General features: G+C 30.1%; 54 protein-coding genes, 2 tRNA genes and 1 other RNA gene (1 of these 57 running past the window's edge). 38 read left to right on the top strand and 19 right to left on the bottom strand.

All coding sequences use genetic code 11. The features are described from left to right. Window positions 1-352: transposase (locus tag CC87_RS05670; protein ID WP_038057101.1), on the top strand; the 352-nt coding region annotated here is incomplete at its 5' end. A 584-nt stretch (window positions 353-936) separates the two neighbouring features. Here the strand turns inward: CC87_RS05670 and ssrA are convergent. The 9 genes from ssrA to mnmA all read right to left on the bottom strand — a co-directional run bounded on the left by ssrA (window position 937) and on the right by mnmA (window position 9,687). Further along, window positions 937-1,294: a transfer-messenger RNA gene (gene ssrA / locus CC87_RS08900) on the bottom strand. Window positions 1,295-1,384: 90 nt separating this feature from the next. After that, window positions 1,385-3,901, bottom strand: coding sequence for an EAL domain-containing protein (locus CC87_RS08905; RefSeq protein ID WP_084222217.1), 2,517 nt, complete (start codon window positions 3,899-3,901; stop codon window positions 1,385-1,387). A gap of 16 nt (window positions 3,902-3,917) precedes the next feature. Continuing rightward, window positions 3,918-3,990, bottom strand: a tRNA-Arg gene (locus CC87_RS05680). Window positions 3,991-4,014: 24 nt separating this feature from the next. After that, window positions 4,015-4,965: an FAD-dependent thymidylate synthase gene (locus tag CC87_RS05685; protein WP_038057104.1), complete on the bottom strand. Its 951-nt coding sequence runs from the start codon at window positions 4,963-4,965 to the stop codon at window positions 4,015-4,017. Further along, window positions 4,962-5,402, bottom strand: coding sequence for a dUTP diphosphatase (gene dut / locus CC87_RS05690; RefSeq protein WP_038057106.1), 441 nt, complete (start codon window positions 5,400-5,402; stop codon window positions 4,962-4,964). The genes CC87_RS05685 and dut overlap by 4 nt, the downstream gene beginning before the upstream one ends. A 23-nt stretch (window positions 5,403-5,425) precedes the next feature. Then, entirely contained in the window at window positions 5,426-6,049 is a 624-nt protein-coding gene (locus CC87_RS05695) for a redox-sensing transcriptional repressor Rex (RefSeq protein ID WP_038057109.1), read from the bottom strand. Beyond that, a complete protein-coding gene (mtnA, locus tag CC87_RS05700) occupies window positions 6,039-7,175 on the bottom strand; it encodes an S-methyl-5-thioribose-1-phosphate isomerase (RefSeq protein WP_051920638.1) in 1,137 nt (378 codons plus the stop codon). The genes CC87_RS05695 and mtnA overlap by 11 nt, the downstream gene beginning before the upstream one ends. Further along, on the bottom strand, window positions 7,172-8,617 hold the full coding sequence (gatB, locus tag CC87_RS05705) for an Asp-tRNA(Asn)/Glu-tRNA(Gln) amidotransferase subunit GatB (RefSeq protein ID WP_281170016.1): 1,446 nt from the start codon (window positions 8,615-8,617) through the stop codon (window positions 7,172-7,174). The genes mtnA and gatB overlap by 4 nt, the downstream gene beginning before the upstream one ends. Window positions 8,618-8,667: 50 nt before the next feature. After that, the gene (mnmA, locus tag CC87_RS05710) at window positions 8,668-9,687 is read right to left on the bottom strand and encodes a tRNA 2-thiouridine(34) synthase MnmA (protein WP_038057114.1); all 1,020 of its coding nucleotides are present in this window, start codon (window positions 9,685-9,687) and stop codon (window positions 8,668-8,670) included. A gap of 83 nt (window positions 9,688-9,770) precedes the next feature. On the opposite strand from mnmA, the gene CC87_RS05715 reads away from it, so the two are divergent. Genes CC87_RS05715 through CC87_RS05790 form a run of 16 tightly spaced genes read left to right on the top strand, consistent with a single transcriptional unit; the run spans window position 9,771 to window position 25,800 of the window. Continuing rightward, window positions 9,771-11,513 carry a YcaO-like family protein gene (locus CC87_RS05715; RefSeq protein ID WP_038057115.1) on the top strand — a complete coding sequence of 581 codons (1,743 nt, stop codon included), beginning with the start codon at window positions 9,771-9,773 and terminating at the stop codon, window positions 11,511-11,513. A 13-nt stretch (window positions 11,514-11,526) separates the two neighbouring features. After that, window positions 11,527-11,958 (top strand): NIL domain-containing protein, encoded by a 432-nt coding sequence (locus tag CC87_RS05720; protein ID WP_084222218.1) that lies wholly within the window; start codon window positions 11,527-11,529, stop codon window positions 11,956-11,958. A 48-nt stretch (window positions 11,959-12,006) separates the two neighbouring features. Beyond that, entirely contained in the window at window positions 12,007-13,098 is a 1,092-nt protein-coding gene (locus CC87_RS05725; protein WP_038057118.1) for a type IV pilus twitching motility protein PilT, read from the top strand. Window positions 13,099-13,100: 2 nt separating this feature from the next. Next, complete coding sequence (locus CC87_RS05730; RefSeq protein ID WP_051920640.1) at window positions 13,101-14,252, top strand: type IV pilus twitching motility protein PilT; 1,152 nt, start codon at window positions 13,101-13,103, stop codon at window positions 14,250-14,252. Between the two features lie 12 nt (window positions 14,253-14,264). Next, window positions 14,265-14,729 carry a hypothetical protein gene (locus CC87_RS05735; RefSeq protein WP_038057119.1) on the top strand — a complete coding sequence of 155 codons (465 nt, stop codon included), beginning with the start codon at window positions 14,265-14,267 and terminating at the stop codon, window positions 14,727-14,729. A 17-nt stretch (window positions 14,730-14,746) separates the two neighbouring features. After that, window positions 14,747-15,628 carry a UTP--glucose-1-phosphate uridylyltransferase gene (locus CC87_RS05740; RefSeq protein ID WP_038057121.1) on the top strand — a complete coding sequence of 294 codons (882 nt, stop codon included), beginning with the start codon at window positions 14,747-14,749 and terminating at the stop codon, window positions 15,626-15,628. Beyond that, window positions 15,628-17,988: a replication restart helicase PriA gene (gene priA / locus CC87_RS05745; protein ID WP_038057122.1), complete on the top strand. Its 2,361-nt coding sequence runs from the start codon at window positions 15,628-15,630 to the stop codon at window positions 17,986-17,988. Before CC87_RS05740 ends, priA begins: the two co-directional genes overlap by 1 nt. Window positions 17,989-18,030: 42 nt before the next feature. After that, a complete protein-coding gene (locus tag CC87_RS05750; RefSeq protein ID WP_038057123.1) occupies window positions 18,031-19,668 on the top strand; it encodes an AAA family ATPase in 1,638 nt (545 codons plus the stop codon). After that, window positions 19,665-20,024: a response regulator gene (locus tag CC87_RS05755; RefSeq protein ID WP_051920642.1), complete on the top strand. Its 360-nt coding sequence runs from the start codon at window positions 19,665-19,667 to the stop codon at window positions 20,022-20,024. The genes CC87_RS05750 and CC87_RS05755 overlap by 4 nt, the downstream gene beginning before the upstream one ends. An 18-nt stretch (window positions 20,025-20,042) precedes the next feature. Next, on the top strand, window positions 20,043-21,227 hold the full coding sequence (ahbC, locus tag CC87_RS05760) for a 12,18-didecarboxysiroheme deacetylase (protein WP_038057125.1): 1,185 nt from the start codon (window positions 20,043-20,045) through the stop codon (window positions 21,225-21,227). 15 nt (window positions 21,228-21,242) lie between these two features. Continuing rightward, the gene (locus CC87_RS05765) at window positions 21,243-21,833 is read left to right on the top strand and encodes an IMP cyclohydrolase (protein ID WP_038057127.1); all 591 of its coding nucleotides are present in this window, start codon (window positions 21,243-21,245) and stop codon (window positions 21,831-21,833) included. 14 nt (window positions 21,834-21,847) lie between these two features. Continuing rightward, the gene (locus tag CC87_RS05770) at window positions 21,848-22,522 is read left to right on the top strand and encodes a type I 3-dehydroquinate dehydratase (RefSeq protein WP_169740270.1); all 675 of its coding nucleotides are present in this window, start codon (window positions 21,848-21,850) and stop codon (window positions 22,520-22,522) included. A gap of 13 nt (window positions 22,523-22,535) precedes the next feature. Then, window positions 22,536-23,369: a shikimate dehydrogenase gene (locus tag CC87_RS05775; RefSeq protein WP_038057130.1), complete on the top strand. Its 834-nt coding sequence runs from the start codon at window positions 22,536-22,538 to the stop codon at window positions 23,367-23,369. Next, window positions 23,366-24,646 (top strand): 3-phosphoshikimate 1-carboxyvinyltransferase, encoded by a 1,281-nt coding sequence (gene aroA, locus CC87_RS05780; protein WP_038057132.1) that lies wholly within the window; start codon window positions 23,366-23,368, stop codon window positions 24,644-24,646. Before CC87_RS05775 ends, aroA begins: the two co-directional genes overlap by 4 nt. After that, the gene (gene aroL / locus CC87_RS05785; protein ID WP_038057135.1) at window positions 24,639-25,166 is read left to right on the top strand and encodes a shikimate kinase AroL; all 528 of its coding nucleotides are present in this window, start codon (window positions 24,639-24,641) and stop codon (window positions 25,164-25,166) included. The genes aroA and aroL overlap by 8 nt, the downstream gene beginning before the upstream one ends. Next, entirely contained in the window at window positions 25,156-25,800 is a 645-nt protein-coding gene (locus tag CC87_RS05790) for an MBL fold metallo-hydrolase (RefSeq protein WP_038057137.1), read from the top strand. The genes aroL and CC87_RS05790 overlap by 11 nt, the downstream gene beginning before the upstream one ends. Here the strand turns inward: CC87_RS05790 and CC87_RS05795 are convergent. Beyond that, window positions 25,797-27,104: a nucleotide sugar dehydrogenase gene (locus CC87_RS05795; protein WP_038057293.1), complete on the bottom strand. Its 1,308-nt coding sequence runs from the start codon at window positions 27,102-27,104 to the stop codon at window positions 25,797-25,799. The genes CC87_RS05790 and CC87_RS05795 overlap by 4 nt on opposite strands. A 29-nt stretch (window positions 27,105-27,133) precedes the next feature. Beyond that, window positions 27,134-28,411, bottom strand: coding sequence for a D-alanyl-D-alanine carboxypeptidase family protein (locus CC87_RS05800; protein ID WP_038057139.1), 1,278 nt, complete (start codon window positions 28,409-28,411; stop codon window positions 27,134-27,136). 209 nt (window positions 28,412-28,620) lie between these two features. On the opposite strand from CC87_RS05800, the gene polX reads away from it, so the two are divergent. From polX to CC87_RS05815, 3 genes are read left to right on the top strand one after another with little or no spacing between them, the layout of a single operon-like run. After that, window positions 28,621-30,357 (top strand): DNA polymerase/3'-5' exonuclease PolX, encoded by a 1,737-nt coding sequence (polX, locus tag CC87_RS05805; RefSeq protein ID WP_038057141.1) that lies wholly within the window; start codon window positions 28,621-28,623, stop codon window positions 30,355-30,357. A 2-nt stretch (window positions 30,358-30,359) separates the two neighbouring features. Further along, entirely contained in the window at window positions 30,360-32,666 is a 2,307-nt protein-coding gene (locus CC87_RS05810; protein WP_038057143.1) for an AAA family ATPase, read from the top strand. Between the two features lies 1 nt (window position 32,667). Next, the gene (locus tag CC87_RS05815) at window positions 32,668-33,723 is read left to right on the top strand and encodes a YeeE/YedE thiosulfate transporter family protein (RefSeq protein WP_038057146.1); all 1,056 of its coding nucleotides are present in this window, start codon (window positions 32,668-32,670) and stop codon (window positions 33,721-33,723) included. Between the two features lie 10 nt (window positions 33,724-33,733). Here the strand turns inward: CC87_RS05815 and CC87_RS09325 are convergent, their stop codons facing one another. The 5 genes from CC87_RS09325 to CC87_RS05835 all read right to left on the bottom strand — a co-directional run bounded on the left by CC87_RS09325 (window position 33,734) and on the right by CC87_RS05835 (window position 39,417). Further along, the gene (locus CC87_RS09325; protein ID WP_281170017.1) at window positions 33,734-33,856 is read right to left on the bottom strand and encodes a hypothetical protein; all 123 of its coding nucleotides are present in this window, start codon (window positions 33,854-33,856) and stop codon (window positions 33,734-33,736) included. Further along, complete coding sequence (gene hpt / locus CC87_RS05820; protein WP_038057148.1) at window positions 33,849-34,376, bottom strand: hypoxanthine phosphoribosyltransferase; 528 nt, start codon at window positions 34,374-34,376, stop codon at window positions 33,849-33,851. The genes CC87_RS09325 and hpt overlap by 8 nt, the downstream gene beginning before the upstream one ends. A gap of 13 nt (window positions 34,377-34,389) precedes the next feature. Continuing rightward, window positions 34,390-36,798: a DNA topoisomerase (ATP-hydrolyzing) subunit B gene (gyrB, locus tag CC87_RS05825; RefSeq protein WP_038057150.1), complete on the bottom strand. Its 2,409-nt coding sequence runs from the start codon at window positions 36,796-36,798 to the stop codon at window positions 34,390-34,392. 35 nt (window positions 36,799-36,833) lie between these two features. Next, a complete protein-coding gene (dnaN, locus tag CC87_RS05830; protein ID WP_038057152.1) occupies window positions 36,834-37,955 on the bottom strand; it encodes a DNA polymerase III subunit beta in 1,122 nt (373 codons plus the stop codon). Window positions 37,956-38,031: 76 nt separating this feature from the next. Continuing rightward, the gene (locus CC87_RS05835; protein ID WP_038057154.1) at window positions 38,032-39,417 is read right to left on the bottom strand and encodes an NAD(P)/FAD-dependent oxidoreductase; all 1,386 of its coding nucleotides are present in this window, start codon (window positions 39,415-39,417) and stop codon (window positions 38,032-38,034) included. Between the two features lie 221 nt (window positions 39,418-39,638). On the opposite strand from CC87_RS05835, the gene CC87_RS05845 reads away from it, so the two are divergent. From CC87_RS05845 to CC87_RS05930, 18 genes are all read left to right on the top strand, one after another. Beyond that, window positions 39,639-39,710 (top strand) — tRNA-Gly (locus CC87_RS05845). A gap of 31 nt (window positions 39,711-39,741) precedes the next feature. Beyond that, window positions 39,742-40,209: a ribosome maturation factor RimP gene (locus CC87_RS05850; protein WP_038057158.1), complete on the top strand. Its 468-nt coding sequence runs from the start codon at window positions 39,742-39,744 to the stop codon at window positions 40,207-40,209. Between the two features lie 15 nt (window positions 40,210-40,224). Further along, a complete protein-coding gene (nusA, locus tag CC87_RS05855; RefSeq protein ID WP_038057160.1) occupies window positions 40,225-41,490 on the top strand; it encodes a transcription termination factor NusA in 1,266 nt (421 codons plus the stop codon). Continuing rightward, window positions 41,483-41,731: a YlxR family protein gene (locus tag CC87_RS05860; RefSeq protein ID WP_038057162.1), complete on the top strand. Its 249-nt coding sequence runs from the start codon at window positions 41,483-41,485 to the stop codon at window positions 41,729-41,731. The genes nusA and CC87_RS05860 overlap by 8 nt, the downstream gene beginning before the upstream one ends. Next, a complete protein-coding gene (gene pheA, locus CC87_RS05865; RefSeq protein WP_038057164.1) occupies window positions 41,732-42,808 on the top strand; it encodes a prephenate dehydratase in 1,077 nt (358 codons plus the stop codon). Next, window positions 42,775-43,287 carry a hypothetical protein gene (locus CC87_RS05870; protein WP_038057167.1) on the top strand — a complete coding sequence of 171 codons (513 nt, stop codon included), beginning with the start codon at window positions 42,775-42,777 and terminating at the stop codon, window positions 43,285-43,287. Before pheA ends, CC87_RS05870 begins: the two co-directional genes overlap by 34 nt. A gap of 12 nt (window positions 43,288-43,299) precedes the next feature. Further along, on the top strand, window positions 43,300-43,533 hold the full coding sequence (locus tag CC87_RS05875) for an FmdB family zinc ribbon protein (RefSeq protein ID WP_038057169.1): 234 nt from the start codon (window positions 43,300-43,302) through the stop codon (window positions 43,531-43,533). Window positions 43,534-43,677: 144 nt separating this feature from the next. Continuing rightward, the gene (locus CC87_RS05880) at window positions 43,678-44,841 is read left to right on the top strand and encodes a M48 family metallopeptidase (protein ID WP_156955590.1); all 1,164 of its coding nucleotides are present in this window, start codon (window positions 43,678-43,680) and stop codon (window positions 44,839-44,841) included. A gap of 47 nt (window positions 44,842-44,888) precedes the next feature. Beyond that, window positions 44,889-45,713, top strand: a complete 825-nt coding sequence (locus tag CC87_RS05885) for a 50S ribosomal protein L11 methyltransferase (protein WP_038057173.1) — start codon at window positions 44,889-44,891, stop codon at window positions 45,711-45,713. After that, a complete protein-coding gene (locus CC87_RS05890) occupies window positions 45,714-46,484 on the top strand; it encodes a type III pantothenate kinase (protein ID WP_038057175.1) in 771 nt (256 codons plus the stop codon). Continuing rightward, window positions 46,463-47,323, top strand: a complete 861-nt coding sequence (locus CC87_RS05895; RefSeq protein WP_038057177.1) for a S66 peptidase family protein — start codon at window positions 46,463-46,465, stop codon at window positions 47,321-47,323. Before CC87_RS05890 ends, CC87_RS05895 begins: the two co-directional genes overlap by 22 nt. A gap of 63 nt (window positions 47,324-47,386) precedes the next feature. Further along, window positions 47,387-50,032 carry a hybrid sensor histidine kinase/response regulator gene (locus tag CC87_RS05900; RefSeq protein WP_038057179.1) on the top strand — a complete coding sequence of 882 codons (2,646 nt, stop codon included), beginning with the start codon at window positions 47,387-47,389 and terminating at the stop codon, window positions 50,030-50,032. A gap of 21 nt (window positions 50,033-50,053) precedes the next feature. Next, window positions 50,054-50,536 carry a chemotaxis protein CheW gene (locus tag CC87_RS05905; RefSeq protein WP_084222220.1) on the top strand — a complete coding sequence of 161 codons (483 nt, stop codon included), beginning with the start codon at window positions 50,054-50,056 and terminating at the stop codon, window positions 50,534-50,536. A gap of 23 nt (window positions 50,537-50,559) precedes the next feature. After that, a complete protein-coding gene (locus CC87_RS08690; RefSeq protein WP_051920644.1) occupies window positions 50,560-51,030 on the top strand; it encodes a chemotaxis protein CheX in 471 nt (156 codons plus the stop codon). A 41-nt stretch (window positions 51,031-51,071) separates the two neighbouring features. Further along, window positions 51,072-52,946, top strand: coding sequence for a methyl-accepting chemotaxis protein (locus CC87_RS05915; RefSeq protein WP_038057181.1), 1,875 nt, complete (start codon window positions 51,072-51,074; stop codon window positions 52,944-52,946). A 9-nt stretch (window positions 52,947-52,955) separates the two neighbouring features. Then, on the top strand, window positions 52,956-54,053 hold the full coding sequence (locus CC87_RS05920; protein WP_038057183.1) for a class I SAM-dependent methyltransferase: 1,098 nt from the start codon (window positions 52,956-52,958) through the stop codon (window positions 54,051-54,053). After that, window positions 54,054-54,506: a ribonuclease HI gene (gene rnhA / locus CC87_RS05925; RefSeq protein WP_038057184.1), complete on the top strand. Its 453-nt coding sequence runs from the start codon at window positions 54,054-54,056 to the stop codon at window positions 54,504-54,506. Next, window positions 54,488-55,060 (top strand): UbiX family flavin prenyltransferase, encoded by a 573-nt coding sequence (locus CC87_RS05930; protein WP_038057185.1) that lies wholly within the window; start codon window positions 54,488-54,490, stop codon window positions 55,058-55,060. The genes rnhA and CC87_RS05930 overlap by 19 nt, the downstream gene beginning before the upstream one ends. On the opposite strand, the gene lnt is transcribed toward CC87_RS05930, so the two are convergent. The 3 genes in view from lnt to rfaD are tightly spaced (at most 8 nt apart) and all read right to left on the bottom strand, a layout consistent with a single transcriptional unit that may run on beyond the window. After that, on the bottom strand, window positions 55,046-56,629 hold the full coding sequence (lnt, locus tag CC87_RS05935) for an apolipoprotein N-acyltransferase (RefSeq protein WP_038057187.1): 1,584 nt from the start codon (window positions 56,627-56,629) through the stop codon (window positions 55,046-55,048). The two genes, CC87_RS05930 and lnt, sit on opposite strands and share 15 nt — an antisense overlap. Before the next feature lie 8 nt (window positions 56,630-56,637). After that, on the bottom strand, window positions 56,638-57,444 hold the full coding sequence (locus CC87_RS05940) for a transporter associated domain-containing protein (RefSeq protein WP_038057188.1): 807 nt from the start codon (window positions 57,442-57,444) through the stop codon (window positions 56,638-56,640). A gap of 5 nt (window positions 57,445-57,449) precedes the next feature. Continuing rightward, window positions 57,450-57,671, bottom strand: the final stretch of a protein-coding gene (rfaD, locus tag CC87_RS05945) for an ADP-glyceromanno-heptose 6-epimerase (RefSeq protein WP_038057190.1). Its footprint extends 753 nt past the window's final position; only the last 222 of its 975 coding nucleotides appear in the window; its start codon lies beyond the right edge, outside the window; it ends in the stop codon at window positions 57,450-57,452.

Raw genomic sequence — 57,671 nt, forward strand, 5'->3', positions numbered from 1 at the left:
TTTAGAAAAGTTTAAGGAAAAGTGTGAAAAATTTATAAAAAAGTATCCAGAATATATGAAATATCTTTTAGAGAAAGGAGAAAAGTATTTAGTATTTTTGAGGTATCCAGAGGGTGTAAGGAAGCATATATATACTACGAACATAGTAGAGAATTTTCATAGTAAATTGGAGGTAGCAAGAATGAGGAGTGGTGGATATTTTCAGAGTGTGAAGACAGCAGAAGTGAGTATTTATGTGGTATATGAAAATATGAGGGATAGAAATTGGAGAAAACCTTTACCAGGGGTAAGACATTGTTCTTATGAATTGAAACAAATGTTTCATTTAAAATTCCAGACACAATTCTCTTGACAACTGCCGAAATAGCCTTTTTATGATTTTCTCTCGTTGTATCAATAGCAGATACAAGCACATTAGTATCCAAAAATATTTTATTCATAAAGATCTTCTCTTCTAAATTCTTTTATACCTAAAGGTCTTGGGTTAGGCCAATAAGCATGTTTTTTGGAAGCTCCGAGCATTTCTTGAAGTGCTTTTCTAATTAATTCTGTAACAGTAATGTTTCTCCGCTTTGCTTCTTCTACTAAAGCTATTTTTTTCTTAAAGGAATTCTAATAGTAAGAGTCACCTTAGGATCTGGTGATTAACTAATTTTTGCCCTTGTTCCCATAATTTTTACCTACCTATTGCATTTAGAGAACCGTTATCAGAAAAAGGTAAAGAATTATTTAAAAAAACATCTGCATTGTAAAGAAGAAATATATTTTAAGAGGAGATACCATAATCTATAATGTTAATTTTCTTATTCCAAGGGTGGCAGCAATCGAATCCGAATTGATATGTATGATTTTGCAAGAGATTCAAAGAAAATAAAAGCTCTTAACTGTTCCCAGAGGGACTTTGGCTTTCTGGAACCTGCATGAATTTTACATTTTTGGTGGAGGCGGCGGGAATCGAACCCGCGTCCGAGGATAGTTCAGGTTAAACCTCCTACAGGCTTAGCCTGTGTTTGATTCTCGTAGAAAGCCGGGCACAGGCACCCAGGCTTTCTACAAGGTAGGTTCACTTCTCGGCTAAAGGAACCCTACCAATTCCTTTAGCCAAAGCCCGCGTACTTGACGCAGTTTTAGACCCGCGGGCAAAGTCTAAAACTGCGTGGCAGCTCTATCTTAGGCTGCCAAAGCGTAGGAATATTCGTCGGCAGTTGTGTTTTTGCACCCTTTTTTACGTGGAGGGTGCGACCACGGCCTGCTGTTTAACCCTACCTATCCCCGTCGAGCCCTTATCGCCCCCATCTTTTTCAAAGAACTAAATTAAAATTAAAACTTTTTTTATAATTTTCAAGTATTTTAAAACAAATTACCACTTACGAAGTGGTAATTTTTAGGTGAGATATTTTTTTTCTATTTCTTCTGGTGGGAGAGGTTTGGAAAAATAGAAACCCTGTACTTTATCACATCCTAATTCTTTAAGAATTTTATAATGCTCTTCTGTTTCTACTCCTTCTGCCACGGTCTCAAATCCAAGATTATGACAAAGATCTATAATTCCTTTAACCAGTTTTTTTTCCTTTTCCCCTTTTGTAATTCTCCTTATAAAAGAAATATCAATTTTTACATAATCCACAGGTAAATCTTTAAGATAAGAAAAATTGGCATGCCCTGTTCCAAAGTCATCAATAGCTAATTTAATATTTGTGTTTTTAGATTTTAAATATTTTAAATTTTGTATAGCTATGTTTATTATTTTAATTAACTCTCTTTCTGTAATTTCAATGATAAGATTTTTGGCTATATTTGGAAAAATATTTATAATTTTTCGAATAAATGGGGTATTTTGTAAGGATTTAGCTGAAAGATTGAAAGATATGGGTTTTTTCCATCTTTCTATCTGCTTAATTATTTTTTCAAGCCCTATTTGTTCAAATTTAAATAAATACTCTTCATGTTCCTCTAAATAATCTATAAAGCTATCAGGATAATAAATTTTTCCATCATCTTTTTTTATTCTTACTAAAGCCTCAAAACCTGCTAATTCTAAATTGCTTATATCAAAATATGGTTGATAATAGAAAATAAAAAGATCTTTTTCCAGAGCCCTGGTAACAAGATCTTCAGCTTTTAATAAATATTCTAATTTTTCACTTAATTCTTTATTATAAAAAACAAAGACTCCTGGGCCTTCATTTTTGGCTTCTTTTAAAGATATAGTTGCCTTTTCATACAAATCTTTAAAACTTTTACCATCTAATGGAAAAAAGGAACAACCTAAATTTATTTTTACTTTTATTTTATAATCATCTATTTTTATAGGATTTTCAAAAATTTTTGCTAATTTTGCGATTTCAAATGTTCCAGTTCCATGAATATTATATAAAAATATTCCAAATTCATCCCCACCTAATCTTCCTATTATAGCGTTGTCTTTAAAGGTTTCCTGTAAAATAGAAGCAATTTTTTTAATTAAATTATTTCCTATTTCTAATCCATGGCTTTTATTAATGTAACTCATTCCCCAGATATCCATTAAGATTAATATCCCTTGGCTAGTTAAAATTTTTAAAATTTCATCAACCTTAATAGCAAAAGCATCAAGGTTTAAAAGACCTGTAAGAAGATCAGAATTTTTAAACTTCTCAAGTTTATCCATAATTTTTAGTTCTTCTGTAACATCTTTTCCTATTATAACGAAATAAGCAATATCACCAGGAAGTTTTACAGGGATAATTTCCTGAACTAAAAATATTTCCTTACCATCCTTGCTTCGCTTAACAAAAATATTATTGTACTCTTTTTTCTTTTTTAAAATCATTATGTTAAGTTCTTCGTAAAATTCTAATAAAGCATTAAAGTTATCTAAAAAGGAGGCATGTTTACCTATAAGCTCCTCTTTAGAATAACCTGTGGCTTGGCAAACTATATCATTTACATTTAAAATATAACCATTTTCATCTGTAATAATTATCCAATCTTTTGCTTTAGAAAGAGCTGTAACTATTAAAAGATTATTTTTTATCCTTTCTATTTTTTCTAAACCAAAACTTAGATCTCTTTGAATTTCTTCTAAAAGTGGTTTTACTGCTTTATCAAAAAAGTAAGGCTCAGGAGAATAAAGATTTAAAACAGCTACTACTTTACCATGTTTTTTTAATGGGATTGCACAAGAAGACAAATAACCTTTTTTAATAGCATCCTCTTTTCGTAGAAGAAAATTAGGATTAACCCGACTATCAGGATTAATAATAATTTTTCCCTTTTTAAAAGCTTGAACTGTAGGGCATTGTCCTTCTGGTAGATTTTCATCTAAGGAAATTTTAATTTTTTCTAAATATTCTACATTTTCTCCGTATTTATAAACAAGTTTAATAGTTTTATTTTCTTCGTCAAGAGAACCTATCCAGGCTAATTTTAAATTTAAATTTTTCACTAAAATAGGACAGATTCTTTCAAAAAGCTCTTTTTCAAAGGTAGTTTGGAGTATCAATTGATTTATTTCTTTTAGGGTATAAAACAAAGATTCAAATTTTTGTTCATAAGTAATATCTGCTCCAAAAAGCAAACCTAAAGTTTTATTATTGTTATATAAAACATCTAAATAACTAATAAGCCAAAAAGAGCTTTTATCTTTTTTTATAAACTTTATTTTTTCTATAGAGGTAATTTTTTCGTTTTTTAATAATTTTTCTTCCAAAAGTTTAACTTTTTCTTTAGATTCTGAGGCAACTATATCTGAAAGTTTTAAATTTTTTAATTCTTCTTTGGTATATTTTGAAAAATTGCAAAAGGTAGAATTCACTTTTAAAATTTTTTCAGAAGAAAAAATAATCTTTCCAAGCAAAGGAGAAGAATAAGCAATTTTAAAAGTTTTACAAGGCTCAAAAGTAAACTTTTGCAACATCATTCCTCCTTTCTTAGTTTGAGCCTGGGGGGATTTGAACCCCCGACCACTGGCTCCGGAGGCCAGTGCTCTGTCCACTGAGCTACAGGCCCAACTATAAAAATTACTATTTTATATTATAAACTTAAATTATTTTTTAGTAAATAAGCTAATCTTCTGATTTCTTCTTGAGCTTGAGGAATAGCTCTCTTAGTGATGAAATCTTCCCAGACTAAAGAGGGACCTGTAGCAATAAGAGAAGTAGCTACCCCTTGAGGAACTACAAAACGAGCACTTTCTTTTTTCATATCCTTGCAAAACTCTTTATAAACCTTCATACCTTCTTCAATCAATTTTCTATAAATTTCTATATGCTTTTCTGTAAAAACTTCTGGAACTACAAATTTATCAACAGAAGTATATCTATGTGATCTCTGATTAAAATTAAGCCATGTGTGTCTTACAAATTGATGAGAAAAAATACGAGAAAAATTGTGAACAATTACTCCTATCCATCTAAAAGGATGAGAAATTTCAATTTCAATGATAATCACTTCAGGAATAGCCCAGATATTATTATCTTCTTTTTCAATTAATTCAGAAGGAAATTTTAAAAAAGAGCCTTCATAAATTTTCTCAAAATTTTTAAAAAATTTAATTTCCACAGAGGATAAATCTGGAGGAGTTTCTATTAATTTTATAAAACTTTTTTCTTCTAAATTTTCAGCAAAGTGCCTTAGATTAAAAAGAGCTAAATTATTTTTTTCATCCCAGAAAACTTTAAAATAGGTTTGAGCAAGCTCAACCTTTTCTTTTTCTGTAAAATCTTCAGTATTTATAAAAATAGGGGTATGAGCAAAAACACTAAAATGCCCCATTTTCTTTAAATGTAGTAAAAAACCTTTAAATTTTTCATAGTCTTTAAATTTTTCTTCATAAAAAAGTGCCAAGGGATGGGATTCAGCATAGCAAATCCTTGCACCTAAGTAGCTAAAAAATAAAAAATGAGGTAACAAAGATAGATCTGCTTTTTCTAAGACTTTATTTATTAGTTCTTTTTGTTTATCTTTTAAATTACTGAGTTTCATAAATAACCTCCTGTAGAACCAAATCCACCTCTGGAGGAGGATTGAGGAGGATTAGGCAATTCCTCTATTTCAGGGAAAGCAACTTTTATAAAAACAGCCTGAGCTATCTTTTCCTGAGCTTTTATAACAACTTTTTCTTTTCCAAGATTTACTACAGGAATTTTAACTTCATCTTCTTTTCCGCAATAATCAAAGTCTATAATACCAGCAGAATTAGGCATAATTAAAGACTTTTTTTTAAAAAGAGAAGATCTGGGGAAAATAAAAAGGGCATAGGGGGGTTCTGATTGAATAACTAAGCCTGTTCTTACAAGCTTAAATTCTCCTGGAGCAATTTCAATTTCTTCCAAAGAAAAAATATCATATCCTACAGACCCTTCTGTGCTTCTTTCAGGTAATTTTGCTCTGGGATCTTTTTTCCAGACTTTTAATTTCATTTTAACCCCTTTTTAATTAAAACTTATTTACTGAGAAAATAGGAAAGTTTGGTTAAAGCTGTGGTAAAAGAAAGATTTTCTATTTTAATAGAAGAATCATTTACAAAAAGAGGAACTTTACTTAAATTTAAAATTGCTTTTAATCCCTGATTTACAAAGGCTTCTAAATATACTTCTGGATTTTCTTCATCTACAATTATACCTATATCTACTTTGATAGCCTTAAAGACATAAGAGATCTGATCTAAATTGTATACAGAAATTCCATGATAAATTTTTCCTATGTTTTCTTCCTGTGTATCAAATGCAGCCATAAAATAAAAACCTTCTTTTTGCAAGTCTTTGTTTCCCAAAAGAAAAATACCTAAGGGTGTTATTCCTCCTAAGATTAAGTTCCATTCCTGGGAACGACCCAAGAATTTTTTGAGACTGAATTTCAGACTTTTTACATTATAACCTACACCTTTCGTTCCCAAATTTCCCACAAAACTTAAATCTTTTCTTAATTGAGCTGAATTAACACCACATCTTTTAGCCAGATCTTCCGAAGAAATAGCATCAATACCCTTACTTTCCAAATTCTCTAAAATTTTTAGATAAATTATTAATCTTTCTAAAGTGTTTTCTGGTATATTTTTAATCTTCATTTTTTATGGTTTTTAAAATGTTTTCCTTATAAGGAGGTAGAATAATACCTTTTTCTGTAATAAAAGCTGTGATTAAATCGCCTGGAGTAATATCAAAGGCAAGGTTATAGGCTTGAGATTTGGGAGGAGCGATTTTACTTTTAAAACAGGTTAAAACTTCTGTAGGAGACCTTTCTTCTATGGGAATTTCTTCTCCGCTTTCAATTTGTAAATCAAAAGTGGAAGAAGGAGCAGCTATAAAGAAAGGGATTTTATGATAATGAGCTAAAACAGCTAAAGAATAAGTGCCTATTTTATTAGCGGTATCTCCATTTTTAGCAATTCTATCAGCTCCTACAACAACAGCAGAAATCTCTCCTCTTTTCATTAAAAAACCTGCGGAATTGTCTGTTATTATTTTATAAGGAATTTTAAGTTTGCTCAACTCCCAGGCTGTTAACCTTGCACCTTGAAGAAAAGGACGGGTTTCATCAACAAAGACCAAAATTTTTTTCTTGTTTTCAGAAGTTTTCCTTATTACTCCTAAAGCTGTTCCATAACCTCCTGTAGCTAAAGCTCCTGTATTGCAATGAGTAAGTATTCCTCCCTCAGGAAGCAGACCTTTACCAAATTCAGCCATTTTAAGATTGGCTTTTATGTCTTCTTCCCAGATAATAAGAGCTTCTCTTTCAAGAATTTCTGCTAATTCTAAAAGAGATTTCTTAGGGACTTTTCTTTTAAAATTTTCTAAAAAATCCAAACAGAGTTTCCTCATTTTGGAAATTGCCCAAAATAGATTAACTGCTGTAGGCCTTGCAGTAGCAAGAAGATTACTAATTTTACCAATTTCTTCTTCAATTTTATTTTTTAAAATTTCTTCTTTTTTAATATTGGAAACATAATTTTTAAATTCTATAGCAAAACCAATAGCTGCACAAATTCCAATAGCAGGAGCTCCTCTAACTACTAAGTCTCTAATAGCATTTCTAATTTTATAAATATTATCACATAAGATATATTTTTCTTCTAAAGGTAATTTTCTTTGATCTAAAAGATAAAGACCTTTTTCAGTCCAGATCCAGGTTTTAATAATATCTACTTGTGCTGGAGCTTTGATTTTTTCTTCTTTTGGTAGATTTAAAATCATTTTTCTAATAATTCAGTTAATATTTTATTTACTATCTTAGGGTTAGCTTTTCCTTGAGTTTTCTTTAAAACCTGCCCCACAAAAAATCCTATAATTCCCTTTTTACCAGCTTTATATTTTTCTACTTCTTTTGGATTTTCTTTTAGAACTTCCTCACAAACAGATTTTAATTTATCTTCAGAACTCTCCTGAATAAGTCCTCTTTCTTCTATAATCTTTTTAGGTTCAATCCCTTTTTCATATACTTCAGGAAAAACCTGTTTGGCGATAGTCATTGAAATAAGACCCTTTTCAACCAACTGTAAAAGCTGAGCCAGATTTTGAGAGGTTAAATTGGTTTCATAGATATCTTTTCCATCTCTATTAAGATAGCGTAAAACCTCTGTAAGCATAAAATTAGATATAGCTTTGGGATTATTATATAGTTTAACAGTTTCTTCAAAGAAATCAGCTAAGGATTTCTCTTCTATAAGAATATCTACTTCATAAGGAGTTAGACCATAAGTCTGAAGGAATCTCTGTTTCTTGACATGAGGAAGTTCAGGAAGCTCAGTTTTAACATTTTCTATAAGCTCTTCTTCAAGCTGTATTTCTATTAAATCAGGATCAGGAAAATAGCAATAATCATGTGCTTCTTCTTTCCCTCTCATAGGATGGGTAGTTTGAGTAGCTTCATCATAAAGCCTTGTTTCCTGAATAATTTCTTTACCTTCTAAAAGAAGGCCTATTTGTCTTTTGATTTCATAACTTAAAGCCCTTTCTACATGCTTGAAAGAGTTCATATTTTTAAGTTCAACCTTGGTTCCAAATTTAGTGCTTCCTTTTGGTCTTACTGAAACATTTGCATCACATCTTAAACTTCCTTCTTCCATGTTTCCATCACATATACCCAAATAACGAACAATTCTTCTTAAGGTTTTTAAATAAGCTACTGCTTCTTCTGGAGAAGAAATTTCTGGTTTGCTTACAATTTCAAGAAGAGGAACACCAGCTCTGTTAAAATCTACATAAGAATAGGGTTGTTTTTCATCATGGATAAGCTTTCCAGCATCCTCTTCCATATGAATACGAACCAGATTTATTTTCTTTTTTTGTCCGTTTATTTCTATTTCAACTGCTCCTCCTTCTGCAATAGGAAGTTCATATTGAGAAATCTGATAACCCTTAGGAAGATCTGGATAAAAATAATTTTTACGAGCCATTACAGAAACAAAATTAATTTTACAACCTAAAGCAAGAGCTAATCTAAGAGCATATTCCACAGCTTTCTTGTTTATTACAGGAAGTACTCCTGGCAAGCCCATACACACAGGACAGACCTGAGTATTTGGAGGATTTCCAAATTTAGTAGAACAGGAACAGAACATTTTAGTTTGAGTAGTTAACTGAGCGTGAACTTCTAAACCAATGACTGCCTCAAATTCCATCTGATTCCCTCTCAAAAAACTTTAAAAATAAATCTTACAATTTTTTTACCTTTCTGTCAATATGATTAATATTTATTTTTTATAATTCCTCCTCCTAATAAATAATTTTTTTCATAAAAAGCACACACTTGACCTGGGGTTACACTTTTAACAGGCTCTTCAAATAAAACTACATAATTACTGTTTTCTTTAAAAATATTTTTAACTTTCACTGGTTTAGTTCTGTATCTTATTTGAGCCCAAGGATCCTCCCATTTTTCTAAAGGGAGATGTAAATTGAGATTTTCTAAAATTAGTCCTTTTGAATATAGCTTCTCTTTTTCTCCAAGAAAAATAGTATTGGTTTCAGGGTCTAAAGAGATAACATAAAGAGGTTTTCCCAAAGGGATTCCTAAACCTTTCCTTTGACCTACAGTAAACCAGTAAATTCCTGGATGAAATCCTACAATTTTATTGTCATATACAATAGGTCCATTTTTTTTAGATAAATAGTTAGCCAAAAATTCTTTTAAAGTTTTACCTTTTAAAAAACAAATATCCTGGGATTCATTAGTTTTTAAAAAACTAAAAAATGTTTTAGCTAATTTTTTTACTTCTTCTTTTTCCCAGTCTCCCAGAGGAAAAATAAGATAAGGAATAACTTCCTTTTTTACCAGAGCTAAAAAATAGGACTGATCTTTGTTTTTATCTTTTCCTCTTTTAAATAAAATTTCATCTTTATATTTTTCAGTTTCTATATAATGTCCTGTAGCAAATTTATTCGCTCTTAACTGATATATAGCATAATTAAAAGCCTCTCCAAATTTGATTAATCTATTACACAAAGCGCATGGATTAGGAGTTTTTCCATGTTCATAAGATGTTATAAAATAATCTACAATTTCTTTCTTAAACTTCTTTCTTAAGTCTATAATATAATGAGAAATTTTTAATTTATTAGCAATTTGAGAAGCTCTTTCTATGTTTTCTTCATGAGAGTCAAATAGCTTAAAGGTTATGGCAACCAAATCATAACCTTCTTTTTTAAGGAGATACGCTGAAACTGCACTATCAATGCCACCGCTTAAGGCTATAGCTATTTTCATTTTCTAAGGTATAATAATATTTTAGAAATTTAGTTCAAAATTATACTATAATTTTGAAAATTTTACACTTAATAGGAGGAAAAATGGAAGATTTATTGAAAAAATTTTTAGAGCCTTCTCAAAAGGTTGTTGCTGATAAAGCTAAATTTCCTGAAGAAACAGTAAAAGAGGTAGAAAAAAAGCTTTTATCTGTGGGATTAAAAATTTACAAAGGTGTAAAAAGGGTGGATAAAGGGAGACTGGGTATTCCTGTATATTTGAGCTTATATGATATAGAAGGGCAAAGAATAACAGGGAAATTTAAACAAATGGGGAAGGGTGCTACAGAAACATTGGCAAAGGCAAGCGCTCTTATGGAGTTGGTTGAGCGTTTTTCCTTGTTTTTTTATTATAAAAAAATTCATGAAATAGGTAAATTTGCCACTTTTGAAGAGTTGGGAGATAAAGCTATTCCTTTTGAAAATATTTTAAAATCTGTAGAGGATGAAGAAGATAAAAAAACAAAAGAAATAGCTAAAAGATTTCTTAAAAAGGTTCCTTTTCATTTTGTTCCAGCTTTTGAGTTTAGAACTAAAGAAATAAAATATTTGCCTTTTCATTGGTTCTGGTTACTTTATGAATATAATGGATCAGCTGCTGGAAATACTTATCCTGAAGCTTCAGTTCAGGGAGTCTGTGAATTAATAGAAAGGCATGTTAGTGCTTATTCAATCAGAGAAAATAGTCCTATGTCTGCAATAAAAAGAGACTCTATAAAAGGAGAGGCAAAAGAATTATTAAATTGTTATGAAAGACTAAGGATAAATTTATGGATTAGAGATATGACTTTTGGAATGCCTGTGCCAACTATAGCTGTGATGGCTATGGATCCTTCTACCTATCCTCATAGAAGTGAAATAGTTTATACAGCAGGAACAGCAACTTCTCCAGAAAGGGCGCTTATCAGGGCTTTAACAGAAATAGCCCAGCTTGCTGGAGATTTTGATACAGAAGGAAGATATGAAGAAAGTGGACTTCCCAAATTTTCAACCTTAGAAGAGGCTAAAAATGTAATAAATTACACTAAAGAAATTAGTTTAAATGATCTACCTAATCTTTATGCTGAAGATCATGTAAAAGAACTTGAACTTCTTTCTGAAAAAATGAAAAACTTAGGTTATGAGATATATTTGGTAGATATTACACATTCTGCTTTGAATTTACCTGCAGTTTATACTATTATACCTGGTATGCTATTTAGAGAAAGAACCAAAATTTCACTGCTTTATCAACTTATAAGAACTATTAGCTTATTTATACCTGTGGAAGAAAATAAAAAAATATTAGAAGAAATATTGAAAGAAGTAGAAGATAAATACTATTTATGGGCATATTTAGGAACTGTTCATAAAAACTCAGGTAAAAATCTTGAAGCTATATTTTGCTATGAAAAAGCTTTGCAGTTATCACCTCCAGAGGCTGATAAGATAGCTATTTATACTCATATTGCTGATACTTATTTTAGAATGGAAGAGTATAAAAAGGTAATAGAAACAGTTTTAAAAGGGCTGGAAATAGAGGAAATTCCTGAATTGTATAATCTTTTAGGCAGGGCTTATTATAGATTGGGAGATTACTTTCAGGCTATGGAAGCTTTTTTAAGGGCTACAGAATTGGCTCCAGCTTCAGCTATAGATTATGCTAATGTAGGGTATTGTTTAAAAGCTATAAATCAGCTTTCTACAGCTCAGATTTTTTTTAGGAAAGCTTTAGAACTTGATCCAGATTTGACTATGGCAAAAAGGGGATTAGAATATTGTGAGGCTTTTTTAAATACTAAAAACTAAAGGAGGAAAAAAGGTGATATATAAAAAAGGACTATATTTAAAATTTCCTCCAGAGGTGGTAGATAGGCCCATTGTTTATAAATTAGTTAAGGACTATGATCTTGTTTTTAATATTTTAAAAGCTACTATTACTCCTGGAAAAGAAGGAATAATGATTATGGAATTGGAAGGGACTCCAGAAAAACTTAAAGAAGGTTTGGATTATTTAAAAGAAATAGGAGTTGAAGTAAAACCTTTAGAACAGCAAATTATCAAAAATGAAGAAAAATGTATCCATTGCGGAAATTGCATTGCAGTATGCCCTACAGGAGCTTTATATATAGATAGAGAAACATTTTATGTGAATTTTAATCCTGAAAAATGTAGTGCCTGCGAATTTTGTGTAGCAGTTTGTATAACAAAAGCTATGGAAGTTCATGTAGAAAGCAAACTTGAGATGCTTTAATAAAAATGTCTTGACTTTTAGATCAAAAATAGTATAAATAAACAAAGTATGGCAAGATTAGATCCCTTTTTCAAATTAATGATAGATACTCAGGCTTCAGATCTTCATCTTTCCGCAGGGAATCCCCCTCTTTTAAGAGTTCATGGAGATTTACAGAAGGTAAAATATAAAATTTTAGAAGATGAAGAACTTAGAGAGATGCTTTATGAAATTGCTCCAGAGGAAATAATTAAAAAATTTGAAGAAGATGGGGAGGTTGATTGGGGATATGAGATTCCTGGTTTAGCAAGATTTAGAGTTAATTATTTTAGACAAAGAAAAGGTGTAGCAGCAGTTTTCAGGCTTATTCCAAATAAAATTAAAACAGTTGAAGAATTGGGTTTACCATCTTTGCTAAATAAATTAGCTTTACTTCCAAGAGGACTTATTTTGGTCACAGGTCCTACAGGTTCTGGTAAATCCACTACCTTAGCTGCAATTATAGATTATGCTAATAGAATGCGCTATGATCATATTATTACTATAGAAGATCCTATAGAATTTGTTCATGAACCTAAGAATTGCTTAGTTAATCAAAGAGAATTAGGGACTCATACTAAAAGCTTTTCCAATGCTTTAAGAGCAGCTTTAAGAGAAGATCCTGATATTATATTAGTTGGAGAAATGAGAGATCTGGAAACTATAGCCTTAGCTTTGGAAGCATCTCTTACAGGCCATTTGGTATTCTCTACTTTACATACTATCTCTGCTGCTCAAACTGTAAGCAGAATTATAGAAGTCTTTCCTCCAGAAGCAAGAGATCAAATAAGAATGTCCTTATCTGAATCTTTAAGAGCAGTAATTTCTCAAACCATGTTTAAAAGAATAGATAAACCTGGAAGAATAGTTGCTTTAGAAATAATGATAGCAACTCCCGCTATCAGAAATCTGATAAGAGAAAATAAAATTCATCAGATACCTTCTATGATTCAGACAGGTAAAAAATATGGTATGATGTCCTTAGATGATTGTATAATGGATTATCTTAAAAAGGGCTGGATCAGCCCAGAAGAAGCTTTTATTAAATCCATAGATAAAACCAGATTCTTACCTTATGTGCAAAATAAAGAAGCTATTGATTTTACAGAAATGCCTGGTTAAAAATGCTTACTGAATTAGAAATTAAAGAATTATTACATAGGTTGGCTTTTTTAGAACCCGGGATTTCAGATATTTTCATTTTATCAGGTTATCCTTTTCAAGTAATGGTTTATGGCAAGATGAAATCTGTATTTTTTGAAGATTTTCCAGTAGAGGCTCTTACACCTTTTCAAACAGAAGTTATAGCTTTTAATATGATTAAAGATAGACCTTATCTTTATACCAAACTTATTAAAGATGGATATGCTGATTTTTCTTATGCCTTAGATGACGAAACAAGATTCAGAGTAAATATCTTTTCCCGTCAGAAGACTTATAACATTATAATGCGTAAACTTGATAGTAAAGTTAAATCTATAGAAGAATTGGGATTACCTAAAATTTTTTATAAGATTGCTAAAGAAAAATATGGAATTATTTTAGTAACAGGAGCTACAGGTCAGGGTAAAACTACTACTTTAGCAGCTATTTTGCATGAGATTAATAAGAACAATTCTGTACATATTCTTACCTTGGAAGATCCTGTAGAATATATTCATAAACCTATAAAAGCAACTGTTAATCAGAGAGAGCTGGGAACAGATTTTAGTTCTTATGCAGAGGGTCTAAGAGCAGCTTTAAGGCAGGCTCCTCATGTTATTCTGGTTGGGGAAATCCGTGATAGAGAAACCATGGATATAGCTTTAACAGCTGCAGAAACAGGACATTTAGTATTTTCTACTTTACATACTATAGGAGCTTCTCAAACTATCAACAGAATTGTAGGTTTTTATCCCTTAGATGAGGAGCATCAAATAAGACAAAGAATAGCTGCAACTTTAAAATGGATTGTTGGGCAAAAGTTATTGCCCAAGGTTGGTGGAGGAAGAATCCCTGTTTTTGATATTTTGTATAATAATTTAAGAGTAAGAGAAATAATTTTAACAGGGGAATCCGAGGGAAAAACTTTGTATGATGCTATGACCCAGGGTGGTCCTTTTGGAATGCAGACATTTGATCAGCACCTTATAGAGCTATATAAAAAAGGTTTGATAGATGAAGAACAGGCTCTATATCATTGTTTAAGAAGAGATATAGTAGGAAGACAGATAGATCTTATTAAAAAAACAAAAAGGAACTCTTTCTATGGAAGAAATAACTTTAGAGCTTGGTGATAAAGGAGTCAAATGGTAAACAATACTTATAAAGATTATCTTATAGAAAAACCTTTATGTTTGATATTGTGGAATTTGGACTCTTCTCCTGATAGTATTATTGATTTTTTTAAAAATAAAAAAGACCTTGAAATCAAAGAAATTAAAAATACAGAGAACTTAGAATATTGGCTTAAGATTTCCAGAGTAGAAAATATAATTTTAGGAATTAAAAATTTAGAAGAAGGTAAAGATATACAAGAATATATAAACAAAAAATTACCTATGGAAAAGAGAAGAGAAATAAAGTTGATTTATATTTTACCAGAAGCAAAGACCTTAGATCCTAAGGAGACCTTTTTATTAAGTGCCAATTTGGTTGTTTCAGAAAAACATCTGTCAGATATAGAGAAAATATACGAGAGAGCTGAACAATATTGGATTTTTCTTTATAAAGATTATAAGAGAGCTTTTTCAAAATATTTGGAAACTCTTTAATTGTAGGGGGGGTATAAATGATTAAAAAAGCTGTCCTTCCTGTAGCAGGTCTTGGTACCAGAATGCTCCCTATAACAAAAGTAGTTCCTAAGGAACTTCTTAATATTATAGATAGACCAACTATTGAATATGTAGTAGATGAGACTATAAATTCAGGTATAGATACTCTAATTTTTATCATTTCTCAAGGAAAGGGCAAAATTATAGACTATTTTGATATGGATATGAATTTAAGAAGTTTTTTAAAAGAAAGAGGAAAATTAGATTTATTAAAAAAAGTTGAAGGAGTAGAAGATAAAATTAAACACTTAATAGAGGTTCGTCAAAAAATTCCAGAAGGGTTAGGACATGCTGTTCTCATGGCTGAAAAAGCTGTGGGAAATGAGCCTTTTGCAGTCCTGTTAGGAGATGATCTGGTAGATGCAGATCCTCCTTGCATGAAACAGATGATAGAAGTCTATACTCAGCTTTCTGCTAAAACTAAAAATCATAGTATTATTGCTGTAGAAGAGGTTCCATTAGAGGATATTTCTAAATACGGAATTGTTGATGGAGAAAGGATAGAGGAAGATCTGATAAAAATAAAAAAAGTTATAGAAAAACCCTCTCCAGAAGAGGCACCTTCAAATTTAGCTATTATTGGAAGATATATTTTTGATCCTGTTATTTTTACTTATTTAAAACAGATACCTAAGGTTAAAGGAGAATATCAGCTTACTGATGCTATACAACTTATGATAGATAATGGCTATGAAGTTTACGCTTATCTTTTTAAAGGAGAACGTTTTGATACAGGAAATAAAGAAGGATTTTTTAAAACGATTCTTCATTATGCAAGTAAAAATTCAAAATTAAAAGAAGTTTTGATAAAGTTTGTTAAAGAAAATAAACTAACTTAATGTATTTAAATGAAGTAGTTCTTCCTCTTCCTCTTTTCCAAACTTTTTCTTATTTAAGTGATGTTTTTTTGATTCCTGGTATCAGAGTAATTGTCCCTTTCAGAAATTTAAAGTTGGTTGGAATAATCAAAGATTGCCATGAAATAACAGAAGAGGATATAAAAACATCAAAGATAGAATATAAAAAAATAGAAGAAGTTTTAGATTCAGAGCCAATAATTAATTATAATTTATTTCCTTTTTTAGAATGGGTTTCCCAGTATTATTTAGCTCCTTTAGGTCTGGTTTATAAAATAGCTTTACCTTCTGGTGTGTTTAATTTACCTCAAAAAAGAATTTATCTAACTCAAGAAGGCAAAGAAGCAATTAAAAAAGGATATTTACCAGAAATTTTCTCTATTATTAAAAGAAAAGGCTACCATCTGAAAAGGTTTTTAAAAAAAGCCAATTTGTCTCAAAAAGAGATTCTCAATTATAAAGATAAAGGTTGGATTGAAATCAGATACGAATTTTCCCAAGTAAAAATACCTACTGAAATTTTTGTAAAAATAAATCCAGATTTAAAAGATAATAAAGAAATCTATAAAAACGAAATTCTGGTTTATCTTAAAGAAAAAGGAGATATTCCTGAAAAAATTTTGAAAAAATTATTTCCAAAAAAAGAAGTAAACAAATTATTAAAAAAAGGATGGTTAATAAAAGTAGAATTTCCGAAAATGAGGAGGATTATACTTTCTTTTCCTATTCCAGAAAAATATGAACTCACCCCTTATCAAAAGGAAGTTTTTAAAAATATAAAAGTTCTATTAGAAAGAGGAAAATTTCAGCCTATTTTACTTTTTGGGATCACAGGAAGTGGTAAATCTTTTATTTATTTAGAAGCTATAAAAGAGATTTTAAAAAAAGGAAAAAGAGTTTTAGTTCTGGTTCCTGAAATAGCTTTGACTAATTATATGGAAATGTTGCTTTTAAATTACTTTAAAAGGGATATTGCACTTTTACACAGTGGCCTTTCTCCAGGAGAAAGATTTAATGAATGGAAAAGAATTTTGAAAGGTGAGGCTCAGATTGTAGTTGGCACAAGATCAGCTATTTTTGCTCCTATAGATAACCTTGGATTAATTGTGGTAGATGAAGAACATGATCCATCTTATAAAGAAGAAAAATTAGCATGTAAATATCATGCCAGGGATTTAGCCCTTATAAGAGGTAAAATGGAAAATATTCCTGTAATACTTGGTTCTGCAACTCCCAGTATAAAAAGCTTTTATTGGGCTAAAAAAGGGAAATATCATCTGTTTACCTTAAAAGAAAGACCTTATACCACTTTGCCTGATATAAAATTAATAGAAAATAAAAAATTTAGCTTGATTTCTGATAAATTAAAAGAAGAAATAGAGAAAATTTTATCTGAAAAAAAATCTGTTTTTCTTTATTTAAATCGTAGAGGTTATGCCCCTTTGGTTAGATGTGAGGAATGTCATTATATCTGGAGCTGTCCAAATTGTGGCATTCCTTTAACTTATCATAAGGAAGATAATAAGCTTTTATGTCATTATTGCAATTTTGAGTTAAATGTTTTTACAGTATGTCCTCATTGTGGAGGAACAAAAGTTAAATTTCAAAGAGCTGGAACTGAAAAAGTTGAGGAAGAGATAAGAAAACTTTTTCCAGAAGTTGAAATAGTTCGTTTAGATAGAGATAGTGTAAGCACAGAAAAAAAACTATTACAAGTTTTAGAAAAGATTTACAAGGAGGGGGCTAAAATTATTGTAGGGACACAAATGGGGGTTCATGGCCATAATTTTCCTGAAGTAAATTTAGTAGGAATTTTAAGAGCTGAGGAAGGATTGCTTATTCCATTTTATAAAGCAGGAGAAAGAAGCTTTCAACTTTTGATACAGGCTGCAGGTAGAGCAGGAAGAAAAAAAGAAAAGGGGAAAGTAATTTTTCAAACCTTTTTGGTGGAGCATTATGTAATAAAATATGCTTTAGAACAGGATTATGAAGGGTTTTATGAAGAAGAAATAAAATTAAGAAAAAAATTTTCCTTTCCTCCTTTTTGTAGACTGGCAACTATTAGAATTGAAGGAATAAAAGAAGAAAAGGTAAAAGAAAAAAGCTTAGAAGCTAAGCAAATTTTAGAAGAAATTATTTTAGAAGAAAATATTAAGAAGGTAAAAATTTTAGGACCTGCTCCATGTCCTTTTAGAAAATTAAGGGGATTATATAGATGGCATTTTATTTTAAAGGCTTATAATTATAAAGATTTAAATAGAATTTTGAAAAAATTTTTAGTGAGTTTTAAAGTTGCAGGTTTAAAAATATTTTTTGATATAGATCCTGAAGAATTGTTATAAAATGTTTACTTTTTTTAAAAAAAGCATATATTATGAAATAATATGATTAAAAGTTCCAGAATAAAATTTGAAAAGATATCAATTTCCAAAGCTTCTTTTTCTTTTGAAAGTTTTAAATTAAAACCTGTAGAACTGGAAGATTATTTAGATGAATATATAGTAGGTCAAAAAGAAGCTAAGGCAATTATTTCAACAAAAATTTGTACGCATTTTCATAAGATAAAATTTATTATAAATGAAAGGATAGATGATCATAGTGAATTTATCAAAAACAATATTCTTATCATTGGTCCCACAGGTGTAGGCAAAACTTATATGATGAAACTTATTGCCAAAAAATTAGGTGTTCCTTTTGTCAAAGGAGATGCAACTAAATTTAGCGAAACAGGTTATGTAGGAGGGGATATAGAAGATTTAATTAGAGAACTATATTGGGAAGCTAATGGAGATCTGGAAAAAGCCCATTTTGGTATAATATTTTTAGATGAAATAGATAAAATAGCTTCTGCTGGAGAAACAATAGGGCCTGATGTTTCAAGAACAGGAGTTCAAAGAGCTTTATTAAAACCTTTAGAAGAAACCAATATTGAAATTAAAATTCCTCAAGAAGGATACGGAGTTTTTGAATTTCATGAAACTTCTGAAAAAAGAAGAAAGAAAAAATTAATTTTGAATACTAAATATGTTCTTTTTATTGCAAGTGGTGCTTTTCAAGGATTAGAAGAGATCATAAAAAAAAGATTAAAAAAACAAAACATGGGATTTATTTCAGATATTGTAGTAAAAGAAGATATAAAATTAAATTATTTAAAATTAACTACCCCTGAAGATCTGGTAACCTATGGGTTTGAAAGAGAATTTGTAGGAAGATTTCCTGTAATTGCTATCTTTGATCCACTTACAGAAGAAGAACTTTTTAGCATACTGTCTAATCCAAATAATCCTATTATACTTAATAAAAAGAGAGATTTTAAAGTTTATGGAATAGATATAGCTTTTACAGATGGAGCTTTGCAAGAAATAGCAAAACTTGCTTATAAGGAAAATACAGGTGCCAGAGCTTTATCAAGAGTTATGGAAAAAATTTTGGTTCTTTTTGAAAGGGTTTTGCCATCCAAAAGTATAAAATATTTGGGTATTACTAAAGAGATAATAAAAGATCCAGAGGGAAGTTTGGCTTCTATTTTAAACTCTCCCAGAAATTTCAAATGGAAAGAAGATTATTTAAAAGCCTTAGAAGATGAGAAAAAAAGAGTAGAATCATATATTAATAAAAAAACACATCTATTTGGTGATGAAAAATTTGAGCTTACTTCTAAAAGATTAAATTTGATTTTTGAGATCTATAAAGGAAAAGATATAGAATTGAATAAAGCCTTAGAAGAAGTTTTATTTTTGTGGAAGCAGATTAAAAATTATGAAAAGACTTTTGAAAGAAAAAAAGGTATTAAATTAGTTTTTACAGAAGAAAGCATAGATTTTATTTTAGAAGAGGTTATAAAAAAAGATTGGGGGATTTTTGCCTATTGCGAAAAGGTAATGTCAAGGTTAGAATATATTTTTAATTATATGAAAGATGTTTTGGAAGAAAATGTATTTCATATAACACCTTTAGCTTTAAAAAAACCTAATAAGTATTTGGAAAATTATTTAAAAGAGATTAAATCGCAAGAGAGATGATTTTTTTAGCACTTTCAGAAAAATTATTTAATAAAATTAAAGATATTTTAGAAACTCATAAAATAAAATATAAACTTATAGAAGATGGAGAAAGTTTGCTTAAATTGGCTAAAAAGGAAAAGCCAGAATTAATAATTTTAGAAAAAGACATACCTCTTTTAGATGGTTTTGCTACTACGCTTTTATTAAAATCAGATAAAGATACCCAAGATATACCTATTGTTGCCATCTGTAAATCCAATTTTAAAGAAGAGGAAATAAAGGCTAAGGATAGTGGTTGTGATGAGATAATCAATTGTCCTATTGATGAGGAAAAATTTTGGGAAAAAATAGAAAAATATTTAAAAAAGAAATAAAAGGGAGGTTATTCTTAAATGATAGGAATTTCTAAGTTATATTGTGGAACTATAGAAGCTTCGGATCCCTTGAGATATGGGAGAAAATCTAAAAATCTTCCATCTCATCTTTTGCAGTTTTCTGCAGATAAAAAGCCTGTAGTGGTATGGAATGTTACCAAAGCTTGCAATTTAAGATGTATTCACTGTTATGCAAAAGCAGATCCCAATCCAGCTCCTGATGAACTCACTACAGAAGAGGGTTTTAGACTTTTGGAAGATTTAGCTCAATTTGGTTGTCCTGTGGTTCTTTTTTCTGGTGGAGAACCTTTGGTTAGACCCGATATTTTAGATCTTATTAAAAAAGCTACCTCTCTTGGTATGAGAGCAGTTCTTTCTACTAATGGTGTCCTTATAGACGAAAATTTAGCTAAGGAATTAAAAAAATTGGGGCTTTCTTATGTGGGAATAAGTCTTGATGGGGGAAGAGAGGTTCATGATAGGTTTAGAGGGGTAAAAGGTGCTTTTGATAAAGTTATCTCTGCTATAGAGGCTTGTAAAAAAGAAAGTTTAAAAGTAGGACTTAGGTTTACTATAAACAAGCTTAATGCTCAGGAAATTCCCAAAATTTTTGATCTTGTTGAGGAGATGGAAATCCCTCGTATATGTTTTTATCATTTAGTTTATGCAGGAAGAGGAACTAAATTGGTAGAAATGGATCTGTCCCATGAAGAAACTCGTTATTGGGTAGATTATATTATAGATAGAACAAAAGAAATACATGATAAAGGTTTAAAAGTGGAAGTTCTTACTGTGGACAATCACGCTGATGGACCGTATCTTTATTTAAGAATGAAAAGAGAAGGCAATCCCAGAGCAGAAGAGGTCTATGAGCTTCTTAAGATGAATGGAGGAAATAATAGTGGAGTTGGAATAGGCTGTGTTTCTTGGAATGGAGATGTTCATGCTGATCAATTCTGGCGTCATTATTCCTTTGGAAATGTAAGAGAAAGGCCTTTTAGTGAAATTTGGATGGACACTTCTGATCCATTAATGGCTAAACTTAAAGAAAAGAAAAAGCATGTGAAAGGTAGATGTGCTAAGTGCAGATTTTTAGAAGTTTGTGCAGGTAATTTCAGAGTTAGAGCCGAAGCTGTAACAGGAGACGTTTGGGCTCCTGATCCTGCCTGTTATTTAACAGATGAAGAAATAGGAATAGCTTAAAAAAAGGAGGGAAACATGAGCAAAATTGGAAGGGCTTTGATAAGTGTTACTGATAAAACTGGAATCGTTGAATTTGCTAAAGAACTTCAGAATTTAGGAATTGAAATTGTTTCTACAGGTGGAACAGCAAGAGTTTTAAGAGAAGGGGGAGTAAAAGTAATTGATGTTTCAGAATTGACAGGATTTCCAGAAATTTTAGAAGGAAGAGTAAAAACTCTTCATCCTAAAATTCATGGTGGTATCCTTTTTAAGAGAGATAAAGAAGATCATGTAGAAACTATCAAAAAGCATGAGATAAAGCCTATAGATTTAATAGTTGTTAATCTTTATGCCTTTGCCAAAGTGGTAGAAAAAGGAGCTGATCTTGATACTGCTATAGAAAATATTGATATAGGAGGTCCTACTTTAATCAGGGCTTCTGCTAAAAATTTTAAATATGTTACAGTAGTAGTAGATCCATCAGATTATTCTAAGGTTCTTGAAGAAATCAAACAATATGGGAATACTACTTTACAAACCAGATTTGAATTAGCTAAAAAGGTTTTTAAGCTTACCAGTGAATATGATAAAATGATTTATGATTATCTTTCTAAAATCCAGCTTTGATGTTTTGCCTAACTGTGGCAGAAAAAAATTATGATAAAATCTTTGAGAAGATAAAAAAAGGCTCTCAGTATACAGATTTTTTTGAATTAAGAATAGATTATTTAGAAAAGCCAGAATTTTCAAAAGTTAGAGAAATTTTAAAACTACCTTATAAATTTCTTTTTACTTTTCGTAGTAAAAAAGAAGGAGGAGCTAAAAGAGTTTCAGAAAAGACACAATTAGAATGGATTTTATGGGCTTTAGAAGAAAAATTCCATTTAGTAGATATAGAATGGCAATTATTGAAGAAATATTATAAAAAATTGAATATAACTCCTTATTATTACAACAAAATTTTGGTTTCTTATCACAATTTTCACAAAACTCCTTCTGATAAATATTTAAATAATCTTCTTAAAGAGATGTATAAAAAAGGTGTTAAAAGAGCTAAAATTGTATGTATATGCCAAGTTTTTCAGGATTCTTTAAGATTGTTAAACCTTGTTTCCAGAGCTAAGGAATTTGGTATAGAATTAATAAGCTTTGGAATGGAGACACAGGGAAAACTTAGCAGAATTTTATGTTTATTAGCGGGTTCTCCTTTTACTTATGTGGTTTTAACAAAGGAAGAAGCAGTAGCTCCTGGACAGCTTGATATTGTTACTGCTAAAAATACTTATTTCTTTTTAAAAAATTTCTTAAACTCTTAGGAGAAGTTTAAAAATGTATGATGTTTATGGGATTATAGGAAATCCTGTGAGTCATTCTTTATCTCCTATTATGCATAATGTTGCTTTTAAAGAGCTTGGAATAAAAGCAGTTTATGGAGCTTTTTTGGTGAAAGAAGAAAATTTGAAAAAAGCTGTAGAAGGTATAAGGGCATTAAATATAAAAGGACTTTCCATTACCATACCTCATAAAGAAAGTATTATGAAGTTCTTAGATGAGATAGATAGAGTAGCTTTAGAAATAGGAGCTGTAAATACTATTGTAAATGAAAATGGATACTTAAAAGGATATAATACAGATTGGATAGGGGTTTTAAAAGCTTTTACAAAAAATGAAGTAGAAATAAAAGATAAAAAGGTTGTTATTATTGGAGCTGGAGGTGCTTCCAAAGCAGTGGTTTATGCAATAAAAGCAGGAGGGGCTAAGGAAATAGAGGTTTATAATAGGACTTTTGAAAAAGCAAAAACCTTAGAGAAAAATTTTGGAATTATGGCTAAACCTTGGAACGAATTAAAAAATGCCTCTGGAGATATTATAATTCAGACAACCTCTGTAGGTTTAAAAAGCTGGAAAAGTCCTGTAGAAGAGGAGGTTCTTTCAAGATTTAAAATAGCTATGGATATAGTATATATACCTTTAAAAACCAAATTTTTAAGTTTAGCAGAAAAGTATGCCAAAGTTATAGATGGATTACAGATGCTTCTTTATCAAGGAGTTGAACAATTTAGACTATGGACAGGTATTGAACCACCTGTAAAACTTATGGAGGAAGCTATATATAAAGAAGTCAAAAAGATGGAAAAGGAGATTAAAAAGGAGATGAAATGAATTATAAAGAAATTAAGGCTCTAAAATTTTTCAAAAAAGCAATTTTTAAACTACCAAGTTCTAAAAGTTTGACCCAAAGGGCCTTAATTTGTGCTTCTCTTGCAGATGGAACTTCAGAAGTTATAAATCCTTTAATAAGTGAAGATACTCTTCTTTTAAAGCAGGCTCTTCAAGAAACAGGTGTAGAAATTAAAGAAAAAAATGAAAAATGGATTATAAAAGGGATTTTTCCACCTTTATTGCAAGAAAAAAAGATTTATTTAGGAAATAATGGCACAGGTTCTCGTTTTTTTTTAGCCTTTTCTACCCTGGGAAAGGGTTCTTATATAGAAATTTATGGAAAATCAAGACTACATGAAAGACCAGTAGCTCCTTTAATTCAGGCTTTAAGAGAATTATCAGCACAAATAGAGTGTTTAGAAAAAGAAGGATATTTTCCTGTAAAAGTAAAAGAATCAGGACTTATTTCAAAGAAATTAAATATTTTAGGAAATATAAGCAGTCAATTTGTTTCAGCTTTAATTCTTATAGCACCTTATTTACCTGAGGGTTTAGAGTTGAAAATAGAAAAAGAGCTCATTTCCAAAAGTTATGTGAATATGACATTAAATGTAATGAAAGCCTTTGGTATAGAAGTTGTTACAGATAAAGATCTAAAACATTTTAAAGTCCCGGCAGGATCGTATAATGCTACTAATTATGAAATAGAAGCTGATGCCTCCAGTGCATCTTATTTTTTAGCTCTTCCCTTAATACTTGGAAAAGGAGAAATAATTGTAGAAAATTATAATGCTAATTCCAAACAAGGAGATGTAAAATTTTTAGAGTATATAAAAAAAATGGAGGCAGAAATAGAAGTGTTAAGCCCCGTAGGAGTAAAAGTAAAATTTGAAGGGATACCCAAAGGAGCAGAGATAGATCTTGGAGATACTCCAGACCTTTTTCCGACCATGTGTGTTTTGGGAGCAGTTGCAGAAGGAAAAACGATTCTCAAAGGTGCTCCTCATCTGCGTTATAAAGAGACAGATCGTATTAAAGCTATGGTCACAGAACTAAGAAAACTTGGTGTAAAGGCAGAAGAATTGCCAGATGGAGCTATAATTGAAGGGACTCAAAATTTCAACTCAGCTTTTATTAATACCTATGATGATCATCGCATTGCAATGTCTTTTGCTATTTTAGGTTTAAAAATAGGAAATTTAAAGATAGAAAATCCTGAATGTGTAGTTAAATCATTTCCAGACTTTTGGAATTACATAGAGAGACTTTATGAATAAAATAATACTTATTGGTTTTAGATGCTCTGGTAAGACTACTATCGGAAAAAAACTTGCAGAAGCTTTAAATTGGGAGTTTCTGGATTTAGATATAGAAATTCAAAAAAAAATTGGAAAAACTATAAAAAAGATGGTAGAAGAATTTGGTTGGCAATTTTTTAGGGATTTAGAAAAAAAAGAAATGCAAAGTCTCGTAAATATTAAAAACACAGTTGTAGCTTTGGGAGGAGGAGCAGTTTTACATGAAGAGGAGATGAAGCGATTAAAAGAAAAAGGAATAATAATCTGGTTGTATGCACCTTTTGAAACCATTTTAAAAAGGATTAAAGAAGATAAAAAAACAGAGTTCCAAAGACCAGCTTTAACTGAAAAATCCTTAGAAGAAGAGATCAAAACAATTCTAAAAGAAAGAGAGCCTCTTTACAAAAATTTTTCTCATATAAAAATAGATACAAGCAAAGAACCTGCAGAAAAAATAATAGAAAAAATTATAAAAGAGGTAAGTAGTTATGAAAATTGAAAGACTGGTGGTAGGGCCTTTAGAGGTTTGTTGTTATATAGTTTATTGTCCTGAAACTAAGGAAGGGGTGATTATTGATCCAGGTGAGGCTGATCTAAGAATTGTCAAAAAGGTAAAAGAATTGGATCTTAAAATAACAGCTATTTTAGGAACTCATGCTCATGCTGATCATGTGTTAGGAGTAGATTATTTAAGAAAAGAACTAAAAGCTCCTTATTTAGTGCATAGAATTGATGAGGAATTTTTCCAGGATCCACAAAACTTTGCACCTTTTAGAAACTGGGGTTTTCCACCCAATCCAAAAGCTGATGAAGTTTTTGAAGATGGAGACATTATTAAATTTGGCAAGGAATATTTAAAGGTTATTCACACTCCTGGACATTCTCCGGGATCTTCTTGTTTTTATAATGAAGAACATAAAACTCTTTTCACAGGAGATACTCTATTTGTAGAAGCAGTTGGAAGAGCAGATTTACCAGGGGGAAATTATTTTCAAATGATAGAGTCTATCCAGAATAAACTTTTAGTTTTACCAGATAATACCAAAATTTTTCCCGGACATGATTATGGCTCAAAACCTGTTTCTACTATAGGTGAAGAAAAAATTAATAATCCCTTTTTACAAGAGTTTTAAATTCTGCCAATTCCCGAATAGCTAAATCCAAGTTTTTTAACAATAGACGGTTCATAAATATTTCTCATATCTATTAAAACAGGATTTTTCATAACTTTTTTAATCTGAGAAAGATCAAGGAAACGGAATTCATTCCATTCTGTTAGAATAACCAAGGCATCAGCTTCTTTAGCACAGTCCATAGCAGTAGAAGCATATTCAATTTTTAGATTACCAGCAGCTTTTTTAAATTCTTCCATAGCAACAGGATCATAAACTTTAATTTTGGCTTTTTTCTTGATAAGAACAGGTATAATTACCAAGGCAGGGCTTTCTCTAACATCACTGGTATTTGGTTTAAAGGATAGCCCCAATATACCAATAGTTTTTCCTGATAAATCTCCAAGAAAGTTCTCTAATTTTTTCACAACCTTTAATTTTTGCTTTTCATTAACCTCTATAACAGCTTCTAAGATTTTAAAAGGAGAGCTTACCATTCTTCCCTGATGAATAAGAGCTTTTACATCTTTTGGAAAGCAGGAACCACCAAAACCAGGACCAGGATTTAAAAATTTAGATCCTATTCTTGGATCCAAGCCCATTCCTTTTGCTACTACAGTAGCATCAGCACCTACCTTTTCACAGAAATTGGCTATCTCATTAATAAAAGTTATTTTGGTAGCTAAGAAGGCATTAGAAGCATATTTAATTAATTCTGCAGTTTCTAAGTTAGTTATAATAAATGGAGTTTCTGCTAAATAAAGAGGGCGATAAATATCCTTAATAATAGCTATAGCATAGGCACTTTCTCCTCCTATAATAACTCTATCAGGATGCATGAAGTCCTCTACAGCAGATCCTTCTCTTAAAAATTCTGGATTTGAGATGATATCTATAGATACATCAGATTTTTTATTAGCGTCTATAAGGCTTTTAATCCAACGATTAGTTCCTACAGGAACAGTGCTTTTGGTAACAATTACTTTATAATCATCTATCACTTCTGCTAAAGACAAAGCTACCTCTTTAATCTGAGAAAGATCTGCAGAACCATCAGGATTAGGTGGGGTTCCTACACAAATAAATATTACTAAGGAATTTTTTACAGCTTCTTCTAATTTATTGGTAAAAAAAAGTCTTCCTGCTTTAATATTTTTTTTGACAAGTTCTTCTAAACCAGGTTCATAAAAAGGAACAATTCCTTTTTTAAGTTTCTCAATTTTATTTTTATCTATATCTACACATACAACCTTCATTCCAAAATCTGCTAATCCTGCACCAGATACCAAACCTACATAACCTGTACCTATTACTGCAATATGCATAGCTATTTCTCCTTCTGTATTCATTTAGATTAAGAAGATTCTTTTTTAATATACTTTTTGGCTAAAGGAAGAGTTTTAGATTTTTTTTTGTAAGTTTTATGTCTATGTTTTGAATAACGCTTTTTATAATAATGTCTTCTATATCTTTTGTAATAATGTCTTCTATGTTTTGAATAATGCCTTTTATGTTTATAATAACGTCTTTTATAATGACGCTTTTTGTGTTTATATTTTTTATACTTTGAATAATAGCGTCTTTTTTTGTAATAATGACGATGCCTTTTATAATAATATCTTCTATGTTTTGAATAATGCCTTCTATGTCTATAATAACGATGCCTATAATGACGGTGTCTTCTATATTTATGTCTATAGTAACGTCTTTTTGGAAAAGCAAATTCTTTTATATTTTTACTTGCTAAGATTTCAGTATTTACTACTGTATTAATAAAAACAGGAGTTGTTTTCCCTGCTAATACAAGTTCAGAAAAATTAATCAATTTTTTTGTATTTTTCCATAAAAAATCTCTTTTTGGTGCTCCTAAAATAGAAGTGATAATTAATCTATTTTTTATTCTTGCTGCATTCACTAAGCAATGCTTAGAAGCTCTGGTAAAACCAGTTTTTCCTCCTATTATTTCATTTTTCAATTTAGGATCTTCTAAAAGATGATTGGTATTTTTGATTACTAAAGTACGTCCCCGTTTAGAAGTGATAACTTTTACAGGGGTGTTGATAATTTCCTTAATAAGAGGATATTTGAGAGCTTCATACAAAATAAGTGCTAATTCATAAGAGGTAGTATACTGATCAGGAGCAGGAAGACCAGAAGCAGAGGAAAAATGGGATTCTTTAAATCCTAAACTTCTAATTTTTTGATTCATCAAAACTGTAAAATTATCTTCAGATCCTGCTACTGCTTCTGCTAAAGCAACAGCAGCCTGATTAGAAGATTTCATAAGCATAAGATAAAGAAGATCTTTTACAGTATAAACTTCTCCTTTATAAAGTCTGGGAGATCCACTGGGAGTATTGGCAGCATTTTTAGAAATTTTGACCTTTTTATCAAGTGGTAGATGATCCAAAACTACCATAGCAGTAACAAGCTTCGTTGTACTTGCTGGAGGAATTTTTAAATGAGGATTTTTAGCAAAAAGAATTTTTCCTGTGTTCCCATCTATAGCTACTGCAGAAAGCGCATTTATTTCTTCTAAATCTGAAATGTTTTGCAAAGCTTGAACTGAAGGAATATGAGAAAAAAGAAAGAAAAAAAAGAAAAGAAATATATATATATATTTAACTTTCACTTTCACCTCCTTTAAATTTTCAAAAATTAAAACTTTATGAAAAACTTTCAAAGAAATTAACATAAAAATTTCAAAAAGTCAAATAATTAAAATTAATAGAACTTTAAAAAATAAAAATAAGGCTTAAAATTTTAAATTAAAAGAAAGATAATCAAAAATAACAAAAAGTAATTCTTTATTTTTTAGTAAATTTTGAAAAATAAAATATTATGAAAAATAAAGAAGTAGCTGAAATTTTTAATAAAGTAGCAGCGCTTTTAGAAATAAAAGGAGATAATCCTTATAGAATAAGGGCTTATCAAAGAGCAGCTCAAGTAATAGAAGCTCTCACTACTGATGTAGAAGAACTGGCTAAACAGGGAAAGTTGGAAAGGCTTCCTGGTATAGGTCCTGATTTAGCAAGTAAGATAAAAGAAATTTTAAGAACAGGAACTTTATCTCTTTATGAAGAATTAAAAAAAGAAATTCCTCCTGTTTTGCTTACTTTTTTAGAAATTCCTGGTTTAGGTCCTAAAAAAGTAAAAGCTATTTATGAAAAATTTGGCATTACCTCTATAGAAGAGTTAGAAAAAGCATGTAAAGAGCATAAAATTGCAAAACTCCCGGGGTTTGGATGGAAAACAGAAGAAAATATTCTTAAAGGGATAAAACTTTTTAGGGAAAAAATAGGAAGAAGGCCCTTAGGAGAAATTCTACCTTTGGCAGAAAAAATTACAGAGATTTTAAAAAAGGAAAGCCCTGTAGAAAATATATCCATTGCAGGAAGTATTAGAAGACGTAGAGAAACAGTAAAAGATATAGATGTGCTTATTACTTCTACTGAGCCTGAAAAAGTAATGAAAAAAGTTGTTGAATTGCCTTTAGTAGAAGAAATTATTGCCTTTGGAGAAACCAAAACTAGTGTAAGAGTAAAAGCAGGACAGTCTACTATCCAAATGGATATAAGAGTAGTAGAGCCTGACTCTTGGGGAGCAGCTTTAGCTTATTTCACAGGATCAAAGGCTCATAATATTAGAGTTAGAGAACTCGCTTTAGAAAAAGGTTTAAAAATTAATGAATATGGAGTTTTTAAAGGAGAAACTAAAATAGCTGGAAAAACAGAAAAAGAGGTTTATGCCTCTATAGGTCTTCCTTTTATTCCACCAGAATTGAGAGAAGATAGAGGAGAAATAGAAGCAGCTTTACAAGGAAAATTGCCTAAATTGGTAGAATATAATGAGATTATAGGAGATGGACATGTTCATTCTAAATATAGTGATGGAACTGCAAGTTTAGAGGAGATTATGGAAAAAGCAGAAAAATTAGGTCTTTCTTGGGTAGCGGTTTGTGATCATTCCCAGAGTTTAAAAGTAGCAGGTGGAGTTCCTGTAGAAGACCTTTTTAAAAAGAAAAGACGGATAGAAGAACTTAATAAACGCTCTTCCAAAGTAAAGCTCATTTTCGGAGCAGAAGTAGATATTCTTTCTGATGGAACCTTAGATTATCCAGATGAGGTTTTAAAGGAAATAGATTTTGTCATAGCAGCTATTCATACAGGCTTTCAGCAAAGTGAAGAGCAAATTACTAATAGAATTATATCAGCTTTAAAACATCCCTTAGTGCATGCCGTAGCTCATCCAACAGGTAGAGTAATAGGAGAAAGGGACCCTTATGCTGTTAATCTCTCTAAAATTTTGGAAGTAGCAGCACAATACGGGAAGGCTTTAGAAATAAATGCCTATTATAAAAGGCTTGATCTTAATGATGTAAATGCCAGAGCAGCTAAAGAAAAGGGTATTCCTTTAATAATAGGAACAGATGCCCATTTCATAGATCAAATGGAATATATACACTTAGGAACAGCAGTAGCACGTAGAGCCTGGTGCGAAAAGAAAGATATTTTAAACACTTTGAGTTATGAGGAATTCATGAACTGGCTAAAAAAACTTAGAGCTAACTCCAGATAGCCTTGCAGTATTTAGAAATAAATGATATTTTAACTCATAACTTAAAAGGTTTTAATTTAAAAATTCCTTTAAACACTCTTGTCATTATTACAGGCCCTTCGGGTTCTGGAAAAAGTTCCTTAGCTATAAATACTATTGCAGAAGAAGGGAAAAATCGGTTTTTACAGGCTTTGAATTATTCTAAAGAATTTTTAATAACTTCTTCATATCAGGCAAAATTTTTAACTTCTATACCACCTGTAATATCTTTGACTCAAGGATTAAAAAATTGGTTCCCTTATAAAACAGCAGGAGATTTTTTTTTAATTTCCAGATTTTTAGAAACCCTGTTTATGGAGAAAGGAGAATATTATTGCCCTAAATGTAATAGCTATAACAGAGTTTCTTCTATAAATGAAGTAATAAAATGGTTTCAAGAATTAAAAAATGGCACCAGATTTTATTTCCTTTTGCCCTTGCCTGAAAAGTCTCCCAAAGCTTTAGAATATCTTATTTCCCAAGGATATACTAAATATTTGATAGATAATAAAGAAGTAGATTTATCTGAAGAAAACTTACCCTTATTTTTTAATAAAATTTTTCTTGTGTTGGATAGGATGATCAAAGAAGACAAAGAAACTGATAGATTTATAGAAAATTTGAGACTCAGTTTAGCTTTAAATAAAGGCAGAGTGGTGTTAAAACTCAAATCAGGAGAAGAACATGTTTTTAATCTTAGACCTGTTTGTTTAAACTGTGGGAGCAATCTTTGCATCATTTGGAAAAAATGCGAGGCTTGCAAAGGCTATGGATATAAAGAAAAGATCCCTTGCAAAGTTTGTCGTGGATTAAAATTAGATCCGGTCATTTTAAAAAGTAAAATCTTAGGGAAAACTGTAGAAGATTGGTTAAATAGTTCTGTAGAAGAGTTCTATAATTTTTTAAAAAAATCAGAAATTTTAAAAGAGCATAAAGTATGGACAGAAGTTATTTTATCTAAATTAGAAAAAGCTATATTTTTAGAGCTAAATTATTTAAAACTTTCTACACCTGTATTTAAACTTTCTACAGGGGAGAAAAAACTTTTAGAGCTTATTCAAATTTTCAGTTCAGATTTAAGAAATTGTCTTTATATTTTAGATGAACCCTCTCTCGGATTAGATCTTGGTAAAAAAGAAAAATTAATCAAACTTTTAAAAGAGATTATAAATAAACAAAGTTCTGTTATTTTAATAGAACATGATCCTTATTTAATAAAAGAAGCAGATTATATCATAGAACTTGGACCTAAAGGAGGAGAAAAAGGAGGGTATTTGATAAAAGCCTGTTTTAAAGATGAATATTTTAAAAATGATGATTCTTTAACTTTAAAATATTTTAAAGGTAAAAAAAATTTATGTAAATTTTGGCAAAAAAAGGAAGAAATTTTAGATATAAATTGTGATAACTATAATATAAGTATTTTAAAAAAAGGATTTAATATAATTTATGGAAAAGTAGGAAGTGGAAAGGCTTTAATTTTTAATACCTTGGTTGAGGAGCTTAAAAAAAGAAAAGAAAAGGTTGTAATAAGTGAAACAGAGCTTTTCAAAAAAAGAAATGACTGGATTATAACTTATTTAGGGATATGGGATGAATTAAGAAAAATTTTTATTAAAACACCTTTAGCTCGCATGAAGGGTTTAACTTCTAAACACTTCAGTTTTACTTCTAAAGAGGGGGTTTGTCCTGGATGTAAAGGAAAAGGAAAAAAGACCTATGAAAGTAATGGTATAAAGATAGAGTTTTTATGTGAAGACTGCTTAGGTAAAAGATTAAATTCAGAGGTATTAAATCTGGAATATAAAGGCTTTAAAATTTCTGAATTGCTGGATTTTACTGTAGAGGAAGCTTTATCTATATTTGCTAATATATTAAAAATAAAAGAAAAATTAATACATGTTAATAATTTGGGACTTGGTTATCTTAAATTCAGTCAAGAAATAAGTGAACTTTCTGGTGGTGAAAAAGTTAGATTATCCTTAGTTAAAAAACTTTATTCAGAAAAAGATTTTAAATATGTTTTTTTAGAATATCCTTTTCAAGGTTTACATTTAGAGGATATAAAAAATTTTTTAAATTGGATGAGAATTTTACTTGAAAAAGATATAACTTTCGTTATTTTAGAAACCAATCCTTTAGCTATACTTTTAGCAGATTTTATAATAGAGGTGGAGAATCAAAAAATTAAATATACAGGTTTTAAAGAAGATTGGGTAAAACTTTTAAAAGATAAACCAGAACTTAAAGTTTTTGAGTTTTATAAAAATTTTATAAAAAAGGAGGTGTAAGATGGATCCTCGTTTGGGGGGTGTTTTAATAGGGATTTTAGTAGTGATTTTGGAATATCTTTTTTATCCCTGGGGTACTGCCCAAGAAATTAAACTCTGGGGAGAGGAATTTTTAAATTTAGTGGGTCTCCATTTAAATCTTGCTCATTCTTTTAATTATAATTTAGCTTTAATTTTAGGAGCCTTTTTTTCAGCAAGTTTTTTTAAAGAATTTGCTTTAAAAATTCCCTCTAAAATAGAATTTTATAAAGCTATTTTAGCAGGAATTTTAATGGGATTGGGAGCTTCTTTGGCTTTAGGAGATAATATTACAGCTTTTTTTACTTCCTTTGCTAATCTCTCTGCGAGTTCTTTGTTAATGCTTTTAGGTCTTGTCATAGGGATTTATATAGGAGTTCAGTATCAGGTTTGGGAACTTGATAAATATCCATCCTTGGGTGGCAAGCAGGTTCGTTTTCCTAAATTTAATCTATTTTTTGCTTTTTTAGGCTTGTTAGGGTTGATTTTTCTTATAAAAGAGAACTGGATTTTAGCTATTTTAGCAGTTATGGGAATTGTTTTACAAAAAAGCCGCTGGTGCATGCTAAATGCTTTTAAAGAACCTTTTTTTTCTGAAAAAACTCAAATGTCCCAGGCTGTAATTATAGCACTTTTAATAGCCACTACTGGAATAGGAATTTTAAAAATGCAAGGTTTAATAAAAAATCCTTATCTTTATGTTTTTCCTGCTTTTGGATGGACTGCTGTAGCAGGAGGTATCCTTTTTGGAATAGGAATGATGTTAGCAGGCTCCTGTAGTGCAAGTTTGTTATGGAAATTTGGAGAAGGAGATATTAAAGCCTTTATCACCCTTTTGTTTTTTTCTATTACTTATGCTTTAAATTCGTTTTTAATAGAAAAATTTGGAGACACACTATTTAAAGGAGAAAAAGTTTATTTGCCAGATTATTTAACTTATTATGGTGCTTTTGGAATTTTAGTCTTAATCCTTGTTATCTGGTATGGTATTGTGTTTTGGAATAGCAAAACTAAAAAATTGATAAAGAGATATTTTTAATAGAAATTTATTATTTTAAATGCATAAATTTTATAACAACAGAAGCTATTAATACAGCTCCACCTATTCTCAAAACCCATAAATACCAGGGACTATTTTTTAAATAATTTAAAATAAACTGTTTTTTATTCATCTTTTATGACCTCGTATATTTCTGGTAAATGCCTATATTTTTCTGCAAAATCAAGACCATATCCTACAAGGAATCCCTTTTCAATTTCAAATCCTACATAATCTATGGGAATATTAAATTTTTTTCTTTCTTTTTTATCAATTAAAGCACATATTTTAAGATTTTTGGGATTAAATTTTTTAATATATTCATAGAGATATTTTAAAGTTAAACCTGTATCTACAATGTCTTCCACTATTATTACATTTTTTCCTTCTAAAGGTATTTCTATATCTTTGGTAAGTATAACATTTTCAGAAGAAGTATCAGACATTCCATAACTTTTAACCCTTACAAAATCTATTTGAATATTAGGATTTTTAATATAACGCAATAAATCAGAAAGAAAAATAAAGGCACCTTTAAGGGTTCCGATAAAAACTAAGGACTCATTATTAAAATCTTTATCAATTTTTTCAGCTAACTCCTTAATTTTCTGTAAAATTTTTTCCTTGGATAAAACTAAATTTAATTTTTCCATACTTTAAAACCTTTTATATATCAAGTTCTTTATATTCTAAAGCATGTTGATAAATAAATTCTCTACGGGGTTCTACATTTTCACCCATGAGAACAGAGAAAAGCTCATCAGCTTTTTCAGCATCTTGGATACTAACCTGTTTTAAGACCCTTTTTTCTGGATCCATGGTAGTTTCCCATAATTGTTTGGAATTCATTTCTCCTAAACCCTTGTATCTCTGAATAAATAGACCTTTTCTACCCTCAGTTCTTAGGTATTGAAGAATTTCAGTTAGAGAAAAAATCCAATTTTCCCAGATCTTGGTTTCCCCTTTATAATCTATTTTTAATTTGTAATTTAAATAATCTTTAATTTTATCAAAAATTTTATAAGCCTCTCTGTAATCCCTTTCTAAAATAATTTCAGGACCTATCTGAGTAGAAACAAAAGCTTCTTTTTCAGAAAGAACGAAAAATTCATAATATTTAGGATTATATTCACTTGGCTTGATCTTGGATACTTTAAAACCCAATTTTTGACATTCTTGACTTAAAGTTTCAACCCTGCTTTGGTCTTCAAACATGGATAAATTGTTAAAACCCAATTTAAACAAAATAAGAAGAACCTGAGGAGGATAGGTTTTCTTTAATAAATTTAAAAGCAACCTATCTAATTTAGCCAGATTAAAGAAGAAATTTTTAAAATCTTTTATTTCTATAGATTTGTCATTTATAAAAGAAATTTTAATGTTTTGAATAAGTCTTTTTATAATATATTGATCAAGCTCTTCATCATTTTTAAGATAGATTTCCTTTTTCCCTTCAACTATTCTGTAAAGAGGAGGTTGAGCGATGAATAACCAACCTTTTTCTATTATGTCTGGCATCTGGCGATAAAAAAAGGTAAGAAGAAGTGTTCTGATATGAGCACCATCTATGTCTGCATCTGTCATGATAATAATTTTATGATATTTACACTTGTCTATGTTAAAATTATCAGGACCTATTCCTGTTCCAAGAGTAGCAATCAGACTTTTGATTTCTTCAGAAGAAAGCATTTTTTCTATATTTGCCTTTTCTACATTAAGGATTTTACCTTTTAAAGGTAAAATAGCCTGAAATTTTCTATCTCTTGCTTGCTTAGCAGAACCTCCTGCAGAATCACCTTCTACTATAAAAAGCTCTCTTTTTTCAGGATCTTTATCAGAGCAATCAGCAAGCTTTCCAGCAACTATAAAATCTTCTATTTCACTTCTTTTTCTTATAAGTTCTCTTGCTTTTCTGGAAGCTTCTCTTGCTTTAGCAGCTATAACTAATTTTTGAATTATTTTTTTAGCTTCTCCAGGATTTTCTTCTAAAAATTTCAATAAACCTTCATAAACAATGGATTCTACAATAGGTTTAACTTCGCTGTTACCGAGTTTCATTTTTGTTTGACCCTCAAACTGAGGATCAGGAACTTTTAAGGATATAATAGCACAAAGCCCCTCCTTTACATCTTCACCTTCTATTTTCATTTTTAGTTGCTTAGGAACTCTGTCTTCTGAGATGTATCTATTTATAGCTTTTGTTAAGGCAGCTCTAAAACCTATTACATGGGTTCCCCCCTCTTTAGTATGTATATTATTCACATAACTATAAATAATCTCGCTATAACCTGAATTGTATTGTAGAGCTACTTCTACTTTTACATTATCTTTTTCTCCAGAAATATAAATAACTTTTGAATGAACAGGATTTTTTTTAGTATTTAAATGTTTAATTAATTCTACAATACCACCTTTATAATGATATTTTTCTGAAAATCCGATTCTTTCATCTATTAAATAAAATCTTATATTAGGATTAAGATAAGCTAACTCTTTAATTCTTTTTTGAACTATATCCAGATCAAATTCCAGATCTCCGAAAATTTCAGGATCAGGTTTAAATCTAACAAATGTTCCTGTTTTTTTAGTTTTTCCCACTATTTGAACAGGTCCTTCAGGAAAGCCCCTTTTATACACTTGTCTATAAATTTTGCCTTCTCTATAAACTTCTGCTATTAACCATTCAGAGAGAGCATTTACTACAGAGACCCCAACCCCATGAAGTCCTCCAGAGACTTTGTAAACTCCATGGTCAAATTTTGCTCCTGCATGAAGTCTGGTCATTACCAGTTCTAAAGCTGGGATTTTTTCTTCAGGATGAATATCTACAGGTATACCTCTTCCGTTGTCTTCACAGCTGGCAGATCCATCTTTATGAAGAACAACTTTAATTTCTGTAGCATAACCTGCTAATGCTTCATCTACAGAATTATCCAAAACTTCCCATAAAAGATGATGAAATCCAGAAATATCAGTAGAACCTATATACATAGCAGGACGAATTCTAACACCTTCTAAACCAGAAAGAACTTTAATATTTTGTGCCTTATAAGCGATTGTTTTTTTTCTTTCCATTTTTTTTATATTCTCCTCAAATTTTTAAAAAAATTTTATAAAACCATAGGCATTACTAAATATAAAAATCCTTCATCCCTGTAACCAGTGATAATAGCAGGAACTCTTTCTTCGCCTATTTTCATTTCTATCTCTTCTGATTTCATGACTTGTAGTGCATCCAAAAGATAATCAGCGTTATAATTTACAGTAAGAGGTTTACCTTCATAAGAAGCACTGAGTTTTACCTGGGCTTTTCCCATCTCTGTTTCCTGAGAGGTAAGGATAATTTCATCAGTTTGCAATTCAAGAGTAATAGGTTTAAATTTTTCATTTATTACTAAAGAGACCCTTTTTAAAGCATCAATAAAAAGCTTTCTATCTACTTTTAGAATATTTTCATATTCATTTGGTATAACACTTCTGTAATCAGGATAAGTACCTTCTATAGTTCTTGCGAAAAAGACCGAATTGGTTGTCCAGATTACTACATAGTTATTGATATAACCAAATTTTACTGCTAATTCATCTTCAGCAATATCTTCTATCTGTTTAGCTGCCTTTCTTCCCACAATAAATCCTTCATTAAAATCAGCATTTTCAATCCCTACAATTTCTCTATCAAGAAGAACCAACCTGTGTCCATCAGAAGCAACAGCTCTTAATTTTCCTTCCTCTTTAAGAGGTTCAAAAAAAATTCCTCCTAAAACAAAGCGACTTTCTTCTTTTGAGGTACAGAAAATAGTATTTGAAATAAGTTCTGCTAAAGTTTTTCCAGGAACTTCTAAAGCATTTTCTTCTACAAATTCAGGAAGGCTTGGAAATTCTTCACTATCAGTAATACTTAAATTGTAAACTATGCGTTCTTCTGAGTCCTTAATAATTAATTTATTTCCATCTTTAATTAAAAGTACTTCATCTTCAGGAAAATTTTTGATAATTTCATAAAATTTTCTCGCAGGGACACAAAAAGATGTTTCATCTCCTTCTACTTCTGCAAATATTTTCCCTTTATAACCTATTTCCAAATCTGTAGCTGTTAAATAAATATAACTTTCAGAGGATTTGGGTTCTACAAGAACCATAGATAAAACTGCCATAGAAGCTTTTTTATCTGCTACATTTTCAATATTTTTCAACATTTTTTCCAAACGAGAAGTTTCTATCTTAGCTTGCATAAAAAAACCCCCTTTTAAAATAAAAAAATTTTAAAATTCTTAAAAATTATAACATAAAATTTTAAAATTTCTAATTTTAAAGGAAATTTCTTCTTTTTAAAATTTCTCTTGCTACAATAATACCTGATGCAGAAGCTTGAACAAGTCCTCTGGTAATACCAGCTCCATCACCTATAGCAAAAAGATTTTTAATTTCTGTTTCCAAACAAGAACTCAATTTCAATCTTAAACTATAAAATTTTACTTCAACTCCGTATAATAAAGTATATGGAGAATTTAAACCAGAAGCTAAATTATCAAGAACTTCTATCATTTCCAAAATATTTATTAAATAACGATAGGGTAAAACAAAGCTAAGATCTCCTGGAGTAGCACTTTTTAATGTTGGTTTAACAGGATTTTTATCAATTCTTGCCTTGGTAGATCTTCTTCCTTTTTTAATATCCCCAAGTCTCTGAACCAAAATACCTCCCCCAAGAAGATTAGCAAGTTTAGCAATGTTTTGGCCATAAATAATAGGCTCTTTAAAAGGTTCTGTAAAATAGGTGCTACACAAAATAGCAAAGTTAGTATTTTCCGTCTTTTTATTAGCATAACTATGCCCATTTACAGTCCATACTCCATTTATATTTTCCATAACAACTTCGCCATAAGGATTCATACAAAAAGTTCTTACCTTATCATCAAAAGTTTTAGAGTAATAAATGATCTTGGGTTCATAATAAATAGAAGTTAGATCTTCCATAACCGAAGCCGGGACCTCAACTCTTACTCCTATATCTACAGGATTTATTTGGGTACTCAATTTTAACCTTTTAACTTCTTTTTGAAGCCACTCACTTCCTGCTCTACCAGGAGCTAATATTACGAAAGATGCCAAAATTTTTGTTCCATCTCTTAACTGTACTCCTTTTACTGTTTTTCCTGAAGTCAATATTTTTGAAACAGAATTTTCAAAAATAATATCTACTTTTTTGGATATCTCATCTTTTATATTTTTTAAAACCTCTTTACATCTTTCAGTCCCTATATGCCTTATTTTAGATGGAACAAAAAGAAGACCAAATTTACTGGCAGATTTTTTAATTTTTTTAACAGTTTCTTGATCAGGAGAATATAATTTTTTAGAAGCACCGTATTTTATGTAGATTTTATCTACATAATTAATTATATTTATTAATATATTTTTATCTACATACTCACAAAGGAAGCCTCCTATTTCTGGAGAAATATTCAGTTTACCATCACTAAAAGCACCAGCACCTCCCCAACCACTTATTATATTACAGGGTTTGCAATGCAAACATTTACCTTCCTTTTTAGCAGGACATTTTCTTTCTGTAATGTCTTTACCTTTTTCAATTATAAGGATTTTAAGATTGCTATGTTGGATTAATTCAAAGGCTGAAAATATACCTGCAGGACCAGCTCCTACAATAATGACATCATATTCTGTATTCATCTAAAACATAATATACTACATTTTTAAATTTTTAAAAATAATTGAAAAAATTATATACATAGCCCTTAATTTCAGATTGTGGCTGTTTAAAAGAAATAGAAAGTTTTAATAATTTATAATTATCTATTTTTATCAGATATTCTTTAGAATTTAATAATTTTTCTTTTTTACTTGTAATTTTTTTGAAATAAATTATAATAATCATTAAATTTGGAAATAAAGCGGGCGTAGCTCAGGGGTAGAGCACCAGCTTCCCAAGCTGGGGGTCGCGGGTTCGAATCCCGTCGCCCGCTCTTATTTTATTTTTAAAACTTTGTAAAAACTATGGAAGAAAGAGATTTAAAAGAAAAAATTAAAGAACTTATAGAATTACCAATTTTAAAGAAAAACATAGAATTGGTGGATTTGGAATGGAAAAGAGAAAGAGCTGGCTGGGTGTTAAGGATTTTTATTGATAAACCAGGTGGTGTTACTATAGGAGATTGTGTTAAAATCAGCGAACTTGTTGGAAAAATTTTAGATAAAGAAAATATTATACATCGTTCTTATAATTTAGAGGTTTCTTCTCCTGGAATAGAAAGGCCCTTGGTTAAAAAAGAAGATTATGAAAGGTTTAAAGGAGAAAAAGCAAAAATTACTTTAAAAGAACCTTTAGAAGGTAGGAAAAATTTTACAGGTATTATAATAGGAATAAAAGATGATAAAGTTTGGGTAGAAATTGATGGGAAGGTTTTTAAATTACCTATAGAAAATATTAAAAAAGCTAATCTCCAGCCAGAGATTAAATTTTAGAAAGGAGTAATATTTATGCACCAGAGTGAGCTAAAGAAAGTTATAGAAACTTTAAGTAAAGAAAAGGGTTTATCTAAGGAAATAGTAGTGGAAGCTTTGGTGGAAGGAATAAAAACTGCTGCTAAAAAGAAATTTGGGAATAAAGCCAAAATTGATGTAAGGTTTGATGAAGAACATGGGAATATAGAAATTTATCGCTTGAAAGAGGTGGTTGATAAAGTTGAAAACCCAGAAACTGAAATATCCATAGACGAAGCTTCTAAAATGGCTCCTGATGTAAAAATAGGAGATATCATTGGAGAGAAAATAGAACTTCAGGATCTGGGACGTATAGCTGCTCAGATTGTAAAACAACTTTTTTCTCAAAGATTAAGATTAGCAGAAAAACAACTGATTTATGAAGAATATAAGCATAAACTCGGAGATATAGTAAGCGGATATGTTCACAGATTTGATAAAAGAGGTGTTATTTTAGCTGTAGGTAGAGCAGAAGCTCTTTTACCTGAAGAAGAACAAGTCCCTGGAGAGAAGTATATAAGAGGTCATAGATTAAAAGCTCTGGTAATAGAAGTTTACAGACAACAAGAACCTCAAATAGTTGTCTCTCGTTCTCACCCTGCTTTTGTTAAAAAGCTTTTTGAAAAAGAGGTTCCCGAAATCCAAGAGGGAATTGTTCAAATCAAGGCTATAGCTCGTGAACCGGGATCAAGAACTAAAATAGCTGTGACTTCTAATAATCCCAATATTGATCCTGTAGGAGCCTGTATAGGAGTTAGAGGATCAAGAATTTCAGTTATTTTAGAAGAATTAAACCTTACTACAAGGGGAGATCGTAGAGAATTTAGGGAAAAGATAGATGTGGTTTTATGGGATCCAGATCCTGCTAAATTTGTCTATAATGCTTTAGCACCTGCTGAATGTAGCAGGGTTATTGTAGATGAAGCTAATAAAACTCTGGAAGTAGTGGTTCCTGATGATCAGTTATCCTTAGCTATAGGAAGAAAGGGCGAAAATGTAAGACTTGCTTCTAAATTAGTTGGATGGAGAATAGATATTTTAAGTGAAACTCAGTATTTAAGAAGACAGGAACCAGAATTTTTAAAACTTTTAAAAGTTACAGGTCTATCTGATGAAATAGCAGGATATTTGTATGAGGCAGGAATTAAAGATTTAAAAACTTTGGTAGAAACCTCACCTGAAAAAATTGCAGAACTTACTAAACTTAGTTTAGATGAAGTTCAACAAATAATTGAAAAAGCAAAAAAGGAAATAAGTGCCTAAGAAAGGACATATTCCTGAAAGGACATGTATTGTTTGTAGAAAAAAATTACCCAAGAAGGAACTTATTAGATTTTGTTTTAAAGAAGGAAAGATAATAATGGATAAAGAGCAAAAAGGAGGAGGAAGAGGAGCTTATTTTTGTTCTGAATGCATTTCAAAGCTCAAAAATAAAAAAATTTTTAGGAAATTAATAAATGCTTTAAAAATAAAAGATAATAAAAATGTAATTCTGGAAATTTAAATGAAAAAAGAAGACCTGAAAAATTTAAGAAAAAAAATAGATGAAATAGATAGTCAGATTATTGAGCTTTTAAAACAACGTATTGAAATTGCTAAAAAAATAGGAGAAATAAAAGAAAAAAGGGGTAAAGTAAGTTTTGATTTAGAAAGAGAAAAAGAGGTTTTAAAAAGAATTTTAACTTTAAATAAAGGAGTTTTTCCAGAGGATACTTTAAAAGTAATTTATTCAGAGATAATAAAGACCTGCAGAACAATTCAGCAGAAGATAAAAGTAGCTTATTTAGGACCTGAGGCAACATTTAGTCATATAGCAGCTTTAAATCATTTTGGGACTTCAGCAGAGCTTCTTCCGGTAGAAACCATTTTAGACATTTTTGAAGAAGTAAGCAGTGAAAGGGTAAATTTTGGAGTTGTTCCTATTGAAAATTCTATAGAAGGTGTAGTAGCTACCACACTTGATGCTATTTATGAATATGGTTTGAAAGTTTGTGGAGAGATCTATGAGTCTATTTCTCATCATCTTATGAATCAGACTGGGAAATTAGAAGATATTAAAAAGGTTCTTTCTCATCCTCAGGCTATAGCTCAATGTAGGAAGTGGTTAAGAAAAAAATTACCTTCTGTTCCTGTTGAAACAGTGCCTTCTACTGCTTTTGCTGCTAAATGGGCTGCAGTGGATGAAAAAGTAGGAGCAATTGCGAGTCTTATGGCAGCAAAGCTTTATCATCTTCAAATAGTTGCTAAAAACATAGAAGATATAAAAGGAAATTGCACCAGATTTTGGATTATTGGTAAGCAGGAAATGAAACCTACAGGTAATGATAAAACATCTCTGCTTTTCAGTGTAGCTGATAGACCAGGTGCTCTTTTTGCAGTTTTAAAATGTTTTGCTGAAAAAGGAATAAACCTTACAAAAATAGAAAGCAGACCTTCTAAAAATGAACCCTGGAAATACATTTTCTTTTTGGATTGTGAGGGGCATATAAAAGATGAAAATATAAAAGCTTGTATAGAAGAAATACAGAATTATTGTTTGCAGGTGGTGTGGTTAGGCTCTTATCCCAAGGGACAACAATAAATAATTTTTTAAAAAACACGCCTGTTTTAAGGTCTCAATTAGCAGAAATTTTTCGTCTTTCAGAAGATAATTTAATTGATAAATTAAAACTGTCTCACAAAGAGTTAACCCGTTTAAGTTATGATATTTATGTTTTAAAAGAAAATAAGTTTATAAAAAATAAATTTGCTACTATTTTAAAAGCTGAGGTTCTTCACGATTTACCTTCTAAAAGAAAAAATTTTTATCTGATCTGTCTTAATAAAAATAGAATTTTTAAAAGAAATAACCCTTTTCTAAAAGAACTTTTGCTTTATATTTTAACTCACGAATTAGTTCATCTGGTAAGATTTATAAGATATGAAAGTAGTTTTTATTTTAAAAATAAATGGCAAGAGGAAAAAACTGTTCATAAGATTACCAAAGAACTTCTAAAAAATTTAAAATTTTTGCCTCGTATGGAAGAAATTTTGAATTATTTTGATAAAATTTATTCTTAGGAGGTGAGGAAGATGCCTATTTATGAATATAAATGTAAAAAATGTGGAAAGCACCTGGAAGTCTGGCAAAAAATAACAGAAGAGCCTTTAAAAGTCTGTCCTGAATGCGGAGGTGAACTGATAAAATTAATAAGTGAAAGTGGATTTATTTTAAAAGGAACAGGCTGGTATGTAACAGATTATGCCAGAAAAGAAAAAGAAAAAAAAGAAACCAAGAAGAAAGAAAATACTTCTAAGAGTAAATAAGTGTTATATGAAGATTTAATTTATTTATGGCTTTCTTTTTTGATTTATGAATTTTTGCCTTCTTTCTCTTCTCCCTTTTCTTTTTCAGTATTAATAATAATTTTTTTGATTAAAGAATTTTTTTTCTTTTCATTTATTTTGTTATTGAGAAAAAAGATACCATCAGATTATGTTTCCACAGGATCTATTTTAGAAAAATTTTTGATATTTATAGTTTTTGTTTTATACTTTTTTGATTTAACATTTTTCAACTTAAAATCTATAATAGATCAGTATTATTTTTCTTCTTTAATAGCTTTTCTATGGTTTTTACACTATTTCTTAGCTATGAAAATTTTTTTGTTCAGATTTACTTTTAATTATTTAAAACTATTATCGGGTCTGGTTTCTCCCATTTTAGTTTTAATAGCTATTGAAAACATTTTAGATTTACTGGGAATAGCGGTAAAAAGTTTTGACTGGTTGTTATTGTTTTTTATTTTGTTTTTTGCTCCTGTTTTTATGATCAAACTCTGGCCGGTGTATCCTTTAAAGGATGGATTTTTAAGAGATTTAATTCTTTTATTTTTGAAAAAGAATAAAGTAAAAGTGAGAGATATTTATGTTCTTGGAGACATAGGTAAACGTGTTTATACAGCAGGAGTAGTAGGATTTCCCGGAGGTTTAAAATATTTATTTTTTTCGCAACATCTATTAGATATTCTTACTCCTGAAGAGATTCTTGGAGTAGTAGCTCATGAAATAGGGCACATTAAAAAGAAACATGCCTTTTGGCTTTTATTACTTATAATTAATTTACCCTTATTTCTTATGACAATTTTGTTATTTATTCTATCAATCATTCATCAAATATATCCCAATTTTATAGAGATGTTAAACAAACAACACAGAATTTATCTTGAAATTGAGATAGGTATATTTTTTACTCTTTTTGCTTATATCTATATAAGATATATCTTTTCATTTTTTCTAAGACAGTTTGAAAGAGAAGCGGATTTACAATCTTTAATTTTGATAAAAGATCCTCGTCCTTTAGTTTCAGCGTTGTTTAAAATAGGAGAAATTACAGGGCAATTGTATAAAAAGAGCTGGCATCACTATGGTATTTATGAAAGAATTGAATTTCTTAAACATAGTCATTTAAATTTTGATACAAATCAGATAAGAAAGCAGTCTTTCAAAATAAGGTGGATAATTATATTTTGGATTTTAATAAACTTTTTAATTTCTTCTGTTTTTTATTCTGAAAGTATAGCAAATCTGGTTTATAAATTTTTAGGAATTCAATTTTTATTGACATCTTTATAAATTGTCCTAAAATTTAGGTAGCTTGTATTTGAATTTTTGATAATAGAATGTTAAAAGGAAAATACAAAAATTATACAGATCTTTATATTTATATATTCAAAAACAGTCATCCAGAGCTTAAAAATTTAGAGGATGAGGATTTCATTGGTGTTTGGGAGGAAGATGGAGTAGGGGTTTTATTTTTTCATAAACCAAAGGATGATTTGATACAAGAATTATCTAAAAAATACAATTTAGAGCTTGAACTTAAAGATAAAGTTCCTTATGATAAATGGAATGAAAATCGTTTCCCTAAACCTTTAGAAATAGGAAACTTAAAGATTGCTCCTATTTGGTGCGAAGGTAAATGGGATCTGGTTTTTGATCCCAGTGTGGTTTTTGGAGAAGGAGGGCATCCTACTACTGTTATGATGCTTGAATTAAGCTGGGAATTTTATAAAAATTTTTGTAAACCTGACCGTGTTTTGGATATAGGTTGTGGAAGTGGTATTTTAACTCTTTTTTGGGCTAAACTCGGGTCTAATTTGGTCTCCATAGACATAAATCCTTTATGTATAAAAGTAACAAAACATAATTTAGCTTTAAATGGCCTTTTAAATAAAGCAGAAGTAATAGAAGGAAATATTAAAAAGCTTTTACCTTTAAAAGCAGATCTTGTATTGGGAAACCTGTATAAAGGGCTTTTGTTAGACCTTTTTGGACTCCCTTCTTTTTGGACTTCACCTTATTATTTGCTTTCTGGATTTTCTGTAGCTATGGAAAGAGAGCTTAAAGAGGCTTTAAAACCACGTTCTGCAGAAATTATTTTAAGAAAAGAGATGAATAACTGGGTTTGCTGGCTTTTGAAGAATAAAGAGATAAAGGGGGATTAGATGCTTCTTGCTGTAGATATAGGCAATACATCTACAGTTTGTGGAGTTTTTGAGGAAAAAGGAAATATTACTGCTTTGTTCACTTTTAAAACAGAAATTCCTGTTTCTTCTGAAGAGATTTTGATTAAATTGAAAAATTTCTTAGAGCTTTATAAAATAAAATTAAAAGATATAAAAGGATTATCTATTGCCTGTGTAGTTCCTTCTGCGCTCAATTATTGGGTGGAGATGGGAAAAAAATGGTTAGCAAGAGAGGTTTTAGTAGCAGACCATACCACAGTAGATATTCCAATGGATTTATTATATCCTTCTGAAGTAGGAGCGGATAGATTAATAAATGCTTTGGCAGGTTGGGAGAAATATAAAACTTCATTAATTATAGTGGATTTTGGAACAGCTATTACCTTTGATTGCATTTCTGAAAAAGGAGTTTATTTAGGAGGTGCTATTGCTCCAGGGCTTTTCATTTCTGCAGAAGCTTTATTTAAAAAAACAGCCAAATTACCCAAGATAGATCTAAGTGAAATTCCATTGCAAACTATAGGGAAAGATACCATATCTGCTTTAAAAACAGGACTTCTTTATGGATTTACAGGTCTTACAGATTATTTAATAGATAAACTTTCTAAAGAAATGGGAAGTAGTCCCAAGGTTATAGCTACAGGAGGCATGGCTAAATTTATAGTGCCTCTGTCTAAAAAAATAGAAAAAATAGATCCCTATTTAACCTTAGAGGGTCTTTACTATTTATGGAAACAAAAAAAACCGTAGCTATAGTTTCTCCTGCTAACTTTCCGTCTAAGGAAAAATATGAAAAAGGGTTAGAGATTTTAAGACAATACTCTATTCCTTTTAAAAGCTATGTAGATTTTTCAAAAACATCCCCAGGGTTTAAAGCGTTTCTATTATATGAATTGATTACTAATAAAGACTTTTTTTATATTTGGACAGCACGAGGAGGTTTTGGTTCAATAAAATTATTACCATATTTAGATGAATTATTAAGTGATGTAAAAAATTTGAAATTTCATCCTTATTTAATAGGATTTAGTGATATTACGGCTTTGCATCTTTATTTTTATAAAAAATTTAACAAACCAGGTATCCATGCTCCTATGATAGCTGATTTACCCAATTTAGATAAAAATACAACAAAAAAACTTTTTGAAATTTTATTTAGGGATAAGAATATCTATTTAGAGGGTAAAGGTTATCAGGAAGGAGAAATTGAGGGTGTTTTATTAGGGGGAAATCTTATTACTATAGCAAGTTTATGCGGAACACCTTATTTCCCTTATGTTGATGGTATAATTCTGTTTATAGAAGATATAAACGAAAAACTTTATCGTTTAGAAAGGGCTTTGATTCAGGTAATTTTTACTTTGGGAAAGGAGAAGATAAAGGCTTTGATAATAGGGGATTTAGGGGGAGAAGATCCTCTAAATTTTTTGGGAAATATTAAAGAATTTTTGCCTCAGCACATGCCTATTGGTTATGAATTTCCTATAGGCCATAATTTAAAAAATTATCCTGTAATCATAGGCAAAAGAGCTTATTTAAAAATTAAAAATAACAAAGCAGAACTTTATCAAGAAAAATTTTTTTCTTGACAACTTTTTAAAATGATTTTATAAAATATAAAGATATAAGCTAAAATTGCAGGAGGTTTAAGCATGGAATTTGATGAGGATATTTTACAGGATTTTTTGGTAGAAGCAAAAGAAACTATAGAAAACTTAGAAGAAGGTTTTATAGAATTAGAAAAAGATAAATCAAATTTAGAAGTCATAAGGTCTATATTTCGAAGTATGCACTCTTTGAAAGGGGCTGCAGGATTTTTCGGTTTTAAAAGTCTGGAAAGCATAGCTCATTTTTCAGAAGATATTTTATCAAAATTGAGAGACGGGCTTTTAGAGCCCACAGAAGAGATAATAGATATATTATTAAAAGCAGTAGATTGGATAAAATATATTATAAACCATATAGAACAAAACAAAACAGAACCCATAGATGATAATTTGTTAGAGTTTTTAGTAGAAATATCAAATTTCAATGAAAAATTGAAAAAACAGATAGGAGGCAAAGGTAAAGAAGAGCCTAAGGAAGAGGCTAAGAAAGAAAAGGTTGAGGAGGCTAAGGAAGAAGCTAAGGAAGAGAAAAAAGAGGAGGTAAAACCTGAAGAAAAAGAGAAAAAAGAAGTCAAGGAAGAAAAACAGGTCTCTTCAAAAGAAGTGAAACCTGCAGTAAAGGATGCACCTAAAAAAGAAAAAAAGGAAGCTATAGCAACACCTCACATAGAATTAACAGAAACTCACATTAAAGTGGATGTTAAACTTTTAGATCAGCTTATGAATTTAGCAGGAGAGCTTGTTCTTGCAAGAAACAGGGTGGTTCAACTCGCTCAAAAAATCATGGATGAGGATTTAACCAGAAGTGTTCAGGCTTTATCCATGATCACAACTGAGATGCAGGAAGCCATAATGAAAACCAGAATGCAACCCATAGGAACAGTATTTAATAAATTTCCGAGAATTGTAAGGGACCTTTCTAAAGCTCTTGGTAAAAAAGTGAATTTACAGCTGGAAGGAACAGAGACAGAGCTTGATAGATCTATTATAGAAGCAATTAAAGATCCTCTTACACATCTTGTTAGAAATGCTATAGATCACGGTATAGAACCTCCTGATGTAAGAGTTCAGGTGGGTAAACCTCCTGAGGGTAATTTAATTTTAAGAGCTTATCAAGAAGGTGGACAGGTGGTTATTGAAATTGAGGATGATGGAAAAGGAATAGATATAGAAAAGATAAGAAAAAAAGCCATAGAAAAAGGATTTATGACAGCTGAAGAGGCAGAAAAAGCCTCTGAAAAAGAACTTTTGTCTCTTATATTTAAACCTGGATTTTCAACAGCGGAAAAGGTTACTCAGGTCTCTGGTCGCGGTGTGGGTATGGATGTTGTAAAAACCAATATAGAAAAATTGGGTGGATCTATAGAAATAGATACTGTGTATGAAAAAGGAACCACTGTTAGAATTAAAATACCTTTAACTCTTGCTATCATTCCTGCACTTATTGTAACATCACAAGATTACAGATATGCTATACCTCAGGTGAATTTAAAAGAGCTGGTAAATATTGATCCTGAAAAAGATCTTCTTAAGGTTGGAGATACAGAATTTTACAGACTCAGAGGAGAGATTATCCCCGTGCTAAGGTTATCTCAAATTTTAAAACATAATGGAAAAGATCAAAATCAAAAAAATTTGGTGATTTTAACTACAGGTGAAAGATTAGTTGGACTATTGGTAAGTAAAATATTCAACTCTGAAGAAATAGTGGTTAAACCTCTTGGTAAGTGGTTTAAAAACATACCTATCTATTCTGGTGCCACTATAATGGGAGATGGTAAATTGGCATTAATTCTTGATGTAGTGGGTTTATCTAAGTATATAGGTTTAAGTATAGAAGAAGTGGAAAAAACTCAGGATATACAAGCTGTTAAAAGAAAAATTTCAGGAGAAGAGACCTATTTTATTTTAATATTTGAAATAGGAGAAGAAAGGCTTGCTCTTCCCATCGCTCTTATATCAAGACTTGATAAAATAAAAGCCGAAGACCTTCAATTTGTCGGTGGAAAAGAGGTAATTATATACAATGAAGAAGTTATTCCAATTATAAGGCTGGAAAACTATCTTCCTTTACAGGGGCTTCCATCTCAAGAAGAATATAATGTTTTATTTTTTACAGAAAGGGATAAAACATGTGGAATTTTATGTTCAAATATTGTTGACACTTTTGAAACTACTTTGGAGGTTGAAGAAGGGCTTTATAAACATCCTGGAATTTTGGGACATAGAATAATAGATGGAAAGACTGTTTTATTTATTGATGTTTATAAAATAATAGAAATGTATGATCCTGAGTGGTTTATTGTAAAGGAAGAAGATGTGCAGCCCAGAAAGATTTTGTTAGTTGAGGATTCTCCGTTTTTTAGAAATATGATGAAAAATTATTTGGAAACTGCAGGTTATCAGGTTGAGGATGCTGAAAATGGTAAAGAGGCGTTAAATAAGCTAACTACAGATCCCAATTTTGATATTATCATTACAGATATAGAAATGCCAGAAATGGATGGTTTTGAACTTATAAAAGTTTTAAAAAGTGATCCTAATTTAAATAAGATACCAATTATTGTAGTTACAGCTTTAGCAGGAGAAGATATCAAGAAAAAGGTCTTTGAACTGGGAGCAGATGGATATGAGGTTAAATTGCAAAGAGATAGAGTATTGGAAACTATTAAAAATCTTTTGTCTAAATAGATTTAAGGAGGAGGCTGTGTAATGACTTTAGCAAAAAAAGAAGACCTGAAACTTGAAGAAAAAGAAATCTCAAGACTTGGTATTCAAAAAACTCAAACTTTTGTTACCTTTTATATGGGAGATTTTTTGTTTGGAATTTCAGCTGATAAAATAATGGAAATTAACAAGGATTTAGAAATTACTCCAGTTCCTTTAGCAGAGGATTACATTTTGGGAATAATGAATTTAAGAGGGCAGATTGTTACTGTTATGAATCTTGCAAAAAAGATAAAACTTTATACTGATATAACTCCTAAAATCAATTTGATCATCAAAAATGAAGAGGAGGTGCCAGTTTCTTTTGTTGTAGAGAGAATAGGTGATATTTTGGAAATACCAGTAAATAAACTTGAAAGAACTCCTGAAAGGTTGGAAGGGCTTGCTAAGGAATACATAAAAAATGTATATCAACTTCCTGATAAGCTTGTTTTAATGCTTGATGTTGAAAAGGTGATAGAGGGTTAAAATTTGTTAAGAGGAGGAATTTAATGAATGCACAAAAAGTAACAGATTCTATCAAAAAAGCCATTGAAGAAGTTGTTGGTATGTATTTAATGGACAAACCGAATTTGAAGGAAACTAAGGTTAAAAAAGATGATAGTGGTCTTAAGGATATTTCGGTTATAGTAGGCCTTGCTTCTGATAAACTTGAAGGCGTTCTTATAGTAAGTTATGATAAAGAGATAATTTTCGATTTTATGAAAAATATACTTGGTGAAGAAGTTAAAGAGATCAACAAAGAGGTTATTGATGCAAGTGGAGAGATGACCAATCAGATTTCAGGTGTTTTTAGAAGAGAACTGGAAAAAGCTGGACTTATTTTAGAAGGCTCCACCCCTTCTATTGTTACAGGAAACGATCATAAAATAGAAATACCAAGCAAAATTCCAAGAATGGCTTTTCTTTTTGAAATAAATGGGAAAGAACTTTTGGTAGAATTTGGTTTAACAAGAAAATAAAAATTTAATTAAAATAATTTTAATAATAGGAGGAAGAAAGTATGTTTAAAAATTGGAGTATTGTTAAAAAATTAATTTTTGGTTTTTTAATTTTAATTGTAATAGTAGGAATCGTAAGTGCTTGGACTTTATTTTGTTGTTATAAAACAAAAATAGATGCAAATGATATAAAAGAAACTATGAAAAAAGAAAGATGTTTGATTGAAATAAAAGATGAGGGAATAGCAGAAATTAGAGATAATATGTTGAAAATATTTCTTACTGAAAATATAAATAAAAAAAGAGAATACTATAATAGAATTTTAGAGGCAAAAGAAAAATTTAAAAAAGCTTTAAAAATTTTGAAAATTTCTCATAAATTTTCTCCTGAAGAGGAAAAAGCAATTAATAAACTTATAAATAACATGATAAATTTGGAAAAGTTTTACAATAAAGCTATAGAATTTTCTATGGGAGGGAATAATAAAAAAGCTTTAGCTATTTACCAAAAAGAAATACTTCCAAAGATGGAAGCAATACACCGTTTAATAGATGAGAAATTAGAAACCCCTTATTATAGGTTCTTTTATAATAAAATTATTAAAATTGAAAATGACCTAAAAAAACAGATTATAATTTTATTAATTTGTGGAGCTTTATTTATTAGTATTTCTATATTAGTTATTTATACAGTGGTTCTTTCAATTAAAAGACCTGTACAGAAACTTGAAAATATACTTGAGAGAATAAAAGAAGGTGATTTAAATGCAGAAATAGATATAGATAGTAAAGATGAAATTGGACTAATAGCTATAGCTATAAAAGGAACCATTGAGAAATTAAAACATGTGATAAGCGATGTTAGAAATGTGTCAAGAGATATAGTCAATTTTTCAGGAAAACTAAGTGGAATTACAAATGAGTTCAGTAATAATTTAAATATGCAGGCAGAAAAAGCTACACAAATTGCTTCCTCTGCAGAAGAAATGAGTATAACTATAGTTGATATCGCTAAAAACACAAATAACATTTTGGAAAACAGTAAAAACACTGCTGAGGTATCTAAAAAAGGTGAAGAAATGACTCTTAAGACTGCTGAAGAAATAAAAACCATAGAACAGGCTGCCGAAAAGCTCCAGAGTATTATGGGAAATCTGGAAGAGCGTTCAAAAGCAATAGAAAATGTGTTGACTTTTATCAAAGATGTAGCAGAGCAAACTAATTTACTTGCTTTAAATGCCACTATTGAAGCAGCAAGGGCAGGGGAGCATGGAAAGAGCTTTGCAGTGGTAGCAGGTGAGATTAGAAAACTTGCTGAGAGAACAAACAAGTCCACAGATGAAATCGGACAGATGATTAAGGAGATACAGGTAGTTGTGGGTGATGTTAAAGGAGCTGTGGATGATATTAATAAGAAAGTTGCTTCAGGAGTGAAGTTGTCTGAGGAAACCTCTGAAATTTTAAAAGAAATAACCAAACAATCAGAATCACTTCAGGAGAGGATACAGAGTATAGCAAGTGCAACAGAGGAGATGTCCACAGTTGCAGATCAGGTATCTCAGGATATTAACAGTGTGGCTCAAGCTTCTCGTGAAATGACTCAAGGAGTTGAAGAAGTTATTAAAACAGTTGAAAACATGTCTAACCTTAGTATAAAACTAAACAAATCGATAGAATTTTTTAAAATGGATAAAGATATAAATGGTGAAAAATGTCCAAATTTAGAAAGGTGTCCATTTTTTGGTGATCGTTTAGAAAACATGCCAGCTACAGCAGAGCTTCTTAAGAGTGAATACTGTCTTGGAGAGGGTAAAAATTATAAAGAATGTGCGAGATATATAGTAGCTTCCACCTTAGGTAAAGAATTTGTTCCTCCAGATTTATTTCCTCACCAAAAGGAAAGAGCTTTGGAAATAATTAAAGCAAATAAAAAATAAAATTTAAAAATGCTTTTAGATTATTTAGCAGAAAAATCGCCTTTATCCTTTGAAAATTATATGGAAATTTGCCTTTTTCATCCTGAGTATGGTTATTATGCTAAAGGTAATCTCCCTGGTAAAAAGGGAGATTACCTAACTTCTCCATGTGTTCACAGGGTTTTTGGAGCAACAATGGCTAATCAAATAATAGAAATATATGAAATTTTGGAAAAACCAAAAGATTTTACCATTGTTGAAGCTGGTGCAGGTCAGGGTTATCTTGCTTTTGATATGTTAGAATATCTTAATAAAAAAGGTTATGATTTTTTTTATATAATTGTTGAGCCTTTTTCCTCTATTAAAGCTGTTCAAGAAGAAACTTTGGCGGTTTTTAAAAATAAAATAAAATGGATAAAAAGTTTAGAAGAATTGCCAGAATTTAAAGGGGTTTTTATTTCTAATGAACTTTTTGATTCATTTCCAGTAAAAGTTATACAAAAAAATACCTCTAAGATAAAAGAAGTATGGCTTGAAATAAAAAAAGATGGAACTATAAAAGAAATTTTTAAAGATTTGGAAGATGAAGAGATTTTAAAAAGATTAAAACCATATTCTCATCTTTGGATAGAAGATTATAGGACAGAGGTTTGTGTAAAAATAAAAAATTTTTATAAAATTTTGTTCCAAAAACTTAAAGAGGGATTTATTGTTACCATAGATTATGGATACCCCAGAGCAGATTATTATTCTCCTGAAAGATACAGAGGAACTTTGTATTGTTATTACAGGAATAGAGTTATAGATAATCCTTATTTTAAACCTGGGGAGACAGATATAACTTCCCATGTTGATTTTACTCTTCTTAAAGAGCTGGGAGATAAATATGGTTTTTTCACAACAGGATTTACTCAGCAAGGATCCTTTCTGGTATCTCTTGGTATTGAGAAGGTTCTTTATGAGATTTCAGATGTTAACTGGAGAGATATAGAAGCCTTGAAATTTCTTATTTTTCCTCAAGGTTTTGGAAGCTCTCACTGGGTTTTAATTCAAGGTAAACTTCTCAATAAAAATTTTAAAGGATCTCTAAAAGGGTTTACTCTTAGTAATAGAGCTTATTTATTATAAATGGGAAAAGAAAACTTTATAGAAATCTATGTAGATGGCTGCTGTCTGGGTAATCCAGGACCTGGGGGATGGGCTTGTATTATTAAAAAAAATAATGAAGAGATAATTTTGACAGATGGAGAACCCTTTACTACAAACAATCAGATGGAGCTCAAAGCTGTTATTTCAGCTTTAAGCTATTTTAAAGAACCTCGTAAAATTAAAATCTATACTGATTCAGAATATGTTTTAAAAGGAATTACCCAGTGGTTAGTTTCATGGAAAAAAAGAGGTTTTAAAACATCACAGGGAAAACCTGTTAAAAATAAAGAACTTTGGGAGACTTTAGAAAAACTAACCAATTTTCATCAGGTTAAATTTATAAAAGTTTCTGCACATAGTGGAAATTTTTACAATGAAAAAGCAGATAGAATTGCTAAAAAGAGCGCTAAAAAATGGAAGAAAAAATTTTAGTGGGAATAACAGGAGCAAGTGGAGCTATTTATGCTTATTATTTTTTAAAAGAATTAAAAAATTTAAATTTTTCTGTAGAGGTTATTATTACTAAAGCAGGGAAAAAAGTCTGGGAATATGAGCTGGAAAAACCTGTAGAGGAAATTTTTAAATTTGCTGATAGGATTTATCAAGAAGATGAAATTTCAGCTCCTCCTGCCAGCGGTTCTAATTCTTATTTTGGTATGGTTATCATTCCCTGCACAATGGGAACACTATCTGCTATATCACAAGGAAGTGCCAGAAATCTTTTACAAAGAGCAGGAGACGTAATGCTTAAGGAAAGAAAACCTTTAATTTTAGTTATAAGGGAAACTCCTTTAAATTTTATTCATATTAAAAATATGGAAATTTGTACTCAGGCAGGAGCAGTAATTTTCCCTGCTATGCCTTCTTTTTATCACAAACCTAAAAACTTAGAAGAGTTAATAAGTCAATTTGTTAAAAGAATTTTTCAATTTTTAGGATTTAAGCCCAAAAATTTAAAAGCTTGGCAAAATTTAAATACGGAATAAGACAATTAAGAAACTTCCTACTAAAATCAGACTCCCTAAGATTCCTAAAATATTTCCATAATTTACAAAAAGAGTCTTTTTATAAAAAGGTTTTACTTCTCCAAAAAGAATAGCTTCTTTTTCAAGTTGAGTTTGTTTTAAGACTTTTCCTGTGGGATCAATTATTCCTGTTATCCCTGTATTTGCCACCTGAAGGGTATATCTTCTTGCTTCCACAGCTCTTATTACAGCCATCTGAAAATGTTGATAAGGAGCAGAGGTTTTATCAAACCAAGCATCATTTGTGGCAATATAAATTAACTGAGTATTTTCCTTAGCTCTTTTTTGTAAAATTTTAGAAAAAGCACTTTCAAAACAAATAAGAGGGGTAATTTTTATAAAACCAGAACTTAAAGGCACAGTAAGATTTTTGGAAAAGCCTGGCTTTATTATATCAGAAACTACAGAAATATGTTTTAAAAATGAAAAATAATTTCCTAAGGGAATATATTCTCCAAAAGGAACAAGATGCTCTTTATCATAAAGATCTACAAAATTTTCACCATCCCACACTATAAGACTATTATAGACCTTGGGTTTGCCTTGAGTATAACTTAATCTAAAAGTTCCAAAGATTATTTTTGGAATCTTTCCCAATTTTTGACTTTCTTTTTTTAGATTATCTAAATATGAAAGTAAATAAAAAGTAGGTTCCTTTTCATAGGGAAAATAAAAAGGAAAAGCTGTTTCAGGAAGAAGAATAAGATCAGGTTTTTCTTTTATAGCAGAAAAGCTTAATTTACGATAAATTTTTAAAGAATAGGCAATTTCCTTAGCTTCTTTTATCTCCTGAGGGACATTTCCCTGTAATAAAGCTACTTTCAAACATTGTTTCTTATGTAAAATTTTATTTTCCCAATTATTTTTGGAAATTATTCCATAAATAGAAAACAGACTTATAAAAAAGATAAAAAGAAAATTGTTAAAACTGAAAAATTTTTTTAAATTTTTTTCAATAAAAAAAATGTTTATAAGAAAATAAAAATAATAATTTATAAAAACAACTATTAGAGTCAAACCCCAGACACCCCAGATATCTGCTGATTGAAGTAAAAGAGAGAAATTGCTCAAAAGATATCCCAACTGCCCCCAAGGAAAACCTGTTAAAAGTTTACTTCTTAGGTATTCAGTTCCTGAAAAAGATAATGCCAAGAATAAACCTTTTATAAAGTTGGGTTTTTCAAAGATTTTGATTTTAAAAGTTGTATAAAAAAGCAAAATAAAATATAAAGCCAGATAAGAAGACAAAAGTAATAAAAGAAAAAAAGAAGCTATAAAAAATATATGGCCGTATTTAACAAGAGTATAAACTATCCAATAAAGAAGGGTAGAAAAATGTCCGATTCCAAATAAAAAACTTAAAAATATAACTTCTTTGGGATTTTTAGTATAACTAAACACCAGAAATAAAGGGACCAAGGCACATAAGCTTAGTAAATAAAGGTTCCATTTTGGAAAAGCAAGGGTTAAAAGTAAAGCAGACAGAATAGTAAAAGAGATGTTATACCAATTAAAAAATTTTTTTGACATAAGGGAATTTATTTCTCTTTATTTTCTACAATTTTTAATCTTATAAGATCTATTTTTCTTTGATTAGATTTCAGGATTTCTATTTCTAAAGGAGGAATTTTTATTTTTTCTCCAACCTTAGGGATTTTTTTAGTGTGTTCTATAATAAGTCCTGAAACAGTTTCATATTCTCCCTTGGGAAGTTCTATATTTAAACATCTTTCCAGTTCTCTTATTTTAAAAGTTCCTGGCAAAACAATCCATCCCTCTGCATCTGGATGGGGGCAGGTGACTTCTTTTTTTAGAATCTCTTTCAAAATATCTTTTAAACAAAGCATACCTGTTAATTCTGAATGTTCATCTACTACAAAAGCTACTTCTGTTTTGCGGTCTACCATTTTTTCAAAGGCTGAAATTACAGATATATTTTCTGGTATAATTAAAGGTTCTTTAACCCATTCAGTCCAATTAAAAATACTTATTCCCATACCTCTTGCCAGATCTTTTAAAGATATAAAACCTACAAGATTATCTAAAATATTTTTATAAACAGGATAAAAATAATGAGGAGATTGAGAAATAAGCATTTGTACCTCTTCCCAGTCAAAAGAAAGATCAAGACCTATTAATTCATTTCTTGGTATAACAAACTCTCTAACCTCTAAATTCTTTAAATTCAGAAAATTGAGAATAAGTTTTTCTTCAAAATCAGTAACAACTTTTTCTTCTTTATAATCTTCAAGTAATTCTTTTATTTCTTCTTCTACTTCTGCAAGTTCTGAGGTTTTTCTTTTGAAAAGAAATTTTAAAATATCAAAAAAAGAGTCGTTTTCCATAGAAATTAGAAAATATCTTGATTTTCTAACCAGTTTACATAATTTTTAACAGCTTCTTCCAATTCATACATAGATTTATTATAACCCACTTTTCTTAATTTAGTAATATCAGCTTGCGTGAAATATTGATATTGTTTTCTTAAATATTCAGGCATATCAATATATTCTATATTAGGAGAAAGACTTAAAGCTGAAAATACTGCTAAAACCAAATCTTTAAAAGATCT

The sequence above is a fragment of the Thermodesulfobacterium hydrogeniphilum genome, from assembly GCF_000746255.1.
GTDB classification, from domain to species: domain Bacteria; phylum Desulfobacterota; class Thermodesulfobacteria; order Thermodesulfobacteriales; family Thermodesulfobacteriaceae; genus Thermodesulfobacterium; species Thermodesulfobacterium hydrogeniphilum.

Bases quoted from the DNA above. Each gene is read 5' to 3' on its own strand.
- polX (WP_038057141.1), top strand. From the start codon at position 28,621: ATGAAAAATAAAGAAGTAGCTGAAATTTTTAATAAAGTAGCAGCGCTT.
- dnaN (WP_038057152.1), bottom strand. From the start codon at position 37,955: ATGCAAGCTAAGATAGAAACTTCTCGTTTGGAAAAAATGTTGAAAAAT.
- CC87_RS05875 (WP_038057169.1), top strand. From the start codon at position 43,300: ATGCCTATTTATGAATATAAATGTAAAAAATGTGGAAAGCACCTGGAA.
- pheA (WP_038057164.1), top strand. From the start codon at position 41,732: ATGAAAAAAGAAGACCTGAAAAATTTAAGAAAAAAAATAGATGAAATA.
- priA (WP_038057122.1), top strand. From the start codon at position 15,628: ATGTATTTAAATGAAGTAGTTCTTCCTCTTCCTCTTTTCCAAACTTTT.
- CC87_RS05850 (WP_038057158.1), top strand. From the start codon at position 39,742: ATGGAAGAAAGAGATTTAAAAGAAAAAATTAAAGAACTTATAGAATTA.
- gyrB (WP_038057150.1), bottom strand. From the start codon at position 36,798: ATGGAAAGAAAAAAAACAATCGCTTATAAGGCACAAAATATTAAAGTT.
- CC87_RS05835 (WP_038057154.1), bottom strand. From the start codon at position 39,417: ATGAATACAGAATATGATGTCATTATTGTAGGAGCTGGTCCTGCAGGT.
- aroL (WP_038057135.1), top strand. From the start codon at position 24,639: ATGAATAAAATAATACTTATTGGTTTTAGATGCTCTGGTAAGACTACT.
- ahbC (WP_038057125.1), top strand. From the start codon at position 20,043: ATGATAGGAATTTCTAAGTTATATTGTGGAACTATAGAAGCTTCGGAT.
- CC87_RS08690 (WP_051920644.1), top strand. From the start codon at position 50,560: ATGAATGCACAAAAAGTAACAGATTCTATCAAAAAAGCCATTGAAGAA.
- CC87_RS05890 (WP_038057175.1), top strand. From the start codon at position 45,714: ATGCTTCTTGCTGTAGATATAGGCAATACATCTACAGTTTGTGGAGTT.
- CC87_RS05920 (WP_038057183.1), top strand. From the start codon at position 52,956: ATGCTTTTAGATTATTTAGCAGAAAAATCGCCTTTATCCTTTGAAAAT.
- CC87_RS05940 (WP_038057188.1), bottom strand. From the start codon at position 57,444: ATGGAAAACGACTCTTTTTTTGATATTTTAAAATTTCTTTTCAAAAGA.
- lnt (WP_038057187.1), bottom strand. From the start codon at position 56,629: ATGTCAAAAAAATTTTTTAATTGGTATAACATCTCTTTTACTATTCTG.
- CC87_RS05895 (WP_038057177.1), top strand. From the start codon at position 46,463: ATGGAAACAAAAAAAACCGTAGCTATAGTTTCTCCTGCTAACTTTCCG.
- CC87_RS05815 (WP_038057146.1), top strand. From the start codon at position 32,668: ATGGATCCTCGTTTGGGGGGTGTTTTAATAGGGATTTTAGTAGTGATT.
- CC87_RS05750 (WP_038057123.1), top strand. From the start codon at position 18,031: ATGATTAAAAGTTCCAGAATAAAATTTGAAAAGATATCAATTTCCAAA.
- aroA (WP_038057132.1), top strand. From the start codon at position 23,366: ATGAATTATAAAGAAATTAAGGCTCTAAAATTTTTCAAAAAAGCAATT.
- CC87_RS05755 (WP_051920642.1), top strand. From the start codon at position 19,665: ATGATTTTTTTAGCACTTTCAGAAAAATTATTTAATAAAATTAAAGAT.
- CC87_RS05735 (WP_038057119.1), top strand. From the start codon at position 14,265: ATGGTAAACAATACTTATAAAGATTATCTTATAGAAAAACCTTTATGT.
- CC87_RS05915 (WP_038057181.1), top strand. From the start codon at position 51,072: ATGTTTAAAAATTGGAGTATTGTTAAAAAATTAATTTTTGGTTTTTTA.
- CC87_RS08905 (WP_084222217.1), bottom strand. From the start codon at position 3,901: ATGATGTTGCAAAAGTTTACTTTTGAGCCTTGTAAAACTTTTAAAATT.
- nusA (WP_038057160.1), top strand. From the start codon at position 40,225: ATGCACCAGAGTGAGCTAAAGAAAGTTATAGAAACTTTAAGTAAAGAA.
- CC87_RS05715 (WP_038057115.1), top strand. From the start codon at position 9,771: ATGGAAGATTTATTGAAAAAATTTTTAGAGCCTTCTCAAAAGGTTGTT.
- CC87_RS05730 (WP_051920640.1), top strand. From the start codon at position 13,101: ATGCTTACTGAATTAGAAATTAAAGAATTATTACATAGGTTGGCTTTT.
- CC87_RS05765 (WP_038057127.1), top strand. From the start codon at position 21,243: ATGAGCAAAATTGGAAGGGCTTTGATAAGTGTTACTGATAAAACTGGA.
- CC87_RS05725 (WP_038057118.1), top strand. From the start codon at position 12,007: ATGGCAAGATTAGATCCCTTTTTCAAATTAATGATAGATACTCAGGCT.
- mnmA (WP_038057114.1), bottom strand. From the start codon at position 9,687: ATGAAAATAGCTATAGCCTTAAGCGGTGGCATTGATAGTGCAGTTTCA.
- CC87_RS05885 (WP_038057173.1), top strand. From the start codon at position 44,889: ATGTTAAAAGGAAAATACAAAAATTATACAGATCTTTATATTTATATA.
- mtnA (WP_051920638.1), bottom strand. From the start codon at position 7,175: ATGATTTTAAATCTACCAAAAGAAGAAAAAATCAAAGCTCCAGCACAA.
- CC87_RS05795 (WP_038057293.1), bottom strand. From the start codon at position 27,104: ATGCATATTGCAGTAATAGGTACAGGTTATGTAGGTTTGGTATCTGGT.
- dut (WP_038057106.1), bottom strand. From the start codon at position 5,402: ATGAAATTAAAAGTCTGGAAAAAAGATCCCAGAGCAAAATTACCTGAA.
- hpt (WP_038057148.1), bottom strand. From the start codon at position 34,376: ATGGAAAAATTAAATTTAGTTTTATCCAAGGAAAAAATTTTACAGAAA.
- CC87_RS05695 (WP_038057109.1), bottom strand. From the start codon at position 6,049: ATGAAGATTAAAAATATACCAGAAAACACTTTAGAAAGATTAATAATT.
- CC87_RS05790 (WP_038057137.1), top strand. From the start codon at position 25,156: ATGAAAATTGAAAGACTGGTGGTAGGGCCTTTAGAGGTTTGTTGTTAT.
- CC87_RS05740 (WP_038057121.1), top strand. From the start codon at position 14,747: ATGATTAAAAAAGCTGTCCTTCCTGTAGCAGGTCTTGGTACCAGAATG.
- CC87_RS05685 (WP_038057104.1), bottom strand. From the start codon at position 4,965: ATGAAACTCAGTAATTTAAAAGATAAACAAAAAGAACTAATAAATAAA.
- CC87_RS05905 (WP_084222220.1), top strand. From the start codon at position 50,054: ATGACTTTAGCAAAAAAAGAAGACCTGAAACTTGAAGAAAAAGAAATC.
- CC87_RS05775 (WP_038057130.1), top strand. From the start codon at position 22,536: ATGTATGATGTTTATGGGATTATAGGAAATCCTGTGAGTCATTCTTTA.
- CC87_RS05930 (WP_038057185.1), top strand. From the start codon at position 54,488: ATGGAAGAAAAAATTTTAGTGGGAATAACAGGAGCAAGTGGAGCTATT.
- rnhA (WP_038057184.1), top strand. From the start codon at position 54,054: ATGGGAAAAGAAAACTTTATAGAAATCTATGTAGATGGCTGCTGTCTG.
- CC87_RS09325 (WP_281170017.1), bottom strand. From the start codon at position 33,856: ATGAATAAAAAACAGTTTATTTTAAATTATTTAAAAAATAGTCCCTGG.
- CC87_RS05900 (WP_038057179.1), top strand. From the start codon at position 47,387: ATGGAATTTGATGAGGATATTTTACAGGATTTTTTGGTAGAAGCAAAA.